We start from the raw sequence: 57671 nt of genomic DNA on the forward strand, positions 1-57671 counted from the left end.
CGCTGGGGCGTCCAGGCCGGTGCCAGCGCCCGTGCACACCGCAATGTCCAGACCCGCTAGGCGCGACAGCAGCAGCGAAGCGGCCGAGGTATTGCCAATGCCCATTTCGCCCAGCAACAACGCGTTGCCCGGCAGGCCCTTCACCAGGTCCATGCCGTGCTGTAGCGCTTCGTCACGCTGCGCGGCCGTCATAGCGGCTTGGGTGGACGAGTCGGCTGTGCCCTGCTCTGCACCTTGCGCCTTGCGCACGTGCAAACCCGGGCGCGTGCTGCCCGCAGGCAAGCCCGCCAGAAAGTCTCGCTTCACGCCGCAGTCCACCACGGTCAGCGCAATGCCGTTCTGCTTGGCCAGCACGCTCACCGCCGCACCACCCGCCAGAAAGTTTTCCACCATCTGCCAGGTCACATCACTCGGAAAAGCCGAAATACCACGCGCCGTCAGCCCATGGTCGCCCGCAAACACCACCATCTGTGGCTGGTCCAGTACCGGGGCGGTGCTGCCCAGGATCTGGCCAATCTTCAAGGCCACGTCTTCCAGGCGGCCCAGCGAACCCAGCGGCTTGGTCTTGTTGTTGAGCGTGTGCTGCAGCGCTTCGGTGAGCGTGGCGTTGGAGATATCGGCAAGGGTAGGCAAGGAAGTGGTCATGGCAATCGCTTTCAAAAAATCAGTTCAACAAATCCTGCAGCACACCTTCAGAGAAGTGCGCTGCGATGTAGTCCGCCAGCCCGTCAAACACGGTCTCCAGCGTGGGCACGGTGCCACCCAGTTGCGCGCCAAACAGCGCTTGCAACGCGGCGGCGTCTTCAAACAAGCCGTGCAGGTACAGGCCCAGCACATTGCCGCGGGCGTTGCACCAGCCCAGACCGTCGGGCAACACGGCGTGGGCCACATCACCCGCCGCAGCCATGGCGACGTGCTGGGTGGTTTGGCCGTGGTGAATTTCATAGCCCGCCACCGGTGCGCCCGCGAGCGCGGCCCAGCGCCCGCCGATATCCGGCACAAAGTGGGTGGACGTGTGGCGCACCGTCTTGTCTTCGGCAAACACCGTCACCAGGGGCAGCAGCCCAAGGCCCGGCGCATTGCCATCAATGCCATGCGGATCAATCAGCGCCTCGCCCAGCATCTGCAACCCGCCACACACGCCCAGCACCGCCCCGCCCTGCTCCGCATGGCGTGCAATGGCGGCGTCCAGCCCTTGCGAACGCAGCCAGGCCAGGTCACCACTGGTGTGCTTGGAGCCCGGCAGGATGATCCAGTCCGAAGGCGTGAGCCCGGCCAGCTCCGAAGGGCTGCGCACCCACTGCAGCCGCAAGCCCGGAATGTTCTTGAGGGGCTGAAACTCGTCGAGGTTGCTGATGCGCGGGTACGCGACCACGGCCACGGTCATGTTCACCGCGCCCCGGGCCACACTGCGGTCGTCAAACACACCGTCTTCCTCGGGCAGGCCGTGCTGCCACCACATCGGCAAGGTGGCTACGGTGGGGATGCCGGTCAGGTCCTGCAGCATCTGCGGCGCGGGGGCCAGCAGCGCGGCATCGCCGCGAAACTTGTTGAGCACAAAGCCTTTGATGAGGTGGCGCTGGTCTTCCGGCAGCAGCGCCCAGGTGCCATACAGGTGGGCGAATGCGCCGCCGCGGTCAATGTCCGTCACCAGTAGGCAGGCCGCATCGCCATGTTGGGCGACGCGCATGTTCACCACGTCGCTGGCGGCCAGGTTGATCTCGGCCGGCGAGCCCGCGCCTTCGATCACCACCACGTCGTTCTCGGCCCGCAAATCATCTAAGGCCTGCGCTATCTGCGGCCAGACCTTGAGGCTGCGGCCGCGCCAGGGCATGGCGCTCAGCTCGGCATTCACCTGCCCCATGAGCACCACCTGGCTGTGGGTATCGCGCTCGGGCTTGAGCAGCAGCGGGTTCATGCGCACATCGGGCACGGCGTTGGCGGCCAAGGCCTGGAAGTACTGGGCCGAACCGATCTCGCCCTGGCCGTTGTCAGAGGCGACAACCCGCGCGTTGTTGCTCATGTTCTGCGCTTTGAAGGGCGCGACCTTGAGGCCTTGGCGCGCGTAGTAGCGGCACAGCGCGGTGGTGAGCCAGCTTTTGCCGGCGCCGCTGGTGGTGCCCAGCACCATGATGCATTTGGCGGTCATGCGGCCACTTTCTGGTTCAAGGCGTTGGCCAGCGCGTCTTGCGCGGCGGGCGGCAAGACGCCCAGCCGCACCCAGCCTGGCAAGCCAAACGAGGTGGCGTCGCGCAGCTTGATGCCGTGCGCGCGCAGCGCAGCACACAGGGCCACAGCATCTACACCCGCAGGCGGGCGAGCGCAGAAAAAGGGGGTGTCGCTGGCCTGCAGGGTCCAACCCGCGGCGTGCAGCAGGTTGATCTGGCGCTGCTTCCAGGTGGCCAGCGTTTGCAGGCTGGTCTGCAGCCAGGCTTGGGTGTCTGCCTGCGTCCAAGCCATGAGCAAAGCGACTCCATGCGCGCCCAGCACCCAAGACGGCGCCAAGCCCTCCAACTGCTGCACCGCCGCTTCCGCCCCCAGCGGCGCGATGGCGTAGGCCGCGCGCACGCCGGTCAGGCCCAGCGCCTTGTTGGGCGAGAACAGCTGCCACAGCTGCTGGCGCTGGCTGTCGCCCAGGCTGGGCTGCCCCTCCAGGCGCAGTGGCGCATAGGCGCTGTCCAGCACCACGGTGCCGCGCAAACTGGCCAGCGCCGGGCTGTGCGCCTGCCCCAGCGGGCTGGACGGCTCGCAGGCCCAGACCAGCGATGCGGCGTTTGCGTCCGCCACCACGGGCACATGCCAGGCCTGCGCGGCATGCGCGTAGTCGCCATAGGCGTGCGTGGGCAGGCAGACACTGCGTGCGCCCTGCTGCACGGCCCAGGCCGTGATGCGAAAAATGAACTCACTGGCGCTGCCCGCCAGCGCGATGCGCCAGGCCTGCACACCGTGAAAGGCGGCCAGTGCGGTACGCACCGCGGTGTAGCCCGCGTCGGGGTAGCGCGTGGCGTCGGCCGCCTGCACCACAGCCAGCGCCTGCGGGCAAGGGCCACAGGCATTGCTGTTGGTGGAAAAGTCATACCGCGGTGCGCCCAAGGCGTCGGGCCCACCGTGGATGCGAGGAACCTGGCTCATCGCCACTCCCTCGCCACTATCAAAACCATAGCTGCCAGCGCAATGCTGACGAGGGCTAGAACCGCTTTTGATGCACAAACCAGAGCAAAAGCAGTATCCACGGCCCCCGCCGCCCTGCCCTGCGCGTTGAGCACATAAACGCCAGGTTTGCGCAGCGCCACGTCCAGGTTCAGCGCCATGGCGGCCATGGGCCAGCCGCTGTTGGGCGATGGGGTTTGCCGCGCCTCGGCCCGCAGGCGGTGCGCCAGCATGGCGCCGCGCACACCAGCCACCAGCAACAGCAGCAGCGCGGTGATGCGGGCGGGCAGCCAGCTCAGGACATCGTCCGCCCGCGCAGCCCACTTGCCGGCCCACTGCCAGTTGGCACCTTGGTAGACACCGGGGTAGCCCCACATGGCGTCGGCCGTGTTGGCAAAGCGGTACAGCGCCGCACCGGGCAAGCCCAGCAGCGCAAACCAGAAAATTGGCGCCACCACCGAGTCGTTCAGGTTCTCAGCCAGTGTCTCAATCGCGCTTTCGCGCACCTGCATGTCGCTGAGCTGGGCCACATCGCGGCTGACCAGCCAGCGCAGGCGCTCGCGGCCGGCGGCCAGCGACTGGCCCAGCGCGGCTTCTACCGCCCGCACCTCGCCATGCAGCATGGCCCAGGCCAAGAGCGGCTTGAGCAGCAGGCCCAGCAACAGCCCCTGCCACCACCAGGGCAAGCCCCCCAGCGCCCACTGCAGTGCGCCAGCTACTCCTAAAACCATAGCAGCTCCCGCAGACCAAACGAGGGCTGCGAGCCAAAATGCCTTGTAATCGGCGACACCGGGCTCTTGCCGCGTGTGGCACTGCAGCCAGCGGCCCACGGTGCCCAGGTAGGAGCCCATCCACACCACGGGGTGCAGGCGCACCGGCGGCTCGCCGCACCAGCGGTCCACCGCCAGCGCCACCAGCACGGCCAGCGCCATCGGCAAGGGCCATTCAGTCCGCATGGAAATCCGGGCTCAGTTGCACGGTCTCGCCAATGATCAGCAAGCCGGGCTGCGGGCCATAGGCCGGCGCACGTGCCACCAGGTTGCGCAGGCTGGTGGCGATCACGGTTTGCGTGGGTCGCGTGCCGTCGCGCACGATGGCGGCTGGCGTCTCCGGCGACAGGCCATGGCTGATGAGCTGCTGCGCAATCTGCGCCAGCCGCTGCACGCCCATGTAAAACACCCGCGTCTGCCCCGGGCGCGCCAGGGCGGCCCAGTCGTGCGTGGCGTCGTCATCGGCCAGATGGCCGGGCAAAAATACACAGCTGCCCGCCAAGTCACGGTGCGTGAGCGGAATGCCGGCCGCGGCCGAGCAGCCGCTGGCCGCCGTCACGCCGGGCACCACCTCAAACGCAATGCCCGCGGCCTGCAGGGCTTGCACCTCTTCGCCACCGCGGCCAAACACATAGGGGTCACCGCCTTTGAGGCGCACCACACGCAAGCCCTGGCGCGCATGCGCCACCAGCAGGTCGTGGATGCCCTCTTGCGGCACCGCGTGGTTGCCCACGGCCTTGCCCACGTAGACACGCTGCGCAGCAGCCGGAATCAGCGCCAGAACTTCGGGCGAGATCAGCCGGTCGTGCACCACCACCTCGGCATGTTGCAGCCGGTCCAGTGCGCGCAGCGTCATCAGGTCGGCCGGGCCAGGGCCCGCACCAACGATGGCGACAAAGCCGGTCACACCGCTCACTGCGGGGCTTGCACCGCGCCCACGGCGGAGGCGTCCGCACGCTGCAGCACGGCCAGCAAGGCCGGGCGCACCCAGCGCTGGAAGGTGAATCCACCCACCAGGCCCATGCTCACCCAGAACGACAGCGCCACCCAGTGGGTTGCCCAGATGAACTGCGCACCCAGTTGTTCCAGCGCGGCATGGGCCTCGGGGCCAAAGCCGGCCAGTGCATCGCCTTGCAGCTTGGGCGCCCCCACCACAAAGGGCAGCGCCAACAAGGCCGCAGCCACCAGCCAGCGCCAGGAAGCGCGCACAAAACCCGCCACCGCAGAGGCCCCAGCCGCACTGCCCACAGCCAGCACCCACCAGACTTGGCGAGCCTGCAGAGGCGCGGCTTCCATGCCGGGCACCTCCGCATGCAGACCCAGAGAGGGCCAGAGGTGAAAACTCAGCCAGCCGGCCGCAGCGACCAGACCCGCCAGGCGCAGCGAAGCCACCGAGGTCCCGCGTTGGTACAGCCAGAGCCCCATGACCGCAAACACCAGCAGCGCCATGCTGAGGGCGTGCAGGATGTTGGCGACCCAGGTCCAGCCGATGCGCTCGGCGCCGTTCTCGGGCTCCCATTCCTTGGCCGCACCGTGCTCATGCGCGTGTTCGTGCGGGGCCACGCCCTCCGCGTGGGTGTGGGTCGCTGTTGCAGCATCGGACACAGGTGCAGGGGCCTCGGCCTTCTGCTCTTCATACAGCTCGGCGGCCAGAATCAGCGGTGCTGCTTGCCAGCGTTGCACGCCGGTTTGCACACTGCCCACCACCACGGCGGTGGCCAGCGCCGCCCAGATCAATCGTTGAAAAACCATGGGGTTCTCCCGGTAAAAGGCAAGCTCAGTGGCAGGGTTTGACGGTGATGTGGCGCACATCGTGCGCGGCGTTGTGCATGAGGGGGCTTTCGGCAAAGGCCACGCCGTACAGCACCACCAAGCCCAAAGCAGCCGCGCCCAGTAAGGGGCGCAACACGGCCAGGCCGGGGTTGTGGATGGCAGCGGGGCTGTGGATCAGCGTTGTCGGTTCAGTCATGGCAATCTCCTTCGGGTGGTTGGGTAAAAAAACAAACGTAATGGATTCGGCCGCTCATGTCGAGCCGGGGGCGCTCAGACCAATGGGGGCAATCGGGCAAGGATACCGCTGCGCAGGCGCTCGGGCCGCGTATTGCGGGCCAAGTTGCCATCCGCGCTGTGCTTGTGCAACTGGGCGCAGGCAATCACCTGGGCTGCAGTCTCGGCGTCAGAGGCCAGGTCGCCAAAGTAATAGGTGAATTTGCCCTGGGCCTGCAGCGTCACGGTGCAGGCGCGGGAGCAGCCGCTCATACAGGCCAGGCCGCGCACTTGCAGGCCTTTGTGTTCGCCGGTGTCCAGCTCGCAGTCCAGCAGTGCATCCTGCACGGCTTCGAACAGGGCCAGGCCTGCGGCCGGCAGCTCGCGCGAGGCACCAGGCGGGCGGCAGGTGGTGCAGACAATGATTTCGGTGTCAGACATGGATGTGTTTTGCAATGGATGGGTCAGGCGTGCGCCAGCCGGTGCTCCGCGCCCCAGCGCGTGGCCCAGGCGGAGCAGCGGCCCAGTGTCTTTTTCGGATCGTCAAAGTCAACGATGACCAGGTGTTGCGGCGTCAGCGGCGCCTGCGGCTGCTCCAGCGTGCGGCCATCGGTCAGCAGCCAGAGCCAACATTCGGTGGGGCCGCTGATGCGTAGCGTGCGCTGCAACAGGCGGTCGGCCTGCACCAAGGCTTCGGCCAGCGGTGTGCCACCACCACCGCCCACGGGGCGCAGGCGCTGGCTGCCGGAAGCACGGGCGCGGCCCGGCGGCAGCAACAGCTCCACGCCCTGCCCGCCAAAACGCAACAGCGCCACATCGTCGCCCTGTCGCGCGGCCTGTTCGATCATGAACGCCGCATGGCCTTTGGCCAGGGCCAAACGGCCGCGCTGGCGCATGGAGCCCGACGTATCGAGCACGATGCAATGCAAGCGCCCGGCGCGCAGCGCTACGGGCTGGTGGCGCAGATGGCCGCGCTGCAGGGGCGCCGGGCCCTTGGCGACCACGGTAGGCAGCCAGGCAATAGCGTCGCTACGCTGCTGTGCGCCAGGCGCAGCCGTTGTAGAAGCGGTATGGGGTGGAGGCCACCGCCAGCTGCCAGGCCCGTTACGCGGGCGGCGGCTGGGGTGGCCTAGGCTTTTTTTGGTGGCCACCCTGCAATGCGTTGCACCTTGGTCGTGCCTTCGGGCTGGGCGGGCATGGTGCCCCAGTCGCCCTGGGGTGTGGGGGCGGCGGCTTGCTGGTCTTGGGGGCGCTGCGGGTTCTGTTGCGGTGGCTGGGGAGCACTCGCGTTGCTAGGCAGTTGCGCCGCACTGCCCTCGGGTCGGCGATGTGCCAGCGCGAGTTCAGCCACGGCATCCACGTCCGCCACGGTCACTTCGCTACGCCCTTCCAATGCCGTTAGTGCGCGGGCAGCACGCAGCATCACCAAATCGGCGCGCATGCCGTCCACGCCGGCCGTGATGGCGCAGGCAGCTGCGTGATTCAACACTTCGTCAGACCAGGTCAGGCGAGGCAGTGCAGCGCGAGCCGCTACCAATGCTGCGCTCAGCGCGCGTTGCTCTTCTGCATGTTGCTCGCCCAGCGCTGCGGGGTTTTCATCAAAGCCCAGCCGCGCACGCAAGATCGCGGTGCGCTGTGCGGCATCCACCGGGTTGGCCAGCGCCACCGACAGGCCAAAGCGGTCCAGCAGTTGGGGGCGCAGTTCGCCCTCCTCCGGGTTCATGGTGCCGACCAGCACAAAACGTGCGGCGTGCTGCTGCGAGATGCCGTCACGCTCCACCGTGTTTACCCCACTGGCAGCTACGTCCAGCAGCGCATCCACCAACGCGTCGGGCAGCAGATTCACTTCATCCACATACAACACACCGCCATGCGCGCGCGCCACCAGACCCGGCGCCAGGCGCACCTGGCCGTCACGCAATACGTCTTCCACATTCAGCGTGCCCACCAGTTGCTCCAGGCTGGCGGCCAGCGGCAGCGTGACAAAAGGCGCGCCGGGCAGCAGCGCGGCCAACGCACGCGCCGCGGTGGACTTGGCCGTGCCGCGCGGGCCGCTGATCAGCACACCGCCAATGCCGGGGTCGATGGCGGCGAGCTGCAGCGCGCGCTGCAATTGCGGCTGGCCTACCAGCGCAGTGAAGGGGAACGCCGCGCGTGTGGCGGGCTCGAGCGAAATATTCAATGCAGGAGTATTCATAGTCGTGCTCATGGCAGGGGTCCTTCTCCGTATTCTTCAACCCGGCGCTCCAGCGCCAGCAAATGGTCTTCAATGCGCGCACGTTGGTCACCCGGCGCCTCCCACAGCCCGCGCTGCATGGCTTCCAGCAGGCGCTCGCCAATGCTGCGCAGTGCGCCGGGGTTGTGCTGCTGCAGAAACGCGCGGTTCGTGTCGTCGTGCAAATAGGCATCGGCCACCAGTGCGTACTGGTGGTCACCCACCACGCCGGTGGTGGCGTCAAACGCAAACAGGTAGTCCACCGTGGCGGCCATTTCGAACGCGCCCTTGTAGCCGTGGCGGCGCACGCCCTCCAGCCACTTGGGGTTGACGGCGCGTGAACGCACCACGCGCGCCACCTCTTCACCCAGCGTGCGGATGCGCGGCGCACCGGGCACGCTGAAGTCACCGTGGTACAGCGCGGCGGCCTCGCCGGTCAGGGCCTCCACAGCCACCGCCATGCCGCCCTGGAACTGGTAGTAGTCGTCCGAGTCGAGCACATCGTGTTCGCGGTTGTCCTGGTTGTGCAGCACCGCGTCCAGCCCGGCGATGCGTTGCTCAAAGCTGCCACGTGCGGCCACGCCGTGTTCACCCTGCCCGTAGGCAAAGGCCCCGGCGCGCAAGTACGCCTGGGCCAAGTCAGCACCATCGTTCCAGCGGCCGCTGGCCATGAGTTCCTGCAAACCAGCGCCGTAACCTCCGGGGCGCGGGCCAAACACGCGCCATGTGGCTTCGCGCTCCGCCGCCTCGGCGCTCAGGCCCTTGGCCTGGGCATCCGCCGCCTCGCGCCGCACGCGGGCGCGGATGGGGTTCACCTCGTCGGGTTCATCTTCTTCGCTGATCGCGGCCACGGTGCGCACGGCGGTGTCGAACAGGTCGATCACATTGGGGAAGGCATCTCGGAAGAAGCCCGAGACGCGCAGCGTCACGTCCACGCGGGGCCGGCCCTTCAGGCTCATGGGCAGCACCTCAATGTCCACCACCCGGCTGCTGCCATCGGCCCATTTGGGCCGCACGCCCAAGAGCGCAAAGGCCTGAGCAATGTCTTCGCCGCCCGTGCGCATGGTGCTGGTGCCCCAGACCGACAGGCCCACCTGGCCCGGCATACTGCCATGGTCTTGCAAGTGGCGCTCAATCACGCGCTCGGCTGCCGCTGCACCCATGGCGTAGGCGGTTTGCGTGGGCACGGCGCGTGTGTCCACCGAGTAGAAGTTGCGGCCTGTGGGTAGCACATCGGGACGTCCACGCGATGGTGCCCCGCTGGGGCCGGCGGGGACAAATTTGCCAGAGAGGCCGCGCAGGCACTGCAGGATTTCTTGCGGGCCGCAGGCGTCCAGGCGCGGGCGCAGCACGGCGTGCATGCGTTGCAACACCGGCGCGGTGTGGGGCCAAGCTTCGGCATCGAATGATTGATCGACCACGACATGGTTGGTGACCAATTGCCGTGCCAGCAGCTCCAGCCGCTCGCGCGTGTGGCCCGCATGGCGCCACGCGTCATCGCTTTGCGCTTGCAGCACGGCAGGACGTGGACCACTCCACAGTGCAGCCCACTCCGGGCTCAGCGCGCTAAAGCCATCCACGCCGTCCAAGAGCAAGTCTTTCGCCAAGGCCACCAGCAAGCTGCGCTGCCCCGCCGCTGTGCCACCGGGAAAACGCGCCAGCGCCACCAGCGTGTCGATCTGCTGGCGGCCCTGCGGGGATGTGCCCAGGATGTGCAGGCCGTCGCGGATCTGCGATTCCTTGATTTCACACAAATAAGCATCCAGCCGCTGCAGCAGTGCCTCGCGGCCGGCGTCATCTGCAGGTTTGGCAAAGCCCAGGTCGGTGTGCAGGTTCTCGGTCAGCACGCGGTCCAGAATGTCGCCGCGCAGGCGCTGGGCACGGCGCGGGTCCAGCGACAGGGCTTCGTAGTACTCGTCCATCTGCCGCTCCAGCTTTTGCAGCGGGCCGTACGTCTCGGCGCGCGTCAGGGCCGGCATCAGGTGGTCGATGATCACGGCCTGCGTGCGGCGCTTGGCCTGGCTGCCTTCGCCGGGGTCGTTGACGATGAAGGGGTACAGATGCGGCAGCGGGCCCAGGATGGCGTCGGGCCAGCAGTTGGCGCCCAGCGCCACGCTTTTGCCCGGCAGCCACTCCAGGTTGCCATGCTTGCCCACATGCACCACGGCGTCCACCGCAAACTGGCGGCGCAGCCAGAAGTAAAACGCCAGGTAGTTGTGTGTGGGCACCAAATCGGCATCGTGGTACGTCGCCACCAGATCCAGATCACGCCCGCGCGCGGGCTGGTTGCCGACAAACACATTGCCGTACCGATGGCCAGACACCATGAAACGGCCACTGCGCACCATGGGGTCCTGCTCCGGCAGGCCCCACAGCGCGTTCACCGCGTCGCGGTTGGCCGTGTCCAGGCGGTTGAAGTCCGCCAGGTAGTCGGCCATCGCCAGGCTTTGGCTGACGGGACGCATGTCGTTGGCGTCCAAGTTGTTGGTAACTCCGGCCACCAACGCAGCCATCAGCGCGTCGCTACTTTCGGGCAAAGCGCCTGTGCCATAACCCGCATCCTGCATGGCACGCAGCAGGGCCACGGTAGACGCCGGCGTGTCCAGCCCTACGCCGTTGGCCAGGCGGGAATCGTCATTGGGGTAGTTGGCCAGGATCAGCGCCACGCGTTTGTCGGCATTCGGTTTGTCGCGCAGCACGCACCAGCGGCGCGCCAACTCGGCCACAAAGGCCATGCGCTCGGGTTCGGGCTGGTAGCGCACCACGTCCACCTCGGTGCGTTCGCAGCGCCAAGCCAGGCCCTTGAAGCTGATGGCGCGCGTGCCGATGCGGCCATCCACCTCCGGCAGCACCACCTGCATCGCCAGGTCGCGCGGCGCCAGGCCATGCGGGTCCGCCATCCACTGCTCTTGCGCGCAACCTGCAGTGATGAGTTGCAGCACCGGGGCGTCACCCGCCAGTGGCTCCATTTGCGCGCCATCCACGCTGTCGACGTCATCCCCATCGAGTGCGGTGATGGCAAAGCTCGTGGCATTGAGCACCACGCCCACGCCATGCTGCGCGGCCAGCGACTGCAACAGCACCAAGCTGGTGGGGTTCTTCAGCGAATCTACCGCCACGGCCACGGTGTTCAGGCCGTGGTCGTGCAGCGCAGCCAGCATGGCATCAAATACCGCCGTGTTACCAGCCTGCACATGGGCGCGGTAGAACACCAACATCGCCACAGGCGCATCGTCTTTCCACGTTGGGGCAGCCAGGGATTCGTAAACCATGACTGGGGGCAACACCGCAGGCGGTGTGGGCCGTGCACCCAGGCCAAAGGCGGAGTGGCCTATCAATTCAAAAAAGTTACGCGCGTTGTCACGGCCGCCTTCGCGCAGGCAGCGCCAGAGCTGGCGGCAGTCTTCGTGCGGGGCGGTACTGCGCAGCAGCAGTTGCAGGTCTTCACTGGCGTCACCCGAAAACAGCGCCAGCCACTGGCCGCGCTCCCGCGCCAATTCGCGCACACGCTCCACCACATAAGCCCAGTCGCTGGCTGCACCCAGGTGGTCGATCACCACCACGCGCGCATGCTGCAGCACATCGTCCACATACATGTCAGCCGACGCGGGCTGGCGCAACCACATCAGGTTCGCCAGACGCACTGTGGGAAAGTCATCGGGCAGTTGCTGCGCCGCATCGGCCAACAGCGACAGCGTGGTGTCCGCCGCGCTGAGCACCACGATGTCACCCCGCGTTTGTTCCACGCGCACCACACCCTGACCACCGTCTTCAACGTGGCCGCCGGGGCGGGTGGAGAGCAAATGCATGCGCGCTCCTTATGCCAGCGCTTCGCTCAGCTCGGCCTGCAACACTGCCGCATCGAGTTCAGAGCCAATCAGCACCAGGCGCGATTGGCGCGCTTCGTCGGCACGCCACGGGCGGTCAAAGTAGCTGTCAAAGCGCGCACCCACGCCCTGCACCACCAGGCGCATGGCCACGCCGGGCAAGGCCACAAAACCCTTGGCACGGTAAATCTCGTGGCGCGCCACCACGCCCTGCAGTGCGGCCAGCAGGCCTTCGCGGCTGCTCACGTCCAGCGCCACCTGCACCGAATCAAAGGCATCGTGGTCGTGGTCTTCTTCCTCGTCGTGGTGGGTCTTGCGCGCATCGATCTGGTCTTCGACCGCGCGCTGCAGGCCCAGCAACACGTCAATGTCAATACGGCCATGCTGGGCATGCACCAGCTTCACGCCGGGCAAGGTCTCGGCGCGGATAGCGGCCTCCACGTCCACCAGCTGCGCGGGCGTCACGCCATCGGTCTTGTGCACGACCACCAGATCGGCCGTGGCCAGCTGGTCTTCAAACAGTTCGTGCAGCGGGGAGTCGTGGTCCAGGTTGTCGTCGGCGCGGCGCTGGGCGTCCACGGCCACAGGGTCATCGGCAAAGTCACCGGCGGCCACGGCGGGCGCGTCCACCACGGTCACTACCGCATCCACGGTAAACGTGTTGCGCAACGCGGGCCACTGAAAGGCCTGCACCAGCGGCTTGGGCAGCGCCAGGCCCGAGGTCTCAATGATCAGATGGTCGATCTGGTCACGGCGCTTGGCCAACTGCTCCATCACGGGGGCAAACTCTTCCTGCACGGTGCAGCACAGGCAGCCGTTGGCCAGCTCGTACAGCTGGCCGTTTTCTTCACCGTTCTCGTCGCAGCCAATGCCACAGCCACGCAGCAGTTCGCCGTCGATGCCGAGCTCGCCAAACTCATTCACGATGACCGCGATGCGGCGGCCCTGCGCGTTGGCCAGCAGGTGGCGCAAGAGCGTGGTCTTGCCGCTGCCCAGGAAGCCGGTGATGATGGTGGCGGGGATTTTTCGGGTTTGCATAGGTCTCTTTCAATTAACGAATCAACGGTATGGCAGTGCTTTGAGGCACTCCACCAGCATTTGGGCGGCCTCACCCAGGCGCGGACCAGGGCGTGATAGCAGGTCCATACGTTCGATATCCAGCAGGCACAGCTGTTGCTGGCGCACTGCCGGCAGCGTGCCCCAGCCGGGGCGGTCTGACAGGTTGGCCAGCGTGGCACGCGGGCCAATGATGAGGTCTGGCGGGCGGCGCAGCAGCAACTCGGGGTTGATTTTGGGGAACAGGCCCAACTCGCCACTCACCACATTGACCAAGCCGAGTCGGGCCACAGTCTCCCCAATAAAACTTTTCTCGCTGGCAGCGGACGCCCCGGCGCCTACTTCCACATAGACACTGCACCCACGCAAGGCAGCGGGCATGCGGCCCGCGGCGGCATCCAGCTCACTATCGATGCGGGCAATCAGCTCGGCCGCGCGGGCGGGTTCACCCAGTGCCTCACCCAGCTTCACCAGCACGCGCTTCAAATCGGCGTGGGTGCGGGCGTCCAGCATCATCACCGGCACACCCAACGCCTGCAGGCGTTCACCCGCGCGGCTGCGCGGCCCTAACAAGACCAGGTTGGGTCGCAGCGTCACGATGCGCTCGATCTGCGCGTCTTCCAGACCGCCCACCTTGGGCAACGCCAGCACCGACGCGGGCCAGGTGGAGTGCCGATCGGTGCCCACCAACTGCGCGCAGTGGCCCAACGCGCACACGGCCTCGGTCAGCGAGGGGGCGAGCGTGACGATGCGGGACACAGGCTGTGCCTGGGCCAGGGCCACACTGGGTACAAACCCCAGCGCCACTGCAACAAGGACAAAAAATGCGCGCAAAACTTCAGTCCTCAATGCCGCGCTGTGCGGGCACACCGGCTTTGAAATGGTGCTTGACCAGCGTCATCTCGGTCACGGTATCCGCCAGGTCGATCAGCTCGCCCGGCGCATTGCGGCCGGTCAGCACCACATGCACATGCGGCGGACGCTCGCGCAGGCAGGTCAGGATGGTCTCCAGCGGAATCCAGCCGTAGCGCAGCGGGTACATGATTTCGTCCAGCACCACCATGAAGTGTTCCCCGGCACGAATGGTCGCCTCGGCCTTGGCCCAGCCGTCCAGCGCCAACTGGGCCGAATGGTCCAGGTCCTTGCTCTTCCAGCTAAAGCCGTCACCCAGGCCAACGATCGGGATGCCCAACTGCTCAAACAAGCGGTGCTCGCCAAAACGCGCGGTAGGAACCTTCATGAACTGGTAGACCTTGACGGCTTTGCCGCGGCCGTGCGCGCGCAGGGCAATGCCAAACGCGGCCGTGCTCTTGCCCTTGCCGTGGCCGGTGTTGATCATGATCAGGCCGCGGCGCTCGGCCATGGGGACGACGCGTTCGTAATCGACCGGTGGAGTTTCAATTTGCATGGGTGCCCTCTTGGGGGGTTGGGTAACTTTGGGCAGCGCAATCCACTGCCCTTGCACGGGGTGAACGGCAATGCGTCCGTCGAATACGTCTTCCATGGCGCGGTGCGTGGCCAGGTCCGCGCATGCGCCCTGGTGGGTCACGCGGCCACCGGCCATGACGACCATAGAGTCGGCCTGCAGCGCCATGGTGATTTCGTGCAGCACGCTGATCACGGTCTTGCCCTGCGCCACCAGTGCGCGCACCACGTCCAGCCAGTCGGCCTGGTGTGGAGGGTCCAGGTTGGCCAGCGGTTCGTCCATCAGCAGCACCTGGGCCTGCACGGCCAGCGCACGGGCCAGCAGCACGCGCTGGCGCTCGCCACCGGACAGTTGGCCCAGAGAGCGCTGGCGCCAGTCCCACGCACGGGTGGCGCGCAGTGCTTGTTCCACGGCGGCATGGTCTGCCGCATTGGGCGGCGCCAGCCAGGCCTGGTGCGGCAGGCGGCCGAGCATGGCCACGTCCCACACCGTTAAATCATCGGCAGAGGTTTCGTTTTGGCCCAGCCAGGCCAGTTGCCGTGCGCGCTCCTGGTGTGGCAGGTTGTGCAGCGGCTGGCCCAGCAAATGGACGCTGCCGCTGTGTGGCAACACACCAGCCAGACACTTGAGCAAGGTCGACTTGCCGGCGCCATTGGGGCCCACGATGCTGGTCCATTTGCCGGCCGCAATGTCCAGGCTGATGCCGTGCAGGATGGGTTGTTTTTGCAAGCCATTTCCTAGGCTAGCCCCTATGGCATCTGCGCAGATAGCTATGGTTTTGGTAGCAATCGTCATGCCGCACGCCCTCCGCCCAGGCTGCTGCTGCGGTGCATCAGCCACAGCAGGTAGCCGCCACCCAACACCGCCGTGAGCATGCCCACGGGCAGCTCCTGCGGCGCGATCAGGCCACGCGCCAAGGTGTCGGCCGCCATCAGCAACACGCCACCCATGAGGCTGGAAAGCAGCATCAGGTGCGCATGGGTGGTCTTCACCACCGAGCGCACGAGGTGCGGCGCGGCCAGGCCCACAAAAGCAATCAAACCAGTTTGCGCCACCGCCGTGCCCGTGGCCAGCGCCAGCACCGCCACCAGCGCCGCGCGCATGGGCGCCACGGGCAAGCCCAGGCTGACGGCCGTGGCGTCGCCCAAGCTCAAGCCATCGAGCACGCGCGCCAGCAACCACGCCGCCAGCACACACACGCCCCACACGCTGGTCATCAGCACGCAGGACGTCCAGCCGACAAACGCGGTGGAGCCGAGCATGAAGGCCTGCATGGCCTGCAGCGATTCAGGTGAGAACAGCAGCACCAGATGCGTCATGGCACCCAGCACCACGCCCACCACCACACCGGCCAGCAGCAGGCGCAGCGTGTGGCCCACACCTCGTGACAGCACCAGCGTGAGCATCACCGCAAACACCGCGCCCAGAAACGCCGCACCGGTGAGCCCCAGGCGCACCCACAGGCTGCTGGAAAACACGCTGACCGCCACGCCGCCATTCATGCTGCCGCCCAGCATGCCGGCACCGCCACCCAAAGCGGCAAGCGCCAGCGCCACACCCAGCGAAGCACCCGAGGCGCTGCCCAGCAGATACGGGTCGGCCAGCGGGTTGCGAAACAAGCCCTGCGCCACCGCACCGGCCAGCCCCAGCAAGGCACCCGCAGCCCAGGCACCTAGCGTGCGCGGCAACCGGATCTGCCAGACGATCTGCTGCGCCATGGCAGTTTGCTGCGGATCTTGCGCCGGGTTGAGCAGCGGCCCCAACAGGTTTTCCAGCCCGGCACTGCCCACGCAAATGCCCAGCGCTACCAGTGCGAGTGCACCCATCACACCAGCCCAGACCAACCAGAAAACGCGGGTGGGCATCATGGTTTGGCTCCCGAAGAGGACTTGGGAGCCTTGTCCGTCAAACACTTCGCCATGAGGCGTGCGCCCTCCGCCATGCGCGGGCCGGGGCGCACCAGCATGTCGGCCTCGTCGGGCGGGAAGATGCAGACCCGCTGCTCGCGCAGCGCGCGGATGCTTGGCCAGCCCGGCCGCGCGGCCAGGCCATCGGCACTACGCTGGCCGATCATGATGAGGTCGGGGTTGGCGCGAACGATGTATTCGGGGTTGAGTTTGGGGAACGGGCCGAGGTTGGCGGGGACGATGTTTTTGGCGCCCAGGCGCGTGAGCGTTTCGCCAATGAAAGACGCCTCGCCCGCCGCATACGGCCCTTGGTTCACCTCAAAGTACACCTTCACATTGCGAGTGCTGGCCGGCAGGGACTGGGCGGCAGCCGAGACACCTGCGTCTATCGCACGCCAGATGCGCGCGGCGTCGGGTACTTCCAGCAACTGGCCCAGCTTGAGCATGACGCGCTGGACATCGGCATGGCGTTTGGGTTCCAGCGCAATGACCTTGATGCCCAGCGCCTGCAGCCGATCCGCAGCGCGCGACGAGGTGGCCATGAGCACCACATCGGGCTTGAGGGACACGATCATCTCGATATTGGGGTCCAGCCCGCCGCCGACCTGCGGCAGTTTTTGCACACTGACGGGGAAGTTGGAGTAACGGTCCACACCCACCAGGCGCTGGCACTGGCCGAGTTCGCAGACGGTTTCGGTCAGCGAGGGCAGCAGGCTCACGATGCGCTGGGGTGCGGCGGGGAGTGTGATGGTGACACCGCGGTCGTCGGTGATTTGCAGGGCGTGGGCTGCACCACTGAACACACAGGCGAACACGATCACCCATTGGGCCAGGCGACGAAGCGCCACTGCGTTTTGCTCCGTGTCCCCCGCCCGCTGTGCGGGCTCCTCCTTGACCTGCGCAAAACGCAGTGGCGCTTCGCCGCTTCGCGGAGCGCAGCGTCGGAGAAAACTGCCGAATCCTTGGCGCTTCATGGTGCGTCCTTCAAAGTCAGCGGCAGGCCCGCCGCCATGAGCGTCACGCGCTGGCAGGTAGCGGCCACATCCTGATTCAGCTTGCCCAGTGCATCCACAAAGGCGCGCACTTCGCGCCCCAAGGGGATCACGCCCAGGCCAATCTCGTTGCCCACCAGCACCACAGGGCCGGGAGCTTGGGCAATTGCTATCAAAAGAGAAGCTGCCGGCGCACTATTCATGGGGGCTAGAGGCCTATTTTGTTCAGAATCCGCTGGCATCAGCCGGTTGGTCAGCCACAGCGTGAGGCAGTCCACCACCACCAGAGTGTCAGGCTGGCTGTGCTTTTGAATCGCCTCGGCCAGTGCCAGCGGTTCTTCCACCGTGGTCATACCGGGCACGCGCTCAGCACGGTCGGCCTGGTGGCGCGCAATCCGCTGGCGCATCTCGTCGTCCCAGGGCTGGGCGGTGGCTATCAATACGGCGCGGTGGGTGCTGGACTGGACCAGCCATTCACGCGCAAGCAACTCGGCACGGCGCGACTTGCCGCTTTTCTGGCCACCCAGAATCAGTTCGCTTTTTGCAATGTGCAAATCACTCATGCGTGAAAGCTCCTGCCTGGTCCGCGTCCATCCACTGCAGGATGATCTGGTGCATCTTGGCCACGCCATCTGTCAGCGCCGCCGGGCCGGGCTGCAGGATGTCGGGGGACTTGATTTCAAACAACTGGTTATTGCGCACCGCATTCACCGCGCCCCAACCTTCCCGCGCCACCACGTTCTCGGGGCGGAATTTCTTGCCGCACCAGGAGCCGAAAATGATGTCCGGGTTGCGACGCACGATCTCAGCCCCGTCGGCAATGATGCGATTCTTACCCAGCGACTCGGCCGCCAGTTCGGGGAAGCAATCGTCACCGCCGGCAATGCCGATCAGCTCCGACACCCAGCGGATCGCGCTGATGTGGGGCGTGTCCCACTCTTCAAAGAAAACCTTGGGCCGGCGCGCCCCGGCCGCCACCTTGGCTGCCACCGCTGCCTGCATGGCCCGCAGGTCCTCCTGCATCTTCGCAATGCGCTTTGCACCCTGCTCTGCCTCGCCCACCATCGCTGCGAGCTGGAACAGCATGGAAAAAATCTCGGCCACGCTGCGCTGGTTGAAGATGGTGACCTGCACACCGCGCTTGACCAAGTCCGCCGCAATATTGGCCTGCAGGTCCGAGAACCCCAGCACGCAGTCAGGCTGCAACGCCATGATCTTGTCGAGCTTGGCGCTCAGAAAGGCGCTGACACGTGGCTTCTCGTCGCGCGCACGCTTGGGTCGCACGGTGTAGCCCGAGATTCCGACAATGCGGTGTTCCTGTGCCAGCAGGTAAAGCCATTCGGTGGTCTCCTCCGTGAGGCAGACGATGCGCTGCGGGCCGGGCTGGAAGTGCAGCAAGTCCGTCATGCGACCACCTCTACAGACGCGGTGAACAGCTCGACCACGGCCTCAGGACAAGATGGAAACCAGGCATGGAAGTAGCTGGCGCGCACGGAGCCCAGTTGCCACACGGCTTCACCGGCATCGTCAGAAGGTTCGGTATCCGGGCGCGACGTGCGGGCCACGGGCTCCAAAGACGTGGTCGTGGTCGAGTAATGGAAGGTGTGGCCGCGCAAGGTGCCGCTCTCCAGCACCAATTGCTGCGGCCCCAAGCCGGCCAGCAGCTTTTGCATGGTCACCTCACCCGGCAGCACTCTCCACTGCACATGGCGCTGGCCGTCCAGAGTGACCAGCGTGTCAAACAGCGCCATCATCCCGCCGCACTCGGCCCACACTGGCTTGCTAGCGGCAATGTGGGAAGCCAGACTGGCACGCACGGCCGTGTTGGTAGCAATCGTTTCCGCATGCAGCTCAGGGTAGCCCCCAGGAATCCACAGCGCGTCACACACAGGCAACGCCGCGTCCGCCAACGGCGAGAAGAACACCAGCTCCGCCCCCAGCGCCCGCAACGTGTCGAGGTTGGCCTCGTAAATAAAGCAGAACGCCGCATCACGCGCCACAGCAATCGTCCTACCGTACAAAGGAAGGAGTCCGGGTGGCAGGGCGTTCTGCGCAGGTAAAGGAGGAGCCCGCATAGCGGGCGGGGGACACGGAGCAGAACGCTCTGCCACCCGGGCTCCTGGCGCAACGGGGGCAGCATGCTCGAGCGCGGCAAACCCCACCGCCCAACGCTGCAAGTCCTCCAGCGTCATCCGACCCAGCGGTGTAGTGGCCAACGCATCGGCTGCAGCATCAAGTCGTTCCATCGCGTCAACCACCTCGGTCGCCACCGTCAGGCCCAAGTGGCGCTTGGGCAAAGCCAGGGCAGTATTGCGCAGCACCGCACCCAGCCATTGGTCTTCTGCCACGCTGGCCTGCAGCATGCCCGCATGGCGCGCATTGGCCACTCGGTTGGCCAGCACACCAGCCCAGGGCATATCGGCCCGGTAATGCTGCAACCCAAAGGCCAGTGCGCCAAAGGTGCCCACCATGCCCGACGCATCCACCACCGCCAACACTGGCAGCCCAAAACGCTGCGCCAGGTCTGCCGCGCTTGGCTCGCCATCAAACAGGCCCATCACACCTTCCACAATGATCAGGTCCGCCTCCAACGCTGCCGCATGCAGGCGCGCACGGCAATCGGCCTCGCCCGTCATCCACAGGTCCATCTGGTAAACCGGCGCACCGCTGGCCAGTGCGTGCCAGCAAGGGTCCAGAAAATCCGGCCCGCACTTGAACACCCGCACGCGCCGCCCCTGGCGCGTGTGCAAGCGTGCCAGCGCCGACGTGACCGTCGTCTTGCCCTGCCCGGAGGCGGGCGCGGCAATCAGGATGGCGGGGCAGGACGCGGGAGCTTGCATAAGTGTCAGGGCGCCCACTTCAGGCCCACATAGAGGGTGCGGCCGGCGGTGGCATAGGTGTCAGCGAGTTGGTACTTGGTATCCGTCACATTGTCCATCCTCACCAGCACCGACCATTCGCGCGACACCGCCCGCTGGGCCGACAGGTTCAGCAACACATAACCAGGCAACACGGTGGCATTGGCGGCATCGTCAAACCGCAGGGACGAGAGCTGCAACTCCCCGCCCAGCGACCAGCTTTGCACATGGGTGTCCAGCCCCACCACCGCGTGGTGGGTGGCACGGCGTGGCAGCAGCTTGCCGGTCACGCTGTCGCGCGGGTCTTGCAGGTCCAGAGAACCCCAGAGCCGCCCCAGATCCAGCGCACGCTGCGTGCTGAAGCCCACGCCTTGGTAACGGGCCTGGGCCGTGTTGGCGTAGCAGCCCGTGGCGGGCACCGGGCAGCCTGCCGCAGTCGCACCCGACAGAAAGCTCAGCAGGTTGGTCAGCGTGTTGCGGTACACCACCACACCAAAGGCATTGGCGCCCTCGGTGTAGTGCAGGCCCAGCTCCACATTGCGGCCAGACTCGGGCACCAGGGTAGATACACCGTATTTGCTGAAACGCTGGTACAGCGTCGGCACGCGGAACGAGCTGGCGGTGCTGGCAGACGCGCGCCATTGCGGATTGAACGCGTAGGCGTAGGCCGCCGATGTCGTGGTCTGTCCGCCAAATTCACTGTCATTGTCATTGCGGGCGCTGAACTGGAAGGTGTGCACCTCGCCCGACCAGGCGTAGCCCACGCCAGCACCCGCTTGGGACTTGCCCTTATCGATGCGCGGTGTACCCGAGAGCTGGAAGGCGTCGTTGCGCTGCTCCAGCGTGGTGCTGAAGGTCTGCGGGCCCATGCGGTATTCGTTGAACCACAAGGCACTGTCAATCTGCGTGCGGTTGTTTGAATCCGCGGGCAGATCGCGCCCCTGGTCCAGACCCTGGCTCAGGCTCACCTTGGTGGCATAGTGCTCGGTCCACTGGGCATTCCACTGCAGGCTTTGGGTGCTATTGCTATTGATGCTGCGGTAGTCCTTGGTCAGGCCGCCGTCGTACTGCGCGTCCATGCGGCTTTGCAGCGCGGTCAGCTCCAGGCGCTGGTCCGGGTTGAACTGCAGGCCCACACGCAGATTGCCGCTGTTGCTGAGGTAGCCATCGGCATCGGGGTTTTGCGTGCTGACGGTACGGATGTTGAAACCATCACTGGTGGCACCGGAAATACCAAAGGAATAATCCACCACGCCCAAGCCACCACTGGCCGCGAAGTCCAGGGTTTGCGTATTGTTGCTGCCGTAGCCCAGCGCCAGGATAGGTGCAAACCGACCCTGGCCTTTTTTGGTAAAAATCTGGATCACGCCGGCCACCGCGTCCGAGCCATAGACCGCGCTGGTGGGGCCGCGCACGATTTCAATGTGGTCAATTTGCGCGAGCGGGATGGTGTTCCAGTTGGCCCCGCCGCTGACGTTTTGCGAATCCAGCCGCACACCGTCCACCAGCACCGTGGTGTGCCTGCTTTCACCGCCCCGCACAAACACCGAGGTGGCATTGCCAATCCCGCCCGTGCGGGCAATTTCCAGCCCTGGCACGCGGGCCAGCACATCGGCCAACCCGACCGGGCCGGCGCGCTCCAGGGTTTCGCGGTCAATGATGGTGACATCGGCCACCACATCCCCCACTGGCTGCGCCATGCGCGTCGCGGTCACCACCACCTCCTTGAGAGGCACGGACGACTCTATCTGTGCCTGCGCAGCGGACCACACCCATGGGGCGAGCAGGAGCGCCGAACATCGCACCCCAGAAATACACAATGTCATGAAAGCAAAAACCCGAACAGGAACCCTCCCCGGCTTCCCCGCCAGGGCATGGGCGTCACGGAGGCGCGCCAGGCGCACCTCCTCCGTGTTGGCCGGTATCCGGGCTGGTGGATGCAACCTCCATCGCCTTCCCAAACGTGTGTTCAATACGCTCAGTGGCCGTGATGGAAGCGGAGTGCAAGGACTCGTCCACTTACCGTTGCGGGGGCAGCGCAGGTTAGGTTCGCTGTTGCCAGCGGCGCCCTCCTGCTTCCCGTTGAACTGCGGCGTGTGAACCACACCGCGAGCACCAACCCGCGCATTTTACGCTGCCCTAGCTTTCGCTCACCCTACAATGCGGCTTCTATGTCGAACCAGATCCCCATCGACCAAATTGCCGAGCGCGTGGACCGCCTGCTGGTGCGCTACGAAGAGTTGCAGCGCACCAACGCCTTGCTCGCCACCCAGGTGGAAACGCTGACCAGCGAGCGGGATGCTCTCAAATCCCGTCTGGGCGCGGCGCGCGCGCGCGTGGATGCGTTGCTGGAGCGGCTGCCGGACACCCTGGCCACGCAAAAAGACCCAACATGAAACAGCTTGAAGTTCAAATCATGGGGCAGAGCTACCTGCTGGGCTGCCCGGAAGGCGGCGACGCACGCCTGCTGGAGGCCGTGGAGCGCGTGGACACCGCCATGTGCAAGATCCGTGACGCGGGCAAGGTGCGCGCCCGTGACCGCATTGCCGTGCTGGCCGCACTGAACCTGGCCTTTGACCTGTCGGAGCGCCCCGCTGCCCCTGCAGCGGCTCCGATCGCTGTATCTCCCAGCCCGGTGGCCACGTCGGCCGACCACGCGGGTGATGGCCAATTGCTGCTCAGCTCGTTGCTGGAACGCCTGGACGCCGCACTCGGCGAAGACGGTCGTTTGCTCTAAAGCGGGCCGCCAAGGCCTACAATTGCGTCGTCTGCGATGCTGCCGGGCTTTATATTTCCTGAACCAATGCTCATTGAGCCCGGGCTTGGAACATTGCCTTGCTAGCGTGATCATCTCGCGTCAGATGAACCCAAAGCTGGTGCTGACCTCGCCCACCTAAACTTCGGTTTAGGGTGACGGTCTGGCGGCGTTCGCAGACACCTTATTTCCCCACTCCGCCCCCTCACAGGGCGTGAGCCTTGCCCGGCTAAAAGCCCAGGGCGCCCGGCTTGGGCGGCGGCGTCAGCTGCGCCGCCAAAGCTTCAAATTCCGCTGCCGGCAAGCCCGGCGCACACAAAAACCCCTGGAACGATGCGCACTGCAGTTCACGCAAGTAGTCGCGCTGCGCCTCGGTCTCCACCCCTTCGGCCACAACCGAGAGCTTGAGCGCCCGTGCCATGGCCACCGTGGCACCCACAATGGCGCGGTCACTCTCGTCCTCGGGCAGGCCCATCACAAAGGTACGGTCGATCTTGAGCTTGGAGATGGGAAATTTCTTCAGATACGCCAGGCTGGAATAGCCGGTACCAAAGTCGTCAATCGCCAGGCTCACGCCCAGGCCGGCCAGCGCATGCAATCGGGTCAGCGCCTCATTGGCGTCTTGCACCAGGATGGACTCGGTAAGTTCCAGTTCCAGCAGCGCAGGGTCCAGCTCGGCATCGGCAATACAGCTCGCCACGCGCTCCACAAAATCCGGCTGCTGGAACTGCAGGGCCGACACGTTGACCGACACCACCAGCGGCCGCCCCGCACGTTGCCAGAGCGCGGCCTGGCGCACGGCTTCCTGCATGACCCAGCTGCCGATGGTGATGATGAAACCCGACTCTTCGGCCAGCGGGATGAAGGTTCCAGGCGATACATTGCCGAGTTCGGGGTCGGTCCAGCGCACCAGGGCTTCGGCGCCCAACAGGCGGCCATCGTCCAGCGCCACCTGAGGCTGGTAGTGCAGGCGGTACAAGCCTGACTCCATGGCGCGGCGCATGGCGTGGTCCAACTTCATGCGCGACAGCAGGTCCACATTCATCTGCGGCTGGTAGAAGCGGAAGTTGCCGCGGCCGCGCTCTTTCACGCGGTACATGGCGGTATCTGCGCACTTGATCAAGTCGTCCAGCGAGCGGCCATCGGCCGGGTACATCGCCACACCAATGCTGCAGCCGAGTGAGAAGTTCATCTCGTCCACAAGAAATGGCTGCGCCATCGCGTCGAGGATGCGACGCGCAGCCACCTCGGCGCCCAGTGCATCGGCGTCCTGCAAAAACGCCACGAATTCGTCGCCGCCCATGCGGCTCAGCGTGTCCACATCGCGCATGCAATGCAGGATGCGCTCGGTCACCTCGATCAGCACGCGGTCGCCAAAGGCATGGCCCAGCGAGTCGTTGATGTTCTTGAAGCGGTCCAGGTCGATAAACATCACCGCGAAGGTGCCGCCGCCACGTTCCGCCAGGCGCAGTGAAAAGTCCACACGTTGGGCCAGCAACAGGCGGTTGGGCAGGCCGGTCAGCACGTCGCGGTAGGCCAGTTTTTCGATGCGACGCTGGGCCTCCAGGCGCTCGGTCAGGTCCTTGAAATGCCCGATGGTGTTGACGATGGCGCCCTGCGCATCCGTCAGCGCCACCCAGGACACCTCGACCGCCACCGAGGCATCCTCGACCGTGCGCCAGACCTCCCCAGTCCACATGCCGTGGGCCAGCAGCGCCATTTCAATATCGGCAAACAGCTCCGGCCGCCCAGGGTCATGGAACAGCAGCTGCGCCGACGTGCCCACCAGACGCCCCATCTGGGCTCCCGTGAGCTGGGCGCAACGCGGGTTGGCCTGCACCACGGCAAACGCGGCATCGGTGATGAACACGGCGTCGGGGCTGGACTCGAACACCTTGGCCGCCAGGCGCAGCTGCCCTTCAGCCGCCACACGGGCCGAAATATCGCGGAACGAGTACACCTGCCCCTGCACCTGGTGGTGGCTGGTCTGTGGCACGCTCACGCGCTCCAGCGTCTTGCCATCGGTCAGGCGCAGCACGTCGGCCCTCCCATTACCACCGTAGGCCGGCAATGGCTGCACAACGCCAGCGTCCTGCAGCATCTGCGCCATGTGGCTGTCCAGGGCGGACTGGTCGGCCGTCTCTTGCAGCGCCACCGGCAGGCGCCAGAGTTCGGCAAAGCGGCGGTTGTAGTTGCGCACCTGGCCTTGCAGGTCGGTCACCAAAATACCGTCGCCGGTGGACTCCAGCGTGGCGCGCAGCTCGGCCAGGCGCCTTTCCAGTTCGTCCTCGGCGTGCTTTTGGGGGCGCATGTCGCGCAGGCCCACCACATACACCGGTTCATCGTCCTGCAACCAGACGCGGCTGACCTTGCGCTCTACGGGAATGGCGTCACCATCGGCACCGCGCAGCAGGGTGTTGGAATGGATGTTGTGGGCCACGCCGGCGGCCACGTCTTCCCAGAAAAACATGTCTTCCGGGGTGGCGGTCAGGTCGATCGCGGGGAGGCCCACCATCGCAGTGGCCGGCAGCCCCACGAGCGAGGCGGCGGTTTGGTTCACCGCCAGAATGCGCAGGGTTTTGGGGTCAACCAACCAAACTGCTTCGAGCATGCCCTCCAACAAGCGTGCCCAAGCTTGGACTGTCATGCAACCGGTTCCGGTGACTCGGGGTCCGTGGCCTGTTCAAAGAAATAGCAGATGCGTTGCCGTGGTGCCAGGTAGTCCTGTGCCGATGCAGGCAGGGCCGAGGGCTTGAGGCTGCGGCGAATGCCCAGATGGGGCGCATGCTCCAGGTCCAGGATCAGCGCCTCTTGCTTAGGCACGCTGGGGTCGTGCACGATGACGCGCGGCTTCAGCGGGCGCGCCGAATTGACCGACACCACGATGGCATAGCGGTCATCAATCAGCTGCACCACCGAGCCCGGCGGGTACACACCCATCATGCGGATAAAGGCGCTCAGCGCCGCCGCATCAAAACGCGTTTTGAGCTGCGCAAAGATCAGCGACAAGGCTTCATGCGGCGTGAGTGCGGCACCGGGGCGGCTGGGGTTGCAGAGGTTGTCGTAGCGATTCACCAGCGCCAGGATACGGCCGGCCATGGACATGGAGTCGCCCTTCATGCGCGTGGGGAAGCCGCTGCCATCCACCAGCTCGTGGTGCTGCACCATGGCGTTTTGGGCACCAGGGCTCAGCTCCATGGCCTTGGCGAGCAAAGCCCCCTGGGCCACGTGCTCTTGGTACATGCGGTATTCGACGGACGAGAAGTTTTCCTCCACCCAGCGCACGCGGTCAGGCACCTTGACCTTGCCGATGTCATGCAGAAACGCAGCCAGGCCCAGGTCCAGCATGTCGCTGTGGGGCAGGCCCATGGCCTTGCCCAGCAGCAGGCACACGATGGTCACGTTGACCGGGTGCATGGACGACTTGTCGCCCGCGGCTTCCGACAGCAGTCGGATGGACGCCTCGCCGTCTTCCAGCAGCTCGGTGACATAGGAATTGACCATGGCGTGGCACTGCTCCGCCATCACTTTGGGCTGGGTCTGCACCTGGTCCAGCGCCTTGCGGTACAGGCGCACGGACTCGCCAAAGCGGCGCTCACACACCACCAAGCTGCGCTCTTGGGCCGAGACGGCCAGGGCACGCAGCCGGCGCTGCTCACGTTCGCGCATGGCAGCTTGCAGGCGCTCTTCCGCGGCCGCCGACTGGGCTGCAGCGGAGGCGGTGGGCGTGCCATTCAAGCCCGCGAGTGCTTCGGGGTCACTTTTGGAGGGCAGATAGCGCACGCGCACTTGCCCCAGTTCCCGGATGGTGTCGATTTGCTTTTGTGAAGAAATCTTGAAGCTACCCGTGGGAAACGGATGCGACATCCAGCCCACGTCCAGCTCTACATACAAGCCGACGCGCAGCAGTTTGGTATCTACCCAAACGGACTCTTCAGTGTTCATATTGTGTTGGTTACTATCGCCTTGGGCCCGTCAGCCCCACGTTGGTGACAGGCCGGATCCGCATTGCGAACCCACTTTCTTGACCGCTGTCAAGCTGCCTCGAGCATACCCCACGCTGCGAGGGGAAACTGTCACTTGCAACTGCGGTTTTGGCATATCTGCCACATTGAAGCAGACCTGCGCTAGGGGTAGGCACCTAAGACACCGGTCAGTTACAAAAAAGCCCGCGGTTGCGGGCTTTTTTGTAACTCCGGCACCAGGCCGGAGAGGACAAGGCATCAGCCCATATGCAAACCACCGTTGACCGAGAAGTCGGCGCCGGTGGCATAACCACCCTCTTCCGACGCCAACCAGGCGATGATGGATGCGATTTCGGACGGCTCGCCCAGTCGCTTGACGGGCACGGTGGCCACGATCTTGGCCAGCACGTCCTCGCGGATAGCCTTGACCATGTCGGTGCCGATGTAGCCCGGGCTGACGGTGTTGACCGTCACACCCTTGGTGGCCAGCTCTTGTGCCAACGCCATGGAGAAGCCATGCATGCCGGCCTTGGCGGCCGAGTAGTTGGTCTGCCCGGCTTGGCCCTTTTCACCGTTCACCGACGAAATGTTGATGATGCGGCCCCAGCCCTTTTCCACCATGTCGGCCACCACTTGCTTGGTGACGTTGAACATGGAGTTCAGGTTGGTTTCGATCACCGAATCCCAATCCTCACGGCTCATCTTCAGAAACATGCGGTCTTTGGTGATACCCGCGTTGTTCACCAGCACGTCAATCGTGCCGTGCTCCGTCTTGGTCTTGCCAAAGGCTTCCACGGTGGAATCCCAGTCGCCCACATTGCCGACGGAGGCGTAAAAGGTGTAGCCCAGCGCCTTTTGTTCATCCAGCCATTTGGTGAAGTCGCGGGTGGGGCCGCAACCGGCGATGACCTTGAAACCCTCTTTGTGCAGGCGCTGGCAGATGGCGGTGCCGATACCACCCATGCCGCCGGTCACGTACGCTACTTTTTGTGTCATTTTTGTGTCCTCTTTATAAATTCAACTGCTATGAAAAACAGAGCTGCTTGCGCATATTCCATGCGGGCTAGCAGCCCAAAACCTCTTAACGCTCGACCGCCAGGGCCACGCCCATGCCGCCACCAATGCACAGCGAAGCCACGCCCTTCTTGGCGCCGCTGCGCTGCATCTCATGCAGCAGCGTCACCAGGATGCGGGCACCGGACGCGCCGATGGGGTGACCGATTGCGATGGCGCCACCGTTCACGTTCACCTTGGCAGGGTCGATGTCCAGCAGCTTGTTGACGGCGCAGGCTTGCGCAGCAAAGGCTTCGTTCAGTTCGAACAGGTCCACGTCTTGCGCCTTCCAGCCCGCGCGGGCCAAGGCACGCTGGGTGGCGGAAACGGGGCCCAGACCCATGAGGGCGGGGTCCAGACCGGTGGTACCAAAACTGACAATGCGGGCCAGGGGTGTGAGGCCCAGGGCCGCGGCCTTCTTGGCGGTCATGACCACCACGCCGGCTGCGCCGTCGTTGATGCCAGACGCGTTGCCCGCCGTCACGCTGCCAGCCTTGTCAAACGCAGGGCGCAGGCCGGCCAGGGCCTCAGCATTGGTTTTCTTGTTGATGAACTCGTCCGCATCGAACACGATGGGGTCGCCCTTGCGCTGGGGGATGGAGACAGGAACGATCTCAGTCTTGAACTTGCCAGCCTCTTGCGCAGCCGCCGCCTTTTGCTGGCTGCCCAACGCCAGCGCGTCTTGCTGTTCGCGGGTGATGCCGTTGGCCTTGGCCACGTTCTCGGCGGTGATACCCATGTGGTACTGGTTGTACACATCCCACAGGCCATCGGTGATCATGGTGTCGACCATCTTCCAGTCGCCCATGCGCTGGCCGTCGCGGCTGCCCAGCAGCACGTGGGGCGATGCGCTCATGTTTTCCTGGCCACCGGCAATCACGATCTCGCTGTCGCCCCAAGCCACAGACTGGGCCGCAAGCATCACGGCCTTGAGGCCGGAGCCGCACACGGCGTTGATGGTCAGCGCAGGGGTTTCCTTGGCCAAACCAGACTTGATGCCGGCCTGGCGCGCGGGGTTCTGGCCCACGCCTGCCGCCAGCACCTGGCCCAGGATCACTTCGCCCACGGCATCTACGGGCAGGCCGCTGCGCTCCAGCAGGCTCTTGATGACGATGCTGCCCAGCTCGGTGGCGGGCGTCTTGGCCAAAGAACCACCAAATTTGCCTACGGCGGTGCGGGCTGCAGCAACGATAACGATGTCTTCCATAAGGTGTCTCCTTTTAATCAATCAGAAATTCTCAAGCCTTGGCTTGAACGTAGCGCCCGGGAGCTGCCTCGATGGCTTTGTACTTGCCTTTGCCATAGGTTTTGGGCGCAGCAATTTGCTTGCCAGCATGGCCCTTGAGCCACTGGGACCAATCGGTCCACCAGCTGCCGGCATGCTCGGTTGCACCCTCCAGCCACTGTGCATGCGTCTTGGGCAGTTTGCCGTCGGCACGTATCCAGTGGCTGCGTTTGTTCTTGGCCGGCGGGTTGATCACGCCAGCAATGTGGCCCGATGCGCCCTGCACAAAACGCTTTTTGCCGGGCAGCACCTGGGTGGAGGCATAGGCGCCGCCAATCGGCACGATGTGGTCTTCGCGCGAGCCGTAGATGTAGACCGGGATGTCCAGCGCGCGCAGGTCCAGCTTTTGCCCACACACGGTGAGCTTGCCGGGCTTGACCAGGTTGTTTTCCAGGTAGGTGTTGCGCAGGTACCAGGCGTAATAGGGGCCCGGCAGGTTGGTGCTGTCGCTGTTCCAGTACAGCAGGTCAAACGGTGGCGGGGTTTCGCCCTTCAGGTAGTTGCCCACCACGTAGTTCCACACCAGGTCGTTGGGGCGCAAAAAGCTGAAGGTGCTGGCCAGGTCCTGGCCCTTCATCAGACCGCCCTTGCCCAGCTCGCCTTCGCGGTATTTGACGAAGCTCTCGTCAATGAACACATCCAGGATGCCGGTATCCGAGAAATCCAGGAACGTGGTAAGGAAGGTGGCGCTGTCCACCGGCTTCTCGCCGCGCGCGGCCAACACACCCAGCGCCGTGCCCAGCATGGTGCCGCCTACGCAAAAACCCAGCGCATTGATGGTGGGTGAGCCGCTGATGTCCTTGGCCACGCCAATGGCGCGGATGACGGCGTGTTCGATGTAGTCGTCCCAGGTTTTGTTGGCCAGCGTGGCGTCGGGGTTGCGCCAGCTCACCACAAAGGTCCGGTGGCCCTGCTCCACCGCGTAGCGGATCAGCGAGTTTTCGGGCTGCAGGTCCAGGATGTAGAACTTGTTGATGCAGGGTGGCACCAGCAAAAATGGTTTCTCAAAGACCTTGGCGGTCAGCGGCTTGTATTCGATGAGCTGGAACAGCTCGTTCTCGAACACCACGGCACCCTCGGTGGTGGCCACGTTCTTGCCGACCTCGAACAGGCTCTCGTCCGTCATGGACACATGGCCTTGCTGGATGTCGTGCACCAGGTTCTTCATGCCCATCGCAATGCTCTCGCCCTTGGTCTCGATGGCTTTTTTCTGCGCCTCGGCGTTGAAGGCCAAAAAGTTGCTGGGCGCGGCGGCGGCCATCCACTGCTCGATCGCAAAGCGGATGCGGCTCTTGGTCTTGGCATCGGCGTCCACGGCCTCGGCCAGGCCCATGAGCGTGCGGGCGTTGAGCAGGTAGACCGCGGCGGCATAGGCGGCCACGGGGTTGTCGCCCCAAGCGGGCGCGGCAAAGCGGCGGTCCGTGTTGGCGGGGGCCTGGGTGGGGTGGGTCAGCCCCTGGCTGAACAGGCCCATAGCCTCTTGCAGGTACTGTTGCTGCAGCTCTTGCAGCTTTTCGGGGGCGAAGTGAATTTCAGGGGCCTTGTCGGCCATGGCGGGAAAGCCAGCACCAGCGGATCCCAGGTCCATGCCCTGGAAGGATTCCAGCACCTTGGACCAGCTCTGGGTAAATGCCTGCTGAAATTGTTGCGTTGCCTGGGCCAAAAAGTCAGTATTGGATTGGGTCACGCCGTCACCTTGGGTTTTAGTGTCTCTAGTCTAACGCCCAAGTATGGCAGTCCAGCGGCTGCGTTATCCTGACGCAACGCAAATTGAAACTCCATGTACATCGTTCCCATTGCCTGGCTCTATGTGGCCCTCATGATGAGCGTGGCCGAAGCCACCAACACCACCGGCACCGTGCTGGGCGCCATCGTCACTTTCATCCTCTACGGCCTGCTGCCCACGGCGCTGATGGTGTATTTCATGGGCACGCCCGGGCGCAAGCGGAAAATCCGGGCCCAGGAGATGGCCGAACGCGAGGCGGCTATCGCCGCCCACGCAGCGGCAGCCGCAGTGGAGTCAGCCCAGCCAGATGCAGGCGGCGAAGCGCCCGCTGATCCGGTCGCGCCGGTGCGAAAAGAACCGTAAGGGGTTGCTGACGGTGCACCAGGGCGTGCTGCCGTCATTGCCATAAATCGCTTTTACGCCTGCCGCCTGCAGCCGCAGACGTGCCAGGGCCGGTAGATTGGCCCGCCACTTGCCGGGGCCGGCAGGCACAAAGCAGCCCGCCGCTTCAGGCGTGCCCGTCACAAAGGCGTGGCGCACCTCGTCCCCCACCTCAAACGCCGTGGGCCCGATACAGGGACCCAGCCATGCTATGGTTTCAGGAGCTGCTGGCGCAATATCCACGGGGGCTAGAGCATTATTTAGTGCTTTAACTGCGGCTAGCGTGCTCTCCACCACCCCCACGCCGCCCTGCCCGGCCAACCCGCGCCAGCCTGCGTGGGCAGCTGCCACCCAAGCGCCACTGGCGTCGCACAGCAGGATGGGCAGGCAGTCCGCCACCATGATGGTGCAGGCCACGCCGGGCCGCGTGGTCAGGCAAGCGTCGGCCACGGTGCCATCGGGCGTGTCAGGCATCAGGTTCTGTACCTGCGTGCCGTGCACCTGCTCCAAAAACACCGGTCGCACATGGAGAGCACCCTGCAGCACCACGCGGTTGGCCTGCACGTCGGCCAAGTCGTCGCCCACGTGGGTGCCCAGGTTCAGTCGGTCATAGGGCGCGCGGGACTGCCCCCCGCTGCGGGTGGTGCAAAGGGCCTTCACCCCAGCGGGCGCGGGCCAGTCGGGTACCAACCAATCAGCAGAAAGACTCATGGCGTGAAGTCGGGGCAGCGGCTAGGCTGGGCCGCGTCAAACGCGGGCAGCGCCATGCAGGCGTCAAACGCGGCCATGGTTTTGGGCAGGCCACTCAGGTCAGTGTCAAAGCGGCGGGCGTTGAAGATCTGTGGCACCAGCAGGCAGTCGGCCAGCGTGGGCGCATCGCCATAGCAAAAGGCTGTGGGGCGCAGGCCCTGGGCGCTCAGCGCATCCAGCTGGCGCTCAAACGCCAGCAGACCCTGGCGCACCCAGTGGCGGTACCAGGTGGTTTTCTCGTCTTCGTCGCACTGCAGGGTGCCGGTCAGGTACTTGAGCACGCGCAGGTTGTTGAGCGGATGGATCTCGCAGGCAATGGTTTGTGCCAGCGCCCGCACCTGGGCGCGGCCCAGCGCGCTGGCGGGCAACAGGGGCGGCGTGGGGCGCGTTTCTTCCAGGTAGTCGATGATGGCCATGGACTGGCTGAGCGCGTGGCCGTCCACTTCCAGCACCGGCACCAGCGCGTCGGGCGAGCGCGCCCGGTGGGCGTCTTGCAGCTGTTCTCCGCGCACCAGGTGCACGGACAGGTATTCAAACGCCAGGCCCTTGAGGTTGAGCGCAATGCGCACCCGGAACGAGGCGGACGAGCGGCAGTAGTTGTACAGCTTCATGCCAGCGAGGATAAACCCGAAGCCGTTACTATTGGAGACCCTTCCCCTGACATTTCCCCGCCTGGAGCCCCCATGATTCTGGAACTTGCCGACATCCGCATCCACCCTGGCCAAAACGCCGCCTTTGACGAAGCCATTGCCCGCGGTCTGCGCGATGTCATCTCCAAGGCCAAGGGTTTCCAGGGCTACAAGGTGAACCGGGGTCTAGAGAGCCCCGAGCGCTACATCCTGCAAATCTTCTGGGACACGCTGGAAGACCACACCGTCGGCTTCCGCCAGGGAGAACTGTTCCCCCAGTGGCGCGCCATCGTGGGCCCGTTCTTTGCCACGCCACCCGTGGTGGAGCACTTTGACCTGGTGGTGAAGTCGGCTTAACCAAGGAACGCGCCATGAGCTTTGTTGTCACGCCGCCCGCCATTCCCTCCATCCCCGTAGTGGGCGAGTCGGCCCGCTTCCCCATCCACCGCATGTACTGCGTGGGCCGCAACTACGAAGAGCACGCCAAGGAAATGGGCCACACCGGCCGCGAGGCGCCCTTCTTCTTCATGAAGCCCGCCGACGCGGCCCTGGTGGCCGAGGCTGGCCAGACCGTGGCGATGCCCTACCCCACGCTGACCAGCAACCTGCACCACGAGGTAGAACTGGTGGTGGCCATTGGCAAGGGCGGCGCCAACATTGCAGCAGCCAATGCCCTCCAGCATATCTACGGCTACGCCGTGGGCCTGGACATGACGCGGCGCGACCTGCAGAACGACATGAAAAAACAGGGCCGCCCCTGGTGCATTGGCAAGGGCTTTGACTTCTCCGCACCCATTGGCCCCATTACCCCCGCGGCCCAGGTGCCCGCCATCCACAGCGCGGCCATTGCACTGCAGGTGAACGGTCAAGACCGCCAGCGCAGCACCATTGCCAAGCTGATCTGGAACATTGCCGAAACCATCGAGCAGCTGTCCGCCGCCTGGACGCTGCAGCCCGGCGACCTGATCTTCACCGGCACGCCCGAAGGCGTGGGCGCGGTGGTGCGTGGCGATGTGTTGCTGGCCAGTGTGGAGGGGTTGCAGCCCCTGCACGTGCAGCTGGTCTGAGCCCCCTCATGCTGCGCACCCCGATCCAACATTGCAAACAATGCGGCACCGCGGTGGTCTACCGCGTGCCGGACGACGGCGACACCAAAGAGCGCGCCGTCTGCCCGGCCTGCGGCACCATCCACTACGAGAATCCTCTGAACGTGGTGGGCACCGTGCCGCACTGGGGCGACCAAGTGCTGCTGTGCAAACGCAACATCGAACCCCGCTTTGGCAAGTGGACCCTGCCCGCCGGCTTTATGGAACTCAACGAGACCACGGCCGAAGGTGCCGCGCGTGAGACCGATGAAGAAGCCGGTGCCCAGTTTGAGATGGAAGGTCTGTTCACCCTGCTGAACGTGGCACGCGTGGGCCAAGTGCACCTGTTCTACCGCGCCCGGCTGACCAGCGACCAGTTCAACCCCGGCACTGAGACCATCGAAGCCCGGCTGTTTACCGAGGACGAGATTCCTTGGGACGAGATTGCGTTTCGCACCGTCAAGGAAACGTTGGAGCGCTACTTTGCCGACCGGCGTACCGGCCAGTACGGCATCCATACCGTCGACATCGTCTAGGTTCCCATGTTGCCCTGCTTTGTCATGCTGGATCTGGAAACCACCGGAGGCAGCGCGGTGCGCGACCGCATCACCGAAATTGCTGCGGTGCGTGTGGAGCACGGGGTAGAGGTAGCGCGCTGGAGCACGCTGGTGAACCCCGGCGTTTCCATTCCCTCCTTCATCCAGAGCCTGACCGGCATCACCGATGCCATGGTGGAAGACGCGCCCACCTTTGCCCAGGTGGCGCCCCGGCTGCTGGAGCTGCTGGACGGCGCGGTGTTTGTGGCCCACAACGTGGGTTTTGACCACGGCTTTGTGGTGCATGAGCTGGCCCGGCTGGAGAAGCCGCTCAAGGTCAAGACGCTGTGCACCGTGCGCCTGTCGCGCAGGCTGTATCCGCAGCACAAGGGCCATGGACTGGACGCCATCATGCAGCGCCACGGCCTGCGCACCCAGGCCCGCCACCGCGCCATGGGCGATGTAGAGGTGGTGTTGCAATGGCTGCAGCTCGCCCAGGCTGAACTGGGCGCCGAGGCCGTGCAGCGCGAAGCTGCGGCGCTCCTGATGGGCGGCACCAGCGTGCCACCACAGTTGGAAACGCCGGTGGAAGACATCCCCGACACCCCCGGCGTTTACCTGTTTTACGGCGAAGGCCGCACGCCGCTGTATGTCGGCAAGAGCGTGAACATGCGCACCCGCGTACTCGCCCACTTCCAAAGTGCGGCCAAGGTGGCGCGCGAGGCGCGTATCGCCCAAGAGATTCGCCGTGTCGAGTGGCATGACACCGCGGGCGAGTTGGGCGCCCTGCTGCTGCAAACGCGCCTGGTCAGGGAACTCAAGCCGCTGCACAACCGAAAATCCAGCAAAAAGGCCCAGGTGGAACTGGTGCAGCAAACCCTGCGGGGCTGGCCCCACGCAGGCCGCATCGGCATCCGCGAGCACCACGCGCGCACCGGCCGCACCGATGTGCATGTGTTTGACCAGTGGTGCCATGTGGCCACCGTGCACTCGGCCGAGGACCTGGACGATGTGCGTCAGAGCCGGCAAGCGCTGGCGTTTGACCTGGAAACCTACCACGCGCTCGCCAAGCGCTTGGCCCCACCCATGGGCCGCGACAGCGCGGTCTTCCCCCTGGAGAATGCCCATGGCTAAACGCAGCCTGCCTTTGCGCGCGCAGATGGCCGACGCCATTCTGGAGCTGGTGGTGCAGGTGCCCGCCAGCGACGAGCCCATGCAGCAGCACCCCGCCGAGCGCGCCCACGCCATTGCCCGGGCCACCGCGCGCAAGGCCAGCCTGCTGGCTGGCTCGCTCTCGCTGCCGCCCGGCTGGCTAGGCTGGGTCACCGTGCTGCCCGAGATGGTGGGCGTGTGGAGGCTGCAGGCGCAGATGGTGGCCGACATCGCCGCGGTTTATGGCCAGTACCACGCGCTGGGGCGCGAACACTTGCTGTACTGCCTGTTCAAGCAACTCTCGGCCCAGCTGTTTCGCGACATCGCGGTGCGCATGGGTGAGCGCGTGGTCGTGCGCCCCGCCACCCTCAAGGTTCTGCAGACTCTGGCGCAAAAGCTGGGTGGCATGCTGGCCGTGGCGGCGCTGCGCAAGGGCGCATCGCGCTTTGTGCCGCTGCTGGGTGCGGTCAGCGTGGGCGCGTATGTCTATTACGACACCCTGCAGGTCGCGCAGAACGCCGTCGCCTTGTTTGAGGATAAAACCGGGGCCTAGCCCCCGTGGATATTGCGCAAGCCGCTATAAAAACAGAAGCAAACCCATGGCAAAACTCTTCTTCCGTTACTCGGCAATGAACGCCGGAAAATCGACCTCGCTGCTGCAGATCGCCTACAACTACGAAGAGCAAGGCCAGACCGTGCAGCTCTTCACCGCCGGCATTGACGACCGCAGTGGCAAAGGTAGTATCGCCTCACGCCTTGGCCTGCAGCGCCAGGCCGACGTCTTCGACGCCGACACCGACTTTCTGGCACTGCTGGGCGACCGCACCCAGCTGGCCTGCGTGCTGATCGACGAATCGCAGTTTCTGCAACCCGCCCAGGTACGGCAGTTGCACCAACTGGCCCACACCGCCGGCATTCCGACCATCTGCTTCGGTCTGCGCTCGGACTTTCAAGGCAACCCGTTTCCCGGGGCCGCCTACCTGCTCACGCTGGCTGACGACATCGAAGAAATCAAAACCATCTGCGCCTGCGGCCGCAAGGCCACCATGAACATCCGCCTGGACGACCACGGCAAGCGCGTGCGCGAAGGCGAACAAGTAGAGATTGGCGGCAACAACCGCTATTTGCAGGTCTGTGCGCGCTGCTTCTACAGCGAGCCTGTACGCGCCAAATTCGCTCTCGCAAGCGCCAAGAAAAAAGCCGCTCACCAGTGATGGTGAGCGGCTTTTGCCTAGGGCTGGGGTCAATTGAAAGAAGCCTTGAAAACCGCATGAACACTAGAAAGTTGAAAATATTTCTAGTATTTGTTCCCCGGTTTGTTCCCCGGTTTTGGTTCTGCTACCCCTAAATGGAGGCCATGCCAATCAACTGCTCGATATCACCCCCCTAGTAAAAACTTTGAATCTAGTTTGGGGGCACCGCTCAATTCACCCGCGTGCTTCTGGGCTCTGGGAGTACCTTTATGGGGGGGGGCGAAAACATCGAACAAAGTCCGGCCAACTGCTTTTCTGTAGGGGACACAGGGGACATAGGGGACAGCGTTTATCCATGCGGGTTTACGCAGTCCCCGGCATCTGTGAAAGCCGGGGACAGCAGGGGACAAACTGCCACAATGAAGTCCGCCACCGTCCAACGTGCCGGAATGCGCGAACGTTGTGGGCGACAAAGCCAGCACTAGGACAATGCAGACGCCTCGCCCATGTTTTCCTTGGAGCACATCAAGAGGCGCACAAACCCGCTTTTGTAGCGCGAAAAGGCTTCGCACACACCGCCCCCACACGCGGCCCGTGCAGTCCATCAGTGACATTTGATCGGAGGCAAAAACAATTCTGGCCATCGTTGACCGTCATTCCGCAAAATCCTGACCAGGGTGCTTGTGTTGACCAACTGACAGTAATCGACCCAAAGCGAAATTCGGTGGCTTCTGACTCGTAGCCGGATAGCAGGCATTCAGGGCTGGCACGCCAGGCGGATACGATGGACAGCCGATATGCGGCGGAAGCGGTCGGTCACGAACGTCGGCTTGCTGGAAGTCAGCCTGTGTGCCAGTCAGCGGATGGTCGTAGACTTCAAGTCTGCAGCGTAAGCTGCACGCCGGGTGATGGACCTGTTTGTATCCGGATTGAAAAAAACGTGAATCTGTTTTGCATAGGCTACGCCGTCCAATAAGCGGAACGTCGAGCAGTACTTATGAAAATCCTTTCGATCTTCCTCTTTTTCTCAAGCTTAACTATCGCTGTATGTGCGCAAACTGCGACCTATGACTGCGCCAATGGAACGTTTGAGACGGATGAGAAGAATATTCAACAACGCTCCAGCGAACTGGTGACCCCACCGATTCAAAGTGAGCAGAACAGTAATACAAAAATTCCCGTGGAGATATCGCGCATAAGAAGTGGAGCAGTTTCTACGTTTAGGGGGGCTTACGTAAATGAAGGCATGTTGACTTGGTACGCATTCGATGCAGACAGACAATTGTTTGTGGCAGTGTTAACCCGCTCTGATCGGGCATACCCACGATCTTCACCAAACCCTGACAGGATTTCGCCAAATCAAATCTTTCGATATTCCGATGCTGCTGGGTATAAACGTTCTGAATTTGTCACAGTCCTTAAAGCTACGCCTGATCAAGTACGCAACTTCTCTTGTTTTGCGAATCAGCTACTGACAACCGAATCGGAGAACGTATTTCGTCCAATGCCCACGGATACAGTATCAAGTTGGTTTACGTTAATTTCCAACGGGCAATACTTGGAATCGCCAAATGGAACGAAGTCTTGGAAACTACAAGACCAGCTAGAGCGCTGGATTGCAGCTCCTATGAGTGAGCCAATCAATAGTGCATTCAAACGCTGATCCAGCATGAACCATTAGTCGTTGCTGACACACAACTACGTTCCTCTAAAAAAAGGTACTACCCAACCCGACACGCCTGAGGGACGTTTCGCCGAGAAGCCAGCTTCGCGCCACTGAGCTAAACCATTGAACCGTTCAGAGCGATCCCTTTTGTGGCGCTGGATCTGACCGAGCCCGGCGCATCACGGCGACATATTGCGACGAACAACTCGCCAGAATGCGGTCTGCCAGAAGTTGGGGGCCAATGTCCGCACTGGCGCAAGCAGAATTCCAATCTGTAGGACCGCAATCAGTCTGTTGCCGTCTTAGCTACGCGGCAGAAGCTGGCTTTCGCGAATGTCCGCTTTCTGAAAGCCAACCCATATAGCAGTCATACACAAAGGCGTGAAGCATCATTCCCCCGCAAATGACAACAGCAACTTTGACAAGAATCCGCATCGTCCTGCTATCACTCGTCAACTTGTTGACTATCCCAGTTTTGGAATTGGCAACCATACCCGACGCCGTGGAAAGTATGCGAAATTCGTGGGAAGTACGTCCAGTCCTATTGACCTTCGGCCTGCTGGTATCCATCGTTCCGATACTGGTGTACTACTGGTATTTGTTTCGCGACAAAAGCCGAATCGGCAGTTGGAGGGCTTTGCCCTTAATGCTGCTCACCCTTGTCCTAGCCGCTTTGCTCTCGTTGTGTGCTGCGGCTTGCTTGCTCAAGTGCATGTAGTGACGCCGTCACGTGGAATATCGGTTTGCCAAGCAAACACGTCCAGAAGCAGACATTCGTCAAAGCCCGCACCCGGCCCATGGTTGCCTTTGCAGAAACACACTCTTGGCTTATGGTTGTCAATAATTCCCGAAACAAATGGTCAGACCGACCGGAATACGCACAATTTAGGGCTGGGGCTTCAAGCAATGCACCCAGCCCCACACCCAGGGCGCCAATGCTGTCTACGCGTCAAGATCAAAGATTGCAGGCGTAATCAGGTAGCAACGTGCAGGCCCAATGCCGGGCAGCTTGGTCTTGATGCTGTAGCGCCCCGGCTCCTTGACTGTCAGAAAACCATGTTCCACCAGGACGGCGCACACGGCCTGCACGTCATAGCCTTTACACACCTCTGCCTTGAACGTCTCAGATAGCACGTAGTATTCATAGCTGACCGACTCCCCATCCACGGGGTGCATTTCTTCGCCGAATTCGGCCTTGTGCTGACTGTTGGATTTGATTGGCTCACCGTTAGCGTTCAACATGCGCCGCACTCCGGCTTTGTTCAGCGTCTTGGGCACGCGGTCATCGCTGGCGCGATGCCAGTAAGTGAAGCGGCCTTCACCGTGCGCTTCTAGAAACGTACGCACCTGCCTCAGCATGTTGGTTTTCTCACTACTGCCAGCACCGCCCCGCAACTTGATCCATGCATCAAAGCAGACTTGTGCAGCGTTGATTGCTTCATCGACTGGCCAGCCTGTAATGCCCGCAGTTGTCGCAATCTCACCGGCTGCAGCAATCAAGGCAAAGCGCCTACCGCCCCGCTTCACTTGACCCGAAGCATTGGCCGGGACAATCTGAGCCTCTATCGCGTCCATACGTGCACGCAGGCCAGCGGCCAGCCCTTCGGTATTGGCGACAAGGTATTCAAGCCATGTGCGGCCTGCAACGCCATAGCAGCGGGCAGCATGGCCCTGCACCCAGCCGGACAGCTCATGCCCGTTGCTGAATTCGTGGAAATCCTCGAGGGCAGACCCTTCCCGCACCTCGGTGGGTATGGGGATCAGGCGCACCTCTTGCCCACCCTTTATCTTTTTCCCCACCGTCTCCATGTGCTGGGCTAGTGTCAGCTCGCCACTGCTCAAGAACAACAGACGCCAGGTAGGCTTAGGTCTCAGCCCGCCAGCCCCCTTACCGCGTGTTTTACCCATGCCATCGGCAAGCATGTACGCAGCGTTACCAGCGTCCCCAGCATCCATCTGCCCCAGCTCATCCAGAATCAGCGTGCAATCGTTGTGCTGCTCGCCCTGGTACTCCAGACCGTTGGATGTGGCCCGCCATTTCTGCATGTAGCTGTCGGGGTCTTTCTCGGTGCCCTTGCCCCACACACTGGCAGCCAGCAGGAAGCAAGTAGTTTTGCCGATAGAGGTCGGGCCGACATAATGAACCCCGCCGCCTGTCACACCATTGGCCCATGCCAACAGCGGCCCGGCAAAGGCTGTGGCCACTGCAAAGGCTGCACGGGAATTGCCCACGCACAGGCGTGCAAGATCCTGTTGCCACTGCGCCAGGTTGCCGCGCTTACTGAAATTGGCCTCAATGCCCGCTTCGCTATGGAATATCACCCGCTCACCGCTGGGGCTGGTGCCTAGGGTTTCATCGGGCAGCACGTAGCAGCGGCCCGCCCAGCCCACGCGGGGGACATGGCGCACCAGCTCCAAGGCTTCAGGGTTGCGACTCTGCAGGTACTCGGTCAACCAAACGCGGCGCTTGCCATCGGTGGGCGTCATGAAGCCCAGCCCCAACAGCGCAGTGCGGTAGGCATTGCCATCCCCTGCCAACATTGCAAGCGGCATCAGCCAGCGCCGCACCTTGCTGAACTGGGTCACAAACTCCAACAGTAAGGCCGCTTGGTTGTCGTGGCTGTCCCGTGCCATGCCCACCACACGCAGCACACCGCAAACCCTACGGGGTGCACCGCCATCGTCACCGGGCGGAGTGTAGTAAAGGCCATCGCCATCCACCACATGGAAGCGCTCGAAGCCCGCAGCGCTTTGCGGCTCTGTGCGCTCGTTTTGCGCTTGCTTGCTGCGCTGGCCTGCCCTTGCTTTTTGCGCGGCCTGCAGCGCGCTTTGCTGCTCCTGGTGCGCTTCAATCACTGATTCGACCAAAGCCCGCACCGCATCCAGCCCCGCAGCTTGGTGCATATCATTGAAGTCACTGCCGCCCTCGGGCAACTGCCCAGGAAATACAGTGATGCCCTGCACCGCCTTTGCCGCTGCCGTGGCCTTGTCCCTGCCGGGGTTGTGGCCCTTCTGGGCAAACGTCTGCACATCGTCATCGCCACATAGCACCAGCAGTGCGGCGGGGTACTGTTGGTGCAGTGCCTTGGCAACGTGTGCCAGGTTGCCAGCATCAAAGGCCACTGCCGCCGGGTGCCCTGTAGCCTCATGCAAGCTCGCTGCCGTGGCATAGCCTTCAGCTACCAGCAACACCGCAGCGCCTACAGGGTCACCGCACAGATGCCACAGGCCTGACTTGCGGCCACCCTTCAGAAACAGTTTATCCGGCCCGCCGGTAGGTTTCTCCGGTGCAATGCGCTGCACGTTCCACAGTTCACCCACTGCATCGCGCACTGGCACCAGCAGCCAACCGCCAACTCCAAAGCGCACACCGTAGGGCTGCACACGCTTGCGCAGTAGATAGGGTGCAGTACTTGGATCTAACACGACTGCCGCAGCGTCCCACAGCGCTACAGCCTTAGCTACCCAGGGCCAAACGCCCTTCTTTGCCGTCCTGGTACGTTTTCCAGAACCAACGTTTAGAACCGGCTGGACTCACCTCCAGGTACAGGCCCGCGCCATCGGTGAAGCGAGCGCGGGTCTTGTTAGGGGAGCAAACAGCGCTTTTGCATTGCTTGTCGGTCAGCATCGGGAACCTCCTACCGGGGAACAAGTGGCCACTCTGGGACAGTTCCACCGGGGTAAATGCACACGAGACCGGGGAACAACTGGCCAAATTCTAGCCCTTACCCCGGTTTGTTCCCCGCTCTGTTCCCCGGTTTGGGGCTGGCTGGTGGCGCACTTCAATGCACTTACACGGAAGAAATACGCCCGTAAGCTGTTGATTTACCAAAGAAAAAGGCCGCTTGCTGGAAGCCAGCAAACGGCCTTGGTCTTGGGAGTGGTGGAGCTGGGGGGATTTGAACCCCCGTCCACAAGCCTTCTTCGAACAGTTCTACATGTGTAGCCATCTGGTTTGGATCTCGCTCCCTACATCGCGCAGTGGCACGCTATGCAAGACGCCAGCAACCTATTGTCTCGACCCACCCTAAGTTACCCAAGGCAGGCCCAGCCGAATGAAATTAGCCCACAGCCTGGACGGCTTGCGCCACCCTTGCCCAGCCTATCGGCTTGCTGTTGTGAGCCTCACTAGCAATTAAGCAGCGAGTGCGAAACGTTCGTCGTTTGCAGTTAGTTTGTTTGAATCTGTTTTACGAGCGCACTCAGCTCGACATGCCCTGCTGCGCGTCCGAACCCGTGTCGAAACCAGTGCAGCCCCTGAAACTCTATTTTAGGTGGGTTCTGCAAATTGCAAGACCCCACAAAGACAAAAGGGTTAGCTGGAATTTCCAGCTAACCCTCGTCAATTTTTGGTCGGTGTGAAAGGATTCGAACCTTCGACCCCTTGCACCCCATGCAAGTGCGCTACCAGGCTGCGCCACACACCGATCGAAGCCTCAAATTATAACTCGGCTTAGAGATGTTTCTCAGGCTGCCTCAGCAAGAAGTTCACGAATTTCAAATAATTCGCGCTTCAGTTGCACCAGCTCCATCGCAGGCACATCCAGACTGTCCATGCTCTGGCTGTCTTCAAAGTCTTCGAGGTCCATGTCATCGACTTCGACAACCTCCAGACCTTCCAGCATCACTTCGCCATTGCGTTTCTTGTCACGCTCGCTTTGCAGCAACTCCTGCATTTTGTTGCGCGCACCGCTGATGGTGAAGCCCTGGTCGTACAGCAAATCGCGGATCCGGCGGATCATCAGCACCTCGTGATGCTGGTAGTAGCGGCGGTTGCCACGGCGCTTCATAGGGCGCAGCTGCGTGAATTCCTGCTCCCAATACCGTAGCACGTGAGGTTTTACGCCGCACAAATCCCCCACCTCACCGATGGTGAAATAGCGTTTGGCGGGGATGGGGGGGAGCGTTTTCTCCATTGAAATCAATGCTATACGAGGCAAAGCGCAGAGGTTACTCTAACTTTCCCTAACGTGCAAAGCCCAAATGGATACCGCCACAAAATAAGGCGGGACTGTGGCTTAAATCACGGGTGTGATTTTGTTCTCGTCCTGGATTTGCTCTTTGAGCTTGTGGCTGGCGTGGAAGGTCACCACGCGACGTGCCTGAATCGGAATCGCCTCGCCGGTGCGCGGATTGCGGCCTGGACGGGGCGCCTTGGTGCGGATCTGGAAGTTGCCAAAGCCGGAGATTTTCACGTCGGTGCCATCCACCAGGCTGGCCGCGATCAGGTCAAAAAACGCGTCGATCATGTCCTTGGACTCGCGCTTGTTGAGCCCGATTTGCTCGAACAGCATGTCGGCCAACTGGGCTTTGGTCAACGCGGGCGTTTCCAGGCTTTCAACAGAAAAATCCATGGTGGCTAAAACCTTATCTCGTGGATGGTCAGGTCAAACGCGCTGGCGGGCAGCGACCGCCGCAACCAGTTGGTCCACCACGGCTTTCACCGCGGTTTCAATTTGTTCTTCGGTCAGGGTCGCTTCGTCGCTGTTGAGCGTCAGGCGAACGGCCAGGCTACGATCGGTTGCGCCGTCTGCGGCCACCACATCCTTGGCGAGTTTGGGGCGGTACACGTCGAACAGCTGCGCATCACGCAGCAGGCCCGATGTAGGCGCGGCCCACACAGCGGCCATGAGGGCGGCATGGGTCACGCTGTCGCCCACTACCACGGCGATGTCGCGCTGTACGGCCTGGAACTTGGCTACCGGCTTGAATTCGGGGACCGGGCGGGCCAACACGGCATCCAGCGCCAGCTCAAACACCACGGGCGCCGTCGCCAGCTCATACGACTGGCGCCACTTGGGGTGCAACTCACCCACATGGCCAATCACCTTGCCGTCCAGTACCACCTGGGCGCAGCGGCCTGGGTGCATGGCGGGGTGGGTACCGGGCGCGAACTCGGCCCTCAACGGTGCCAGCAAGGCTTCCACATCGCCCTTCGCGTCGAAGAAATCGACGCCCTGCTCATTGCGGCCCCACTGCAGCGCGTCGGCACTGCCGCTTACCAAGCCGGCGATGCGCATGGGTTGATCGAAGCCTTCCACGGTGGCGTCGGTGCTCTTGACCGATGCGTCGCGCAGGAACACGCGGCCAAGCTCAAACACGCGCACGCGCGGTGCCTTGCGAGCGGCATTGAAGCGCAACACCTGCAAGAGCGAACCGATCAGGGAGGAGCGCATCACGCTCATCTGGCTGGCAATCGGGTTCAGCAGCTTGATCGGGTTGGGGTTGCCGGCCAGCTCATGCTCCCAGCGCTCTTCCACAAAGCTGAAATTGATGGTTTCCTGGTAACCCAGAGCGGCCAGCGCGCGGCGCACGGCAAACGGGCTGCGCTGGGCTTCCGCACGGATCTTGGCCGTGATGGGGGCCAGCGGCGGCGTGTGCGGCAGGTTGTTGTAGCCCACCATGCGGGCCACTTCTTCGATCAAGTCTTCCTCGATCTGCAGGTCAAAGCGGTAGGACGGGGGCGTCACGGTGACCGTACCTTCGCCGTCGGTCACCGGCAAGCCCAGACGCTTCAGGGCGCCCGCGCACTGCGCCTGGGTCAGTGGCATGCCGATGACCTTGACAGCACGCGCCACGCGCAGGGTGACCTGCGCGGGCGTCGGCACGTTGGCTTTCTGGTCGTCCACGGGGCCGCAGGTGGTGGCGGGAGTGCCGCAGATCTCGATGATCAGTTGTGTGATGCGCTCGATGTGCTCCACGGTCAACGCGGGGTCCACACCGCGCTCAAAGCGGTGACCGGCGTCGGTGGAGAAGTTGAAGCGGCGCGAGCGGCCGGCGATCGACTTGGGCCACCAGAACGCGGCCTCCACGTAGATATGCTGGGTGTCGTCGGACACGGCGGTGGCGTCACCGCCCATGATGCCGGCGAGCGACTCCACCTGGGAATCGTCGGCAATGACACCGACCTTGTCGTCCACCGTGACGGTGTTGCCATTCAGCAGCTTGAGCTGTTCGCCCGGCTTGCCCCAGCGCACGTCCAGACCACCATGAATCTTGTCCAGATCGAAGATGTGCGACGGACGGCCCAGCTCGAACATCACGTAGTTGGAAATGTCTACCAGCGGGGTCACGCTGCGCTGGCCGCAACGGGCTAGGCGGTCCACCATCCACTGGGGGGTCTTGGCTTTGGTGTTGACGTTGCGCACCACGCGGCCCGAGAAGCGGCCGCACAGATCGGGGGCGCTGATCTTCACGGCCACCTTGTCTTGATTCGTCACAGCCACCGGGACAATGGGTGCGGTGATCAGCGGCGCGCCGGTCAGAGCCGCCACTTCGCGCGCCACGCCATAAATGCTCAGGCAATGCGCGAGGTTGGGCGTGAGCTTGAGGGTGAACAGCGTGTCATCCAGGTCCAGGTACTGGCGGATGTCCTGGCCCAAGGGCGCGTCCAGTGGCAGCTCCAGCAGGCCGCCATGGTCTTCGGACAACTTCAATTCGCGGGCCGAGCACAACATGCCCTGGCTTTCCACGCCGCGCAATTTCCCGACCTTGATCAGAAAAGGCTTGCCATCCTCACCCGGCGGCAACTCGGCCCCTACCAGGGCGCAGGGAATGCGAATGCCCACGCGGGCATTGGGTGCGCCGCAAACGATGTTCAGCAGCTCGGGCTGGCCCACGTCTACCTTGCAGACGCGCAGGCGGTCGGCGTTGGGATGCTGCTCGGCTTCCTTGATCTCGCCGACCACGATCTTGGTGAACGGGGGCGCGACGGGCTTGAGTTCTTCGACCTCGAGCCCGGCCATGGTGAGCGTCTCCGCCAGCTCGGCGGTGGAGATGGAAGGATTGCAGAAGGTACGCAGCCAGGATTCAGAAAATTGCATGGTCAGTCAGGCGAGGTATTTGGCGGTGGGCAGTGGCAGGCGCTTGTCGGTTTACTGGAACTGGGACAAGAAACGGATGTCACCGTCAAAGAACAGGCGCAGGTCGTTCACGCCATAGCGCAGCATGGTCAGGCGATCCGGGCCCATGCCGAAGGCAAAACCGATGTATTTCTCGGGGTCCAGGCCCATGTTGCGGATCACATTGGGGTGCACCTGGCCGGAGCCAGCCACTTCCAGCCAGCGGCCGGCCAGCGGGCCGGTCTGGAACTGGATATCGATCTCGGCACTGGGCTCGGTGAACGGGAAGAAGCTGGGGCGGAAGCGCAGCACCAGATCGTCCGACTCAAAGAAGGTGCGGCAGAAATCGGTGAAGACGAACTTCAGGTCTTTGAAGCTCACGTTCTCGCCCACCCACAGGCCTTCGCACTGGTGGAACATGGGGGAATGCGTGGCATCGCTGTCCACACGGTAGGTGCGACCGGGGGCGATCACGCGGATCTCGGGCATGTCGCCAGAGAACAAGCCGTCAGCGGAGGCACCTGCGGCCGCGCGGTGTGTTTTGACGTGCTGCACCGCATAGCGGATCTGCATGGGGCTGGTGTGGGTGCGCAGCAGATTGGGCGCGGTCTCAGAGCCGCCTTCTACATAGAAGGTGTCATGCATGGAGCGTGCGGGGTGGTCTTCGGGCGTATTGAGCGCGGTGAAGTTAAACCAGTCAGACTCGATTTCTGGACCTTGGGCCACTTCAAAACCCATAGAGCCGAAGATGGCCTCGATACGTTCCAGCGTCAGCGACACGGGGTGCAAACCGCCCTGCCCGCGCTGGCGACCTGGCAGGGTCACGTCCAGAGCCTCAGCCTGGAGTTGCTTGTGTAGCTCGGCATCTGCCAACGCCTGGCGGCGCTCGGTCAGCGCGGCTTCGATGGCCTGCTTGGCCACGTTGATAGCGGCACCGGTTGACTTTTTCTCTTCCACGCTGAGCGCGGCCATGCCTTTCATCAGCTCGGTCATGCGGCCGGACTTACCCAGAAACAGGGCTTTGGCATTTTCCAGATCGGCGGGCGTCACGGCCTGCGCGAAAGCGGCTTTGGCGGTGTCAACGATGGCGTTCAACTCGGTCATAAATTCTTGTGTGACTGTTTATGTCATTGAAAAAGGGCTAGTGCTTTTTCAAGCGCTAGCCCTTGTTTCTGGTGCGCCGAATGCTACAAAATTAGTAGCAATCAGCCGCGAACTCAAGCAGCCAGTTTGGCTTTCACTTGTTCCACGATGCCAGCAAAAGCAGCCATGTCATGGATCGCGATATCGGACAAAACCTTACGGTCAATCTCGATGTTCGCTTTCTTCAGACCATTGGCAAACTGGCTGTATGTCAGACCGCATTGACGGGCCGCAGCGTTGATACGCGCGATCCACAACTGACGGAACACACGTTTCTTGGTACGACGGTCACGGTAGGCATATTGCCCAGCCTTCATTACCGCTTCTTTGGCGATACGGAAGACATTACCGCGGCGACCACGGAAACCTTTTGCAAGGGCCAGAACTTTTTTGTGGCGGGCGCGAGCCGTTACACCACGTTTGACGCGAGGCATGTGATTACTCCTTGTTCGTCGTTAATTAAATACCACGACCGGGCAGCATCTGTGCCATGTGACCCATATTGGTCTCATGAACTCCAGTGGAGCCGCGCAAGTGGCGTTTATTTTTGGTGGTCTTCTTGGTCAAGATGTGACGTTTGAAGGCTTGACCGCGCTTGACGGTTCCACCTGGACGGACGCGGAAGCGTTTCTTCGCCGCGCTCTTGGTCTTCATTTTGGGCATGTTCATGCTCCTTTTCATTTGTGCTCGTGAGGCGTCCGGAAAACTACTTCCAGCCTTGTTGGCCCCGAGCCACTTTTTAAGTGATGCGTTTTACCGCCCCACTGGTTGGCGAACCCGAAGATTCGCCGTTCACCCCGGCAGGTGACCAGACCTGCCGAGAGAATTTATGCCGCAGATTCCGCTGCGGGTTTCGGTGCACCACCACCGGGCTTTTTACGGCCTGGGGCGATCATCATGATCATTTGGCGACCTTCCAGCTTCGGGAATTGCTCCACGAGGATGGTGTCACCCAGTTCGTCGCGCATGCGCTGCAACATCGCCAAACCAATTTCCTGGTGGGTGATTTCGCGACCCCGGAAACGCAAAGTGATCTTGCACTTGTCGCCTTCGGCCAAGAAACGCTTGATATTGCGCATCTTGATGTTGTAGTCGCCGTCATCGGTACCCGGACGGAACTTGATTTCCTTGATCTCAATGACCGTCTGCTTGGCTTTCGCTTCCGCCGCTTTTTTCTGTTCCTGGTATTTGAACTTGCCGTAGTCCATCAACCGGCACACAGGCGGGTTGGCAGTTGCCGCAATTTCAACCAGATCCACATCCAGCTCCCCTGCCATGCGCAGGGCTTCCATCAGGCTGACGACACCAAGAGGCTCATTTTCGGGGCCAGAGAGGCGAACCTCTGGGGCCATGATTTCCCGGTTAAGACGGTGTTTGCGTTCTTCACGCTGACGGCGGTCACGAAATTCAGTAGCGATGGCTCAATCCTTCACAATTTTTGCTACACAAATAGTAGCGATTGCCGCACAGCACGCGCCGTCAAACCGGGTTTTCTTGGGTAGAACCTCAAGCCGCTGATTTGTTGGCAATGTCACTCGTGATTCTTTGAACAAAGGCATCAAGGGACATTGCACCGAGGTCTTGACCACCCCGGGCGCGCACTGCGACAGCGCCTGCTGCCATCTCTTTGTCGCCAATGACGACCAAGTACGGCAGCTTTTGCATCGAATGCTCCCGTATTTTATAGGTTATTTTCTCGTTGCGCAGATCTAAATTGACCCTAAGCCCTTGATTTTGCAGCGTTTTGGCCACGGAACGGCAGTAATCGGCCTGTGCATCGGTGATATTGAGCACCGCCACCTGCACCGGTGCCAGCCAGGCTGGCAAGGCGCCAGCGCTGCCTTCAATCAAGATTCCGATGAAACGTTCCAGGCTGCCGACGATGGCGCGGTGCAGCATGATGGGTCGGTGGCGTGCACCATCTTCGCCTACAAATTCTGCGTCCAAGCGCTCCGGCATGTTGGGATCGATCTGGATCGTGCCGCACTGCCAGGGGCGACCTAGCGCGTCTTTCAGCGTGTACTCGATCTTCGGACCGTAGAAAGCACCCTCGCCCGGCAGATACTCAAATTCGCAACCAGACGCACGCAGGCCTTCGGCCAAGGCTGCCTCGGCGCGATCCCAGCTTTCTTCAGTGCCGATGCGCTGCGCGGGGCGGGTTGCAATCTTGTAGATGATGTTGTGGAAGCCGAAGTCTGCGTAGACCTTTTGCAGCAAGGTCGTGAAGTTCTTCACTTCTTCCTGGATCTGGTCTTCGGTACAAAAAATGTGGCCGTCGTCCTGCGTGAATGCGCGCACGCGCATGATGCCGTGCAGGCCGCCTGACGGCTCATTCCGGTGGCAATTGCCAAACTCGCCAAAACGCAGTGGCAGGTCGCGATAGCTCTTGATGCCCTGCTTGTAGATCAGGATGTGGCCTGGGCAGTTCATGGGCTTGAGCGCGTAGTCGCGCTTTTCGGACTCCGTGACGAACATGTTCTCGCGGTACTTGTCCCAGTGGCCGGTCTTTTCCCATAGCCCCTGGTCCAGGATCTGCGGGCCTTTGACTTCGAGATAGCCGTTGTCCTGGTACACCTTGCGCATGTACTGCTCCACGCCCTGCCAGAGCGTCCAGCCCTTGGGGTGCCAGAACACGGTGCCGGGGGAATGCTCATCAATATGGAACAGGTCCAGCTCGCGACCCAGTTTGCGGTGGTCACGCTTTTCAGCCTCTTCCAACATGGTCAAATGCTGCTGCAGCTCGTCCTTCGTGGCCCAGGCCGTACCGTAAATGCGTTGCAGCATTTCATTCTTGTGGTCACCGCGCCAGTAGGCACCGGCCACCTTCATCAGCTTGAAGAACTTCAGTTTGCCGGTGCTAGGAACGTGCGGGCCGCGGCACAAGTCTTCGAACTTGCCTTCGCGGTACAGCGACACATCCTGGTCCGCCGGGATGCTTTCAATAATCTCGGCCTTGTAATGCTCGCCCAGGCTCTTGAAATACGCCACCGCCTCGTCACGCGGCAATACGCGGCGCGAGACTGGCTCGTCCAGAGACGCCAGCTGCGTCATCTTCTTTTCGATGGCAGCTAGGTCGTCTGGCGTGAAGGGGCGCTTGTACGAGAAGTCATAAAAGAAGCCATGCTCAATGACGGGCCCGATCGTGACCTGCGCATCGGGGAACAATTCTTTGACCGCGTAGGCCAGCAAGTGAGCCGTAGAGTGGCGAATCACCTCAAGACCGTCCGCGTCCTTGGCGGTGATGATGGACAGCGCGCTATCGGCTTGCATCTGGAAGCTGGTATCGACGACTTTGCCATCCACCTTGCCTGCCAAAGCAGCTTTGGCCAGGCCTGCGCCAATGGAGGCAGCGACCTCGGCCACAGTGACTGGGCCGGGAAATTCGCGTTTGGAACCGTCAGGGAGCGTGATGTTGATCATGGTGGATACCGAAAAAGAGTGAATCAGAAAAGCAAAAAGCGCGGAGAGGTCCGCGCTTTACTATGAATTTGGTAGCTGGCAGCGCACAAGGCGCGCGGACTACGGCCTTATTCGCTGATGAATGTCGCCGGTGTAGTTCGCGGTGTCATAACCAAACTGCCTTTCTCGCTCTTATACAAATGTTGAGCGCCGATTTTAACCGCAGTTAGTGCTGCAGTGGCCAGCGGCCCAGCAGATCGTAAATGCCCTTGCCTCTATGGCTGCGGATCAGGACGAACTCGCGCGCTACCCAGCGCACCGACGCGATGGCATGTTCAGCTACGACATGCTTGTCGTAGGCCACTGTCATATGCGGCGTAAAACTGGGCTTGGGACGAACGCCCTGGCTCCGCATTGCTTCGCCGAGTTCCTCGCGAAAGGCGGTCAGTTTGCGGGTGCCTTCTACGCCCGACAGCACATAGGTGCCGCTACTGGGGTAACTCAAAGCGCAATCGAACTCGACCTCAAATGCATCACCAGCCAGCGAATCGCCAGCCCGAACAGCCGCATCCACGGTGTCCGGCGGCAGCTCTTCATAGTTGCCCAGGTCGTGCAAAGTGACATGCAATCGATGCGGCAACAGTGGCTTGCCGGTCAGCCCACGCGCCTCCAGCAAAGCACCGGCACGTTGCGCGAGTTCGCTTGCGTCATCTGGCGTCGGAAAGATGGAAAAGAACAGTGAGTACGGCTCAAGCTCGCCCTTGATCTTGGGCTTTTTGGCTGGCGCCGGTGGCGGCAGATTGCCAAATCCGGGGAATGAAAGCTGTTCAGACATGGAACGTCTACCCTCCTTCAAATAAAAAAGCCGAGTCTCTTTGCAGAGACCCGGCTTCCTATTATGAAAGAACGGTGCTTAGTGGAACTGCTCTTCTTCGGTCGAACCGGTCAGCGCAGTCACGCTGGATTTGCCGCCCTGAATCACCGTGGTGATCTCGTCGAAGTAACCGGTGCCCACTTCTTGTTGGTGAGACACAAAGCTGTAGCCGCGCTCGCGGGCTGCGAATTCGGGCTCTTGCACCTTCTCCACATAAGCCGACATGCCACGCTTGACGTAGTCTTGGGCCAAGTCAAACATGTGGTACCACATGTTGTGGATACCAGCCAAAGTGATGAACTGGTACTTGTAACCCATGGCGCCCAGTTCGCGCTGGAACTTGGCAATGGTCGCGTCATCCAGGTTTTTCTTCCAGTTGAACGATGGCGAGCAGTTGTAGGCCAGCATCTTGCCGGGGTGTTTGGCGTGCACGGCATCGGCAAACTTCTTGGCGAAGTCCAGATCGGGCGTGCCGGTTTCGCACCACACCAAGTCTGCGTATTCGGCGTAAGCGACGGCGCGGCTGATGGCCTGGTCCATGCCCTTCTTGGTCTTGTAGAAACCTTCGGCGGTGCGCTCGCCGGTCAGGAATGGCTTGTCGTTTTCGTCATAGTCGCTGGTCAACAGATCAGCAGCTTCGGCATCGGTACGGGCGATCACCAGAGTAGGCACGCCATACACGTCGGCAGCCATACGGGCGGCGATCAGTTTTTGGCAGGCTTCGGTCGTAGGAACCAGCACCTTGCCGCCCATGTGACCGCATTTCTTCACGGAAGCCAATTGGTCTTCGAAGTGCACACCACCCGCGCCAGCGCGGATCATGGCCTTCATCAGTTCGTAGGCATTCAACACGCCACCGAAACCGGCTTCGGCGTCAGCCACGATAGGTGCGTGGTAGTCGATATAACCCTTGTCGCCAGGGCCAACACCCTTGGACCACTGGATTTCGTCCGCACGGGTGAAGGAGTTGTTGATGCGCTCCACGACCTTTGGCACCGAGTCCACGGGGTACAGCGACTGGTCGGGGTACATGGCGGAGTATTCGTTGTTGTCCGCAGCGACTTGCCAGCCGGACAGGTAGATGGCCTTCACGCCCGCCTTGACCTGTTGCATGGCTTGACCACCAGTCAATGCGCCCAGGCAGTTCACATAGGGCTCGTTGTTCACCAGGTCCCACAGCTTCTCGGCACCGCGGCGAGCCAGTGTGTGCTCAACCTGAAAGGAACCGCGCAAGCGCACGACATCGGCAGCGGAGTAACCGCGCTTGATACCCTTCCAACGGGGGTTGGTGGCCCAGTCTTTTTCCAGGGCGGCGATTTGTTGTTCGCGGCTCAGTTGTTCTGTGATCGATTGCGGCATGAGAACACTCCTAGGTTGGTTAAACGTTGCGGCCTGGTTTTGTCATGCAATTCCGGTGCCGATGGATGAATTCTAAGTCTTATATAAGACATATTTTTAATCTTATGTCTTATATAAGACTTAAATTTATTCGTTTAAATTCAATAACTTAGAAGATTAATATTGAATAGTGAAATCACAGGTGTGTATGTGAAATACATAAGCAGCTTTTGCTCACGGAGGAGTTCACCATGCGAAATGGTGCTACGTATCGCAAAACGACAGCCACGCTAGCCCCGTACGCATGCACCGAACGTGGGCCGTAGCACGGTGCAATCGCGCCCCAGACCAGGGCAACATATGAATAAAAATGGGCTCTAGCCCTCGCAGAGTATGCGCGAGCAGCTATGAAAATCAGAGCAACCCGCTAACCAGCCGGGCACCTTCACACCGGACTGTCGATGCGAATCCAGGTGGTTTTGGTCTCGGTGTACTTGTCCATGGCGTGCAGGGACTTGTCGCGCCCTACCCCGCTTTGCTTGTAGCCACCAAACGGAACGGTGATGTCGTCCTCGTCGTACTGATTCACATGCACGGTGCCGGCGCGCAGCGCGCGCGCGACGCCGTGGGCCTTGTTGATGTCGCGCGTCCAGACCCCCGCTTGCAAGCCATAGATGCTGTCGTTGGCCTGGCGCACCACCTCGGCCGCATCGGTGAATGCGGAGACCGCCAGCACCGGGCCGAAGATCTCTTCCCGGGCTATCGTCATATCGGGGCGCACACCGTCAAAAATGGTGGGCTGCACATAGCAGCCGCCGCTGGACTGCAACACTTGCTCACCACCGGCGATCAGCGCGGCGCCCTGCTGCTTGCCACTGTCGATGTAGCGCAGCACGCTCTCCATCTGCACCTTGTCCACCAGTGCGCCCATCACCGTTTCGGGCAGCAAAGGGTTGGCCGGCGCGTAGCCGGGCACCAGTGCCAGGGCCCTCTCCAGAAACTGGTCCTTGATGCTGGCCTCCACAAACAGGCGCGACGGCGCATTGCAGCTCTCGCCCTGGTTGAAGAAGATACTGCCCACCGCCGCCTGCACCGCGCGGTCCAGGTCCGGGCAATCGGCAAATACGATGTTCGGGGACTTGCCACCCAGCTCGGTCCAGACGCGCTTGATGTTGCTTTGCCCGGCCATCACGTGGATCTGCTTGCCCACGCGCGTAGAGCCGGTGAACGCAATGCAATCCACATCCATATGCAACGCCAGGGGCGAACCCGCTTCAGGCCCAAAGCCGGGCACCACGTTCAGCACGCCGGCAGGAATGCCCGCCTCTAGCGCCAAGTCGCCCAGGCGCAGCGCCGTGAGAGGCGACTTCTCGCTGGGCTTGAGCACGACGGAGTTGCCAGCGGCCAAGGCCGGTGCGATCTTCCAGGCGGCCATGATCATGGGGTAGTTCCACGGGACGATGACACCGACCACCCCCACGGGCTCTCGTGTGATCAGGGCCAACGCGGTGTCGGGCGTGGGTGCGATTTCGTCGTACACCTTGTCCACCGCCTCGCCATACCAGCGCAGGCAGTTGGAGGCGCTGTTTACATCTACCGCGCGGGCGTACTTCACGGGCTTGCCCATGTCCCAGGCCTCGGTGGTGGCCAATTCGTCCGCGTGCGCCAGCACCAGGTCGGCAAAACGGATCAGCACGCGCTTGCGCTGCGCCGGGGGCAGGCCACGCCAGCGTTTGTCGTCAAACGCAGCTCGGGCGCTGCGCACGGCGAGGTCAATGTCGGTGTCGGCACAGCGCGCCACCTGCGTCAGGATGCTGCCATCCACGGGGGAAATGCAGTCAAACACTGCGCCGCTCTGGGCCCCCACGCGCGCACCGTTGATCAGCGCACGTCCATCAAATGTCATATCAGGCATGGCAATGTCCTTGAGGTGCGCAACCAACAGCAGCGCAGTGGGTCAAACCGGATTCAGGGCAGCGACTTCCGCACGCGCAGCCGCCGCAATCTCGCGCTCACGCTTGCGCGACTGGCGCGCCACCCACACGCTGTAGCCCACGATGACGCAGGTCACCGTAGTGATGAGCAAGGTGGCGGCTGCGTAGATGGTCGGATTGATGCCGCGGCGCGCGTAGCTGAAGATCACCTGCGGCAAGGTGCTGACACCGGGGCCAGACAGAAATTCGGAGATCACCACATCGTCAAACGACAGCGTGAACGACAACAGAAAGGCTGCAAAGATGGCCTGCGCAATCTGCGGCAGCGTGATCAGCAGAAATACTTGATGGGGTCGTGCGCCCAGGTCCATCGCAGCCTCTTCGATAGAGCGGTTCATCTCCAGCAGGCGCGACTGGATCACCACCATGCCATAGGCCATGCCCAGCAGCGTGTGGCCCAACACGATGGTCAACATGCCGCGCTCGGGCCAGCCCAGGAAGTTTTGCGCGCCCACCATCAGCAGCAACAGCGAGAGGCCAATCACCACCTCGGGCATCACCAGCGGCGCATTGACCATGCCGGAGAACACGGTGCGGCCAATAAATCGGCGGTAGCGCACCAGCACAAAGGCTGCGAACGTGCCCAGCACCGCCGACAGCACGCCAGTGACCGTGGCGACTTTCACCGAGAGCCAGAAGCCTTCGACGATCTTGGTGTCACGCGTGAGTGCGTCGTACCAGCGCAGCGAGAAGCCGGTGAAGTTGGCGTCCTGCCGTGTGCTGTTGAAGGAAAATACGACCATGAACAGCAGCGGCACGTACAGAAACACGTACACCACCGTCAGCCACAGCTTGCCGAAATTCTTTTCCACAAATGCTTTCATCGCGCGGCCCTCAATGGCGCCCACCGGACTGCTCGGAAGCCTCGCCGGTGTAGTGGTAGTACATAGCCAGGGGCACGATGATGATGGCGATCATCACCACCGCCAACGCCGTGGCGCGCGGCCAGTTGTTGGCCGTGAACATTTCGTCCCACACTACGCGGCCAATCATGATGTTCTCCGGACCGCCCAGCAGCGAGGGAATCACAAATTCGCCCACCGCGGGGATGAACACCAGCATGAAGCCCGCCACAATGCCGGCCTTGGACAGCGGCACCGTCACTAGCCAAAACGCCTTGAACGGCGAAGTGCCCAGGTCATAGGCGGCTTCCAGCAGACGGAAGTCCATCTTCACCAGGTTGGCGTACAGCGGTAGCACCATGAAGGGCAGGTACACATAAGTCATACCCACCAGCATGGAGACATTGGTGTACAGCATCTGGATGGGCTCATCAATGATGCCCAGGTACAGCAGCGCCTGGTTCACCACGCCCTGGTCCGCCAGGATGCCCTTCCACGCATAGACGCGCAGCAGAAACGACGTCCAGAATGGCAGCATCACCATCATCAGCAAGGCGGGCCGCACCGTGGGTTTGGAGCGCGCGATGAAATAGGCAAACGGGTAGCCAATGCCCAGGCACAGCAACGCCGTGCACAACGCGTACCAGAGCGAGCGCAGATAGGCCTCGATGTAAAGCGTGCGGAACAGCCCCCCGTCCTCACCGTTGCGGAAGATGGACCAGTAGTTCTCGTACTTGAGCTTGAGCAAGCCGGTCTGCGTGTCCCAGATCGGCTTGAACGGGTGGATATCTCCGGCCATGTCTACAAAGCTGATGTAGGCCAGGATCAGGAATGGCAACAGGAAAAACACGGTCAGCCAGGTGAACGGCACGCCGATCACAAAGCGCCGGCCGGGCATGGGAAAGCGGGATGGGGACTGCATGCCGAGTCCTAATCGCGCAACACGATGCCGGAGCGGTCGCCCCACCAGAAGAAGACATTGTCTTCCCAGGTGATGTCGCTGAGTTCCTGGCGCCGGGTGTTGGCTTCCATGATCTTTACCTTGGTGCCATCGGTGGCCACCACGATGTAGGTGTTGTACGAGCCAAAGTAGGCAATCTCCTTGACCTGGCCGGTGAACACGTTGTGTCCAACATTCGGTCGGGTCTTGCTGATCTCGATTTTCTCGGGCCGCACGGCAATGCCTACGGGCATGTTCAGCGTGCCACTCACGCCATGGCCGACCTGGATTTCACCAATGCCGGTGATGGCCGCGCAGCGGTCATGCTCGTCCACGCTGAGGTGGCCGTCAAAGATGTTCACATTGCCAATGAAGTCCGCCACAAAGCGGTTCGCCGGGTGCTCGTACACCTCTTCGGGCGAGCCCACCTGCAGCACGCGGCCCTTGCTCATCACCGCAATGCGGTTGGCCATGGTCATGGCCTCTTCTTGGTCGTGGGTCACCATTACGCATGTCACGCCTACTTTTTCGATGATGTTAACGAGCTCAAACTGGGTTTGTTCGCGCAGCTTCTTGTCCAGCGCGCCCAAAGGTTCGTCCAGCAACAAGAGTTTGGGCCGCTTGGCCAGGCTGCGGGCCAGGGCTACGCGCTGCTGTTGCCCACCCGAAAGCTGATGCGGCTTGCGCTTGGCGTAGGCGCCCAGCTGCACCAGGTCCAGCATCTCGCCTACGCGATGCTTGACTTCGTCACGCGGCAGGCCTTCGCGCTTGAGGCCAAAGGCCACGTTCTCCCAGATGTCCAGGTGCGGAAACAGCGCGTAGGACTGAAACATCATGTTGATGGGTCGGTCATACGGGCGCAGCTTGGCGACGTCCTGGCCCCCCAGCAAAATGCGGCCCGAAGTGGGCGACTCGAACCCCGCCAGCATGCGCAGCA

The 57671-nt window shown here is 62.8% G+C and carries 52 protein-coding genes, 1 tRNA gene, 1 other RNA gene, 2 pseudogenes and 1 riboswitch (2 of these 57 only partly in view); of the genes and pseudogenes, 10 read left to right on the forward strand and 46 right to left on the reverse strand.

The genetic code is table 11. The annotated features are described in order from the left end of the window. From cobT to AC097R_RS13045, 21 genes and pseudogenes are all read right to left on the reverse strand, one after another. Window positions 1-645: the 5' portion of a nicotinate-nucleotide--dimethylbenzimidazole phosphoribosyltransferase gene (cobT, locus tag AC097R_RS12945; RefSeq protein ID WP_479598565.1), read on the reverse strand. The gene continues 444 nt to the left of window position 1, outside the view; 645 of the gene's 1089 nt are visible here — the first part of the coding sequence; it begins with the start codon at window positions 643-645; the stop codon falls past the left edge of the window. A gap of 19 nt (window positions 646-664) precedes the next feature. Then, window positions 665-2149 carry a cobyric acid synthase gene (locus AC097R_RS12950; protein WP_479598566.1) on the reverse strand — a complete coding sequence of 495 codons (1485 nt, stop codon included), beginning with the start codon at window positions 2147-2149 and terminating at the stop codon, window positions 665-667. After that, window positions 2146-3132, reverse strand: coding sequence for an aminotransferase class I/II-fold pyridoxal phosphate-dependent enzyme (locus AC097R_RS12955; RefSeq protein WP_479598567.1), 987 nt, complete (start codon window positions 3130-3132; stop codon window positions 2146-2148). Before AC097R_RS12955 ends, AC097R_RS12950 begins: the two co-directional genes overlap by 4 nt. Beyond that, window positions 3129-4106 carry an adenosylcobinamide-phosphate synthase CbiB gene (gene cbiB / locus AC097R_RS12960; protein WP_479598568.1) on the reverse strand — a complete coding sequence of 326 codons (978 nt, stop codon included), beginning with the start codon at window positions 4104-4106 and terminating at the stop codon, window positions 3129-3131. The genes AC097R_RS12955 and cbiB overlap by 4 nt, the downstream gene beginning before the upstream one ends. Then, window positions 4096-4836 (reverse strand): uroporphyrinogen-III C-methyltransferase, encoded by a 741-nt coding sequence (gene cobA / locus AC097R_RS12965; RefSeq protein WP_479598569.1) that lies wholly within the window; start codon window positions 4834-4836, stop codon window positions 4096-4098. Before cobA ends, cbiB begins: the two co-directional genes overlap by 11 nt. Next, a complete protein-coding gene (locus AC097R_RS12970) occupies window positions 4833-5672 on the reverse strand; it encodes a CbtA family protein (protein WP_479598570.1) in 840 nt (279 codons plus the stop codon). Before AC097R_RS12970 ends, cobA begins: the two co-directional genes overlap by 4 nt. Before the next feature lie 25 nt (window positions 5673-5697). After that, window positions 5698-5889: a CbtB domain-containing protein gene (locus tag AC097R_RS12975; RefSeq protein WP_479598571.1), complete on the reverse strand. Its 192-nt coding sequence runs from the start codon at window positions 5887-5889 to the stop codon at window positions 5698-5700. Between the two features lie 74 nt (window positions 5890-5963). Next, window positions 5964-6347: a DUF1636 family protein gene (locus AC097R_RS12980; RefSeq protein ID WP_479598572.1), complete on the reverse strand. Its 384-nt coding sequence runs from the start codon at window positions 6345-6347 to the stop codon at window positions 5964-5966. Window positions 6348-6370: 23 nt separating this feature from the next. Beyond that, on the reverse strand, window positions 6371-6910 hold the full coding sequence (locus AC097R_RS12985) for a vWA domain-containing protein (protein ID WP_479598573.1): 540 nt from the start codon (window positions 6908-6910) through the stop codon (window positions 6371-6373). Between the two features lie 125 nt (window positions 6911-7035). Next, on the reverse strand, window positions 7036-8115 hold the full coding sequence (locus tag AC097R_RS12990; protein WP_479598574.1) for a magnesium chelatase ATPase subunit I: 1080 nt from the start codon (window positions 8113-8115) through the stop codon (window positions 7036-7038). After that, window positions 8112-11930, reverse strand: a complete 3819-nt coding sequence (cobN, locus tag AC097R_RS12995; RefSeq protein ID WP_479598575.1) for a cobaltochelatase subunit CobN — start codon at window positions 11928-11930, stop codon at window positions 8112-8114. Before cobN ends, AC097R_RS12990 begins: the two co-directional genes overlap by 4 nt. A gap of 9 nt (window positions 11931-11939) precedes the next feature. Then, window positions 11940-12986, reverse strand: coding sequence for a cobalamin biosynthesis protein CobW (gene cobW / locus AC097R_RS13000; RefSeq protein ID WP_479598576.1), 1047 nt, complete (start codon window positions 12984-12986; stop codon window positions 11940-11942). Between the two features lie 21 nt (window positions 12987-13007). Further along, a complete protein-coding gene (locus AC097R_RS13005; RefSeq protein WP_479598577.1) occupies window positions 13008-13838 on the reverse strand; it encodes an ABC transporter substrate-binding protein in 831 nt (276 codons plus the stop codon). 4 nt (window positions 13839-13842) lie between these two features. After that, window positions 13843-14412 (reverse strand): cob(I)yrinic acid a,c-diamide adenosyltransferase, encoded by a 570-nt coding sequence (gene cobO, locus AC097R_RS13010; protein WP_479599549.1) that lies wholly within the window; start codon window positions 14410-14412, stop codon window positions 13843-13845. A gap of 27 nt (window positions 14413-14439) precedes the next feature. Next, window positions 14440-15225: pseudogene (locus tag AC097R_RS13015) on the reverse strand (ABC transporter ATP-binding protein); the annotation flags it as partial. Then, on the reverse strand, window positions 15222-16298 hold the full coding sequence (locus AC097R_RS13020; RefSeq protein ID WP_479598578.1) for a FecCD family ABC transporter permease: 1077 nt from the start codon (window positions 16296-16298) through the stop codon (window positions 15222-15224). The gene AC097R_RS13020 and the pseudogene AC097R_RS13015, both read right to left, overlap by 4 nt. Next, window positions 16295-17311, reverse strand: coding sequence for an ABC transporter substrate-binding protein (locus AC097R_RS13025; RefSeq protein ID WP_479598579.1), 1017 nt, complete (start codon window positions 17309-17311; stop codon window positions 16295-16297). The genes AC097R_RS13020 and AC097R_RS13025 overlap by 4 nt, the downstream gene beginning before the upstream one ends. Further along, complete coding sequence (gene cobU / locus AC097R_RS13030) at window positions 17308-17892, reverse strand: bifunctional adenosylcobinamide kinase/adenosylcobinamide-phosphate guanylyltransferase (RefSeq protein ID WP_479598580.1); 585 nt, start codon at window positions 17890-17892, stop codon at window positions 17308-17310. Before cobU ends, AC097R_RS13025 begins: the two co-directional genes overlap by 4 nt. Beyond that, a complete protein-coding gene (locus AC097R_RS13035) occupies window positions 17885-18736 on the reverse strand; it encodes an ABC transporter substrate-binding protein (RefSeq protein WP_479598581.1) in 852 nt (283 codons plus the stop codon). Before AC097R_RS13035 ends, cobU begins: the two co-directional genes overlap by 8 nt. Beyond that, window positions 18733-20169, reverse strand: a complete 1437-nt coding sequence (locus AC097R_RS13040; RefSeq protein ID WP_479598582.1) for a cobyrinate a,c-diamide synthase — start codon at window positions 20167-20169, stop codon at window positions 18733-18735. Before AC097R_RS13040 ends, AC097R_RS13035 begins: the two co-directional genes overlap by 4 nt. A gap of 5 nt (window positions 20170-20174) precedes the next feature. Further along, on the reverse strand, window positions 20175-21923 hold the full coding sequence (locus AC097R_RS13045; RefSeq protein WP_479598583.1) for a TonB-dependent receptor domain-containing protein: 1749 nt from the start codon (window positions 21921-21923) through the stop codon (window positions 20175-20177). 163 nt (window positions 21924-22086) lie between these two features. After that, window positions 22087-22322: riboswitch (cobalamin riboswitch) on the reverse strand. A 36-nt stretch (window positions 22323-22358) separates the two neighbouring features. Between AC097R_RS13045 and AC097R_RS13050 the strand changes: the two genes are divergently transcribed. Both AC097R_RS13050 and AC097R_RS13055 read left to right on the forward strand, forming a co-directional pair. Beyond that, window positions 22359-22583 carry a DUF904 domain-containing protein gene (locus tag AC097R_RS13050; RefSeq protein ID WP_479598584.1) on the forward strand — a complete coding sequence of 75 codons (225 nt, stop codon included), beginning with the start codon at window positions 22359-22361 and terminating at the stop codon, window positions 22581-22583. After that, entirely contained in the window at window positions 22580-22924 is a 345-nt protein-coding gene (locus tag AC097R_RS13055) for a cell division protein ZapA (RefSeq protein WP_479598585.1), read from the forward strand. The genes AC097R_RS13050 and AC097R_RS13055 overlap by 4 nt, the downstream gene beginning before the upstream one ends. A 247-nt stretch (window positions 22925-23171) precedes the next feature. Here AC097R_RS13055 and AC097R_RS13060 read toward each other — a convergent pair whose 3' ends face one another. From AC097R_RS13060 to AC097R_RS13080, 5 genes are all read right to left on the reverse strand, one after another. Then, complete coding sequence (locus AC097R_RS13060) at window positions 23172-25589, reverse strand: putative bifunctional diguanylate cyclase/phosphodiesterase (protein WP_479598586.1); 2418 nt, start codon at window positions 25587-25589, stop codon at window positions 23172-23174. Continuing rightward, window positions 25586-26887, reverse strand: coding sequence for an HD-GYP domain-containing protein (locus tag AC097R_RS13065; RefSeq protein WP_479598587.1), 1302 nt, complete (start codon window positions 26885-26887; stop codon window positions 25586-25588). Before AC097R_RS13065 ends, AC097R_RS13060 begins: the two co-directional genes overlap by 4 nt. A gap of 278 nt (window positions 26888-27165) precedes the next feature. Further along, window positions 27166-27903, reverse strand: coding sequence for an acetoacetyl-CoA reductase (gene phbB, locus AC097R_RS13070; protein WP_479598588.1), 738 nt, complete (start codon window positions 27901-27903; stop codon window positions 27166-27168). A gap of 85 nt (window positions 27904-27988) precedes the next feature. Next, entirely contained in the window at window positions 27989-29167 is a 1179-nt protein-coding gene (locus AC097R_RS13075) for an acetyl-CoA C-acetyltransferase (protein ID WP_477887812.1), read from the reverse strand. 31 nt (window positions 29168-29198) lie between these two features. Continuing rightward, a complete protein-coding gene (locus AC097R_RS13080; RefSeq protein WP_479598589.1) occupies window positions 29199-30932 on the reverse strand; it encodes a PHA/PHB synthase family protein in 1734 nt (577 codons plus the stop codon). 93 nt (window positions 30933-31025) lie between these two features. Between AC097R_RS13080 and AC097R_RS13085 the strand changes: the two genes are divergently transcribed. Beyond that, a complete protein-coding gene (locus AC097R_RS13085) occupies window positions 31026-31334 on the forward strand; it encodes a hypothetical protein (protein ID WP_479598590.1) in 309 nt (102 codons plus the stop codon). On the opposite strand, the gene pgeF is transcribed toward AC097R_RS13085, so the two are convergent. Continuing rightward, window positions 31266-32063 (reverse strand): peptidoglycan editing factor PgeF, encoded by a 798-nt coding sequence (gene pgeF, locus AC097R_RS13090; protein WP_479598591.1) that lies wholly within the window; start codon window positions 32061-32063, stop codon window positions 31266-31268. The two genes, AC097R_RS13085 and pgeF, sit on opposite strands and share 69 nt — an antisense overlap. Continuing rightward, on the reverse strand, window positions 32060-32713 hold the full coding sequence (gene maiA / locus AC097R_RS13095; protein WP_479598592.1) for a maleylacetoacetate isomerase: 654 nt from the start codon (window positions 32711-32713) through the stop codon (window positions 32060-32062). The genes pgeF and maiA overlap by 4 nt, the downstream gene beginning before the upstream one ends. Before the next feature lie 72 nt (window positions 32714-32785). On the opposite strand from maiA, the gene AC097R_RS13100 reads away from it, so the two are divergent. From AC097R_RS13100 to AC097R_RS13130, 7 genes are all read left to right on the forward strand, one after another. Next, a complete protein-coding gene (locus AC097R_RS13100; protein ID WP_479598593.1) occupies window positions 32786-33088 on the forward strand; it encodes an antibiotic biosynthesis monooxygenase family protein in 303 nt (100 codons plus the stop codon). A 14-nt stretch (window positions 33089-33102) separates the two neighbouring features. Further along, window positions 33103-33798 (forward strand): fumarylacetoacetate hydrolase family protein, encoded by a 696-nt coding sequence (locus tag AC097R_RS13105; protein ID WP_479598594.1) that lies wholly within the window; start codon window positions 33103-33105, stop codon window positions 33796-33798. Window positions 33799-33806: 8 nt separating this feature from the next. Then, window positions 33807-34352 carry an NUDIX hydrolase gene (locus AC097R_RS13110; RefSeq protein WP_479598595.1) on the forward strand — a complete coding sequence of 182 codons (546 nt, stop codon included), beginning with the start codon at window positions 33807-33809 and terminating at the stop codon, window positions 34350-34352. Window positions 34353-34358: 6 nt separating this feature from the next. Further along, window positions 34359-35486, forward strand: a complete 1128-nt coding sequence (locus tag AC097R_RS13115) for an exonuclease domain-containing protein (RefSeq protein ID WP_479598596.1) — start codon at window positions 34359-34361, stop codon at window positions 35484-35486. Then, window positions 35479-36057 carry a hypothetical protein gene (locus AC097R_RS13120; RefSeq protein ID WP_479598597.1) on the forward strand — a complete coding sequence of 193 codons (579 nt, stop codon included), beginning with the start codon at window positions 35479-35481 and terminating at the stop codon, window positions 36055-36057. Before AC097R_RS13115 ends, AC097R_RS13120 begins: the two co-directional genes overlap by 8 nt. A 46-nt stretch (window positions 36058-36103) precedes the next feature. Next, window positions 36104-36718, forward strand: a complete 615-nt coding sequence (locus AC097R_RS13125; RefSeq protein ID WP_479598598.1) for a thymidine kinase — start codon at window positions 36104-36106, stop codon at window positions 36716-36718. Between the two features lie 976 nt (window positions 36719-37694). Then, window positions 37695-38360, forward strand: a complete 666-nt coding sequence (locus AC097R_RS13130) for a hypothetical protein (protein WP_479598599.1) — start codon at window positions 37695-37697, stop codon at window positions 38358-38360. 945 nt (window positions 38361-39305) lie between these two features. On the opposite strand, the gene AC097R_RS13135 is transcribed toward AC097R_RS13130, so the two are convergent. The 18 genes and pseudogenes from AC097R_RS13135 to AC097R_RS13220 form a co-directional block, all read right to left on the reverse strand. After that, on the reverse strand, window positions 39306-41789 hold the full coding sequence (locus AC097R_RS13135) for a DUF927 domain-containing protein (protein WP_479598600.1): 2484 nt from the start codon (window positions 41787-41789) through the stop codon (window positions 39306-39308). Between the two features lie 34 nt (window positions 41790-41823). Continuing rightward, window positions 41824-41991: pseudogene (locus AC097R_RS13140) on the reverse strand (Arm DNA-binding domain-containing protein); the annotation flags it as partial. 253 nt (window positions 41992-42244) lie between these two features. Beyond that, window positions 42245-42621: a transfer-messenger RNA gene (gene ssrA, locus AC097R_RS13145) on the reverse strand. Window positions 42622-42713: 92 nt separating this feature from the next. Next, window positions 42714-42790: transfer RNA gene (locus AC097R_RS13150), tRNA-Pro, on the reverse strand. Window positions 42791-42829: 39 nt separating this feature from the next. After that, window positions 42830-43279 (reverse strand): MerR family transcriptional regulator, encoded by a 450-nt coding sequence (locus AC097R_RS13155; protein WP_310339434.1) that lies wholly within the window; start codon window positions 43277-43279, stop codon window positions 42830-42832. Between the two features lie 102 nt (window positions 43280-43381). Then, window positions 43382-43717 (reverse strand): integration host factor subunit alpha, encoded by a 336-nt coding sequence (locus tag AC097R_RS13160; RefSeq protein ID WP_310339436.1) that lies wholly within the window; start codon window positions 43715-43717, stop codon window positions 43382-43384. A gap of 33 nt (window positions 43718-43750) precedes the next feature. After that, the gene (gene pheT / locus AC097R_RS13165) at window positions 43751-46186 is read right to left on the reverse strand and encodes a phenylalanine--tRNA ligase subunit beta (RefSeq protein WP_479598601.1); all 2436 of its coding nucleotides are present in this window, start codon (window positions 46184-46186) and stop codon (window positions 43751-43753) included. A 51-nt stretch (window positions 46187-46237) separates the two neighbouring features. Continuing rightward, entirely contained in the window at window positions 46238-47308 is a 1071-nt protein-coding gene (gene pheS / locus AC097R_RS13170; protein ID WP_479598602.1) for a phenylalanine--tRNA ligase subunit alpha, read from the reverse strand. A 113-nt stretch (window positions 47309-47421) separates the two neighbouring features. Then, on the reverse strand, window positions 47422-47781 hold the full coding sequence (gene rplT / locus AC097R_RS13175) for a 50S ribosomal protein L20 (RefSeq protein ID WP_087494119.1): 360 nt from the start codon (window positions 47779-47781) through the stop codon (window positions 47422-47424). 25 nt (window positions 47782-47806) lie between these two features. Continuing rightward, window positions 47807-48010 (reverse strand): 50S ribosomal protein L35, encoded by a 204-nt coding sequence (gene rpmI / locus AC097R_RS13180; protein ID WP_094481090.1) that lies wholly within the window; start codon window positions 48008-48010, stop codon window positions 47807-47809. Window positions 48011-48174: 164 nt separating this feature from the next. Beyond that, window positions 48175-48765, reverse strand: coding sequence for a translation initiation factor IF-3 (infC, locus tag AC097R_RS13185; protein WP_479599550.1), 591 nt, complete (start codon window positions 48763-48765; stop codon window positions 48175-48177). 88 nt (window positions 48766-48853) lie between these two features. Then, window positions 48854-50767, reverse strand: a complete 1914-nt coding sequence (thrS, locus tag AC097R_RS13190; protein ID WP_479598603.1) for a threonine--tRNA ligase — start codon at window positions 50765-50767, stop codon at window positions 48854-48856. 205 nt (window positions 50768-50972) lie between these two features. After that, window positions 50973-51581, reverse strand: coding sequence for a 2'-5' RNA ligase family protein (locus AC097R_RS13195; RefSeq protein WP_479598604.1), 609 nt, complete (start codon window positions 51579-51581; stop codon window positions 50973-50975). 78 nt (window positions 51582-51659) lie between these two features. Continuing rightward, complete coding sequence (gene aceA, locus AC097R_RS13200) at window positions 51660-52979, reverse strand: isocitrate lyase (RefSeq protein ID WP_479598605.1); 1320 nt, start codon at window positions 52977-52979, stop codon at window positions 51660-51662. A gap of 424 nt (window positions 52980-53403) precedes the next feature. Beyond that, a complete protein-coding gene (locus AC097R_RS13205) occupies window positions 53404-54873 on the reverse strand; it encodes an aldehyde dehydrogenase (RefSeq protein ID WP_479598606.1) in 1470 nt (489 codons plus the stop codon). 42 nt (window positions 54874-54915) lie between these two features. Continuing rightward, the gene (locus AC097R_RS13210) at window positions 54916-55776 is read right to left on the reverse strand and encodes an ABC transporter permease (RefSeq protein ID WP_479598607.1); all 861 of its coding nucleotides are present in this window, start codon (window positions 55774-55776) and stop codon (window positions 54916-54918) included. A gap of 10 nt (window positions 55777-55786) precedes the next feature. Further along, entirely contained in the window at window positions 55787-56716 is a 930-nt protein-coding gene (locus tag AC097R_RS13215) for an ABC transporter permease (protein ID WP_479598608.1), read from the reverse strand. 8 nt (window positions 56717-56724) lie between these two features. Then, window positions 56725-57671, reverse strand: the 3' portion of a protein-coding gene (locus AC097R_RS13220) for an ABC transporter ATP-binding protein (RefSeq protein ID WP_479598609.1). Its footprint extends 154 nt past the window's final position; the window shows 947 of its 1101 coding nt (coding positions 155-1101); its start codon lies off the right edge, out of view; the stop codon is at window positions 56725-56727.

The sequence above is a fragment of the Rhodoferax sp. ZS1R25 genome (assembly GCF_056521335.1).

Bases quoted from the DNA above. Each gene is read 5' to 3' on its own strand.
- AC097R_RS13060 (WP_479598586.1), bottom strand. From the start codon at position 25,589: ATGACAGTCCAAGCTTGGGCACGCTTGTTGGAGGGCATGCTCGAAGCA.
- cobU (WP_479598580.1), bottom strand. From the start codon at position 17,892: ATGAGTGATTTGCACATTGCAAAAAGCGAACTGATTCTGGGTGGCCAG.
- pheT (WP_479598601.1), bottom strand. From the start codon at position 46,186: ATGCAATTTTCTGAATCCTGGCTGCGTACCTTCTGCAATCCTTCCATC.
- AC097R_RS13075 (WP_477887812.1), bottom strand. From the start codon at position 29,167: ATGGAAGACATCGTTATCGTTGCTGCAGCCCGCACCGCCGTAGGCAAA.
- AC097R_RS13055 (WP_479598585.1), top strand. From the start codon at position 22,580: ATGAAACAGCTTGAAGTTCAAATCATGGGGCAGAGCTACCTGCTGGGC.
- AC097R_RS13210 (WP_479598607.1), bottom strand. From the start codon at position 55,776: ATGAAAGCATTTGTGGAAAAGAATTTCGGCAAGCTGTGGCTGACGGTG.
- AC097R_RS13105 (WP_479598594.1), top strand. From the start codon at position 33,103: ATGAGCTTTGTTGTCACGCCGCCCGCCATTCCCTCCATCCCCGTAGTG.
- AC097R_RS12990 (WP_479598574.1), bottom strand. From the start codon at position 8,115: ATGAGCACGACTATGAATACTCCTGCATTGAATATTTCGCTCGAGCCC.
- pgeF (WP_479598591.1), bottom strand. From the start codon at position 32,063: ATGAGTCTTTCTGCTGATTGGTTGGTACCCGACTGGCCCGCGCCCGCT.
- cobO (WP_479599549.1), bottom strand. From the start codon at position 14,412: ATGCAAATTGAAACTCCACCGGTCGATTACGAACGCGTCGTCCCCATG.
- AC097R_RS13120 (WP_479598597.1), top strand. From the start codon at position 35,479: ATGGCTAAACGCAGCCTGCCTTTGCGCGCGCAGATGGCCGACGCCATT.
- AC097R_RS12975 (WP_479598571.1), bottom strand. From the start codon at position 5,889: ATGACTGAACCGACAACGCTGATCCACAGCCCCGCTGCCATCCACAAC.
- AC097R_RS13035 (WP_479598581.1), bottom strand. From the start codon at position 18,736: ATGACGGACTTGCTGCACTTCCAGCCCGGCCCGCAGCGCATCGTCTGC.
- AC097R_RS12955 (WP_479598567.1), bottom strand. From the start codon at position 3,132: ATGAGCCAGGTTCCTCGCATCCACGGTGGGCCCGACGCCTTGGGCGCA.
- AC097R_RS13050 (WP_479598584.1), top strand. From the start codon at position 22,359: ATGTCGAACCAGATCCCCATCGACCAAATTGCCGAGCGCGTGGACCGC.
- AC097R_RS13110 (WP_479598595.1), top strand. From the start codon at position 33,807: ATGCTGCGCACCCCGATCCAACATTGCAAACAATGCGGCACCGCGGTG.
- AC097R_RS13065 (WP_479598587.1), bottom strand. From the start codon at position 26,887: ATGAACACTGAAGAGTCCGTTTGGGTAGATACCAAACTGCTGCGCGTC.
- AC097R_RS13040 (WP_479598582.1), bottom strand. From the start codon at position 20,169: ATGCAAGCTCCCGCGTCCTGCCCCGCCATCCTGATTGCCGCGCCCGCC.
- cbiB (WP_479598568.1), bottom strand. From the start codon at position 4,106: ATGCGGACTGAATGGCCCTTGCCGATGGCGCTGGCCGTGCTGGTGGCG.
- rpmI (WP_094481090.1), bottom strand. From the start codon at position 48,010: ATGCCCAAAATGAAGACCAAGAGCGCGGCGAAGAAACGCTTCCGCGTC.
- AC097R_RS13195 (WP_479598604.1), bottom strand. From the start codon at position 51,581: ATGTCTGAACAGCTTTCATTCCCCGGATTTGGCAATCTGCCGCCACCG.
- AC097R_RS13215 (WP_479598608.1), bottom strand. From the start codon at position 56,716: ATGCAGTCCCCATCCCGCTTTCCCATGCCCGGCCGGCGCTTTGTGATC.
- rplT (WP_087494119.1), bottom strand. From the start codon at position 47,781: ATGCCTCGCGTCAAACGTGGTGTAACGGCTCGCGCCCGCCACAAAAAA.
- AC097R_RS13160 (WP_310339436.1), bottom strand. From the start codon at position 43,717: ATGGATTTTTCTGTTGAAAGCCTGGAAACGCCCGCGTTGACCAAAGCC.
- aceA (WP_479598605.1), bottom strand. From the start codon at position 52,979: ATGCCGCAATCGATCACAGAACAACTGAGCCGCGAACAACAAATCGCC.
- cobW (WP_479598576.1), bottom strand. From the start codon at position 12,986: ATGCAAACCCGAAAAATCCCCGCCACCATCATCACCGGCTTCCTGGGC.
- phbB (WP_479598588.1), bottom strand. From the start codon at position 27,903: ATGACACAAAAAGTAGCGTACGTGACCGGCGGCATGGGTGGTATCGGC.
- pheS (WP_479598602.1), bottom strand. From the start codon at position 47,308: ATGACCGAGTTGAACGCCATCGTTGACACCGCCAAAGCCGCTTTCGCG.
- AC097R_RS13020 (WP_479598578.1), bottom strand. From the start codon at position 16,298: ATGATGCCCACCCGCGTTTTCTGGTTGGTCTGGGCTGGTGTGATGGGT.
- thrS (WP_479598603.1), bottom strand. From the start codon at position 50,767: ATGATCAACATCACGCTCCCTGACGGTTCCAAACGCGAATTTCCCGGC.
- cobN (WP_479598575.1), bottom strand. From the start codon at position 11,930: ATGCATTTGCTCTCCACCCGCCCCGGCGGCCACGTTGAAGACGGTGGT.
- maiA (WP_479598592.1), bottom strand. From the start codon at position 32,713: ATGAAGCTGTACAACTACTGCCGCTCGTCCGCCTCGTTCCGGGTGCGC.
- AC097R_RS12950 (WP_479598566.1), bottom strand. From the start codon at position 2,149: ATGACCGCCAAATGCATCATGGTGCTGGGCACCACCAGCGGCGCCGGC.
- AC097R_RS13155 (WP_310339434.1), bottom strand. From the start codon at position 43,279: ATGGAGAAAACGCTCCCCCCCATCCCCGCCAAACGCTATTTCACCATC.
- AC097R_RS13125 (WP_479598598.1), top strand. From the start codon at position 36,104: ATGGCAAAACTCTTCTTCCGTTACTCGGCAATGAACGCCGGAAAATCG.
- AC097R_RS13115 (WP_479598596.1), top strand. From the start codon at position 34,359: ATGTTGCCCTGCTTTGTCATGCTGGATCTGGAAACCACCGGAGGCAGC.
- AC097R_RS13085 (WP_479598590.1), top strand. From the start codon at position 31,026: ATGTACATCGTTCCCATTGCCTGGCTCTATGTGGCCCTCATGATGAGC.
- AC097R_RS13130 (WP_479598599.1), top strand. From the start codon at position 37,695: ATGAAAATCCTTTCGATCTTCCTCTTTTTCTCAAGCTTAACTATCGCT.
- AC097R_RS13025 (WP_479598579.1), bottom strand. From the start codon at position 17,311: ATGAAGCGCCAAGGATTCGGCAGTTTTCTCCGACGCTGCGCTCCGCGA.
- AC097R_RS13100 (WP_479598593.1), top strand. From the start codon at position 32,786: ATGATTCTGGAACTTGCCGACATCCGCATCCACCCTGGCCAAAACGCC.
- AC097R_RS12980 (WP_479598572.1), bottom strand. From the start codon at position 6,347: ATGTCTGACACCGAAATCATTGTCTGCACCACCTGCCGCCCGCCTGGT.
- AC097R_RS13205 (WP_479598606.1), bottom strand. From the start codon at position 54,873: ATGCCTGATATGACATTTGATGGACGTGCGCTGATCAACGGTGCGCGC.
- AC097R_RS12970 (WP_479598570.1), bottom strand. From the start codon at position 5,672: ATGGTTTTTCAACGATTGATCTGGGCGGCGCTGGCCACCGCCGTGGTG.